Here is a 55,683-nt window from a genome sequence, read left to right as displayed (position 1 = left end):
GCCGGGCCTTCCTGGACATGCGCGCGCGGATCGAGCGGCAGATCGAACAGCGCACGCTGATGCTGTCGGGGGTCAGCCACGATTTGCGCACGCCGCTGACGCGCCTGAAGCTGGAACTGTCGATGGCCGAGGAGACGCCCGAGACACAGGCGATGCAGCGCGACCTGGGCGACATGGAGCGGATGATCGACACCTTCCTGGATTTCGCGCGGGCCGATGCGCTGGACGACCCCGAACCCTGCGACCCGGCCGAGATCCTGGCCCGGGTGGCCGGGCGGGCGCGGGCCGCGGGGGGGGCGGTGGAACTGGCCGATCCGCCGACGGGTGAGCGGGCGATGCTGCGCCCGTTGGCGGTGGAACGGGCGCTGCAGAACCTTGTGAACAACGCGCTTCGGCACGGCACGCGGGCCGCCCTGGGGATGACGATCAGCCCGGGGCGCGTCGTCTACACGGTCGAGGACGACGGCCCCGGCATCCCCGAGGACCGGCGCGAGCAGGCGGTGCAGCCGTTCCAGCGGCTGGACGCGGCACGCAGCCAGGACAAGGGCGGCGGCGTTGGCCTGGGTCTGGCCATCGCGTCGGATATCGCCCGCGGCCATGGCGGTGCCCTGCGGTTGGGTCAAAGCGCGCGACTGGGCGGGCTGAAGGCGGAGTTGGTGCTGGCGCGATAGGGCGCGCGCCTTACGCCTTGGCGGCGTAGCGCGCTTCGTCCTGGAAATAGGCGTCGAAGCCGATGCGGTGTTTCAGTTCGGCAAACCCCATGAGCGTCGCCTCGTCGGGCGTGCCGGTCTTGAACGCCTCGAGCGTGTCGGCCATGGCCTTCATGGCGGCGGCCATCAGGGTCAGGGGATAGGCGGCGATCTTGTAGCCCATGGCCTCCATCTCGGACGGTGGCAGGGCGGGGGTCAGGCCGCCCTCGACGATATTGGCCATGCAGGGTTTGGGCAGTTCGGCGGGAACGCGGGCCATTTCGGCGGCGTCGCGGGGGGCCTCGACGAACAGGATGTCGGCGCCCAGTTCGGCGAAGCGGGCGGCGCGCGCGATGGCCTCGTCCAGCCCGTGTTCGTGGCGGGCATCGGTGCGGGCGAGGATCAGGATGTCGGCGCCCTCGGCCCGCGCGTCGGCGGCGGCACGAATGCGGGCGAAGGCCTCGTCGCGGTCGACCACCGACTTGCCCGCGACATGGCCGCAGCGCTTGGGCGCGACCTGGTCCTCGATCATCACGGCCGCGAACCCGGCCTGCGCGAATCCCTGAACGGTGCGCTTGACGTTGATCGCGTTGCCATAGCCGGTATCGCCGTCGCCGATGACCGGGATGGACACGGCGTTGCAGATGTTGCGGCCCTGGTCGAGCACCTCGGCATAGGACATGAGGCCGGTGTCGGGCATCCCCAGCCGCGCGGCTGCGGTGGCGAATCCCGACATGAAGCTGAGCGGAAAGCCCGCCTGTTCGATGAGCTTGGCCGACAGCGGATCGAAGCAGCAGGGCATGGTGATCAGGCCGGGTTCGGCCAGCAGGGCGCGGAGCTTTTCGGGGGCAGAGGTCATGGGCACCTAGAGCTTGAACGGGATGAAAAGGGCGAGGTCGGGCCAGGCATAGAGGATCGCCACAAGCACCAGCATCAGCGCGAGGAACGGCAGCGTGCCGCGCGAGACGTCGACCAGGCTGGACCGGGTGACCGACTGGATCACGTAGAGATTCAGGCCGACAGGCGGCGTGATGAGGGCGCATTCGACCATCACCACCATGAAGATGCCGAACCAGATCGGGTCGAACCCCATCGCCATGGCTGCGGGCAGCAGCACGGGCGTCATGATCAGGATCATCGAAAGCGCCTCGAACACGAGGCCCATCAGCAGCAGCACGCCGCAGACCAGCACCACCAGCCCCAGCGGCGTCGAGACCGCGTCGGCGAGGAAGGCCGATATTTCCTGCGGGATGCGATAGAGCGTGATCGCCTTGCCGAAGACCTTGGCGCCCGCGATGATCAACAGGATCGCGACCGTGGTGACCATCGAGTCCCAGACCGCCTGCCAGAGCGCACGCAAGGAGAGGCTGCGCAGGATCACGCCGGTGATGAGCAGTGCCACGGCAAAGCCGATGGCCGCCGCCTCGGTCGGGGTAAAGGCGCCGGTATAGATGCCGGCAAGCACGACGACGGCCAAGACCATGGAGGGCATCGCCCGCCATGTGGCTGTCAGGCGCTCGGCCCGGCTGGCCCGCGGCACGGGGGTATAGTTGCCGAAGAACCGGGCATGGATCACCGAATAGGCGATGAACAGGCCGATCAGCGCCAAACCCGGCCCGATGCCCGCCATGAAGAGGGCGATCACCGATTCCTCGGTCACGAAGCCGTAGATGATCAGCGGGATCGAGGGCGGGATCAGGATGCCCAGCGTGCCGCCCGCGGCCAACAGGCCGTAGACGAACCTCTTGTCATAGCCGCGCGAGATCATCTCGGGCGCGGCGACGGTGCCGATTGTGGCGGCGGTCGCGACCGAAGAGCCCGAGATCGCCGCGAAGATCCCGCAGGAAATGATCGTGGCCACCGCCATGCCGCCGGGCCAGTGGCCGACCCAGGCCTGCACCGCGGCGTAAAGGTCGCGCCCGACGCCGCCCTTGAGCAGGATGTTCGACATCAACAGGAACAGCGGCACCGCCAGAAGGATGAAGCCGTCCAGCGTCGACAGGATCGCCTGCGGTGCCATGAGGGGCGAGAATCCCCCGGCCCACAGCATCCCCAGCCCCAGCGCGCCCAGCGCGAAGGCCACGGGGATGCCCGCCAGCAACAGGCCGAACAGCAGCGCGAGGATCAGCGCGATGGTCATTCCATCATCTCCCCCTCGGCGGGCAGGGGGCCGGTCGCGGCGCGCCAGGCGTTGCCCAGGGCCGAGACGGTGAGCAGCGCGAAGCCCGCCGGGATCGCCGCCTCGGGCAGCCAGGCGGGCAGGTCCAGCATGGTGCCGGTCGTGCGCCCGCGCACCCAGCTGTCGTGGAAGATGCCGAAGCCGAACCACAGAACGACCCCGCTGAACCCGGCGATCACAAGCATGGCCGCCACCTCCAGCATCCGGCGCAGGCCAAAGGGCAGCAATTGCGTGACCGCCGTTACCCGGATGTGGCGGCGTGCCGACAGGACCCAGGGCGCGGCCAGCGGACAGGCCCAGATCAGGCAAAGCTGGCTGAGCTCGGCCGCCCAGATCGTGGGTTGGGTGAAGAAATAGCGCGCGACCACCTCGTAGCTGAGCATCGCCCCGGTCGCGACCAGAAGCAGGGCGGCGAACCGCGCGGCCAGAAGTTCCACGGCGTCGAAAAGGCGCATCGGCGGTCTTTCGGAAAGGGATCGGCCCGCCGCGACGGGACGGCGGGCCGGTGTCGGATCAGAACGACTGGGCGGCCTCGAGCATCGCGCGGCCGGTGTCGCCGGTGCGTTCGATGAAAGCGTCGTAGACCGGTTGCGAGGCGGCTTTCCACGCCGCCATCTCGTCTTCGGTGGGCGTGTAGATCGTCATGCCGTTCTGTTCCGCCTCGGCGAAGGCGGTGGCTTCGATGTTCGACATCTCGTCGCGCACCGTGTCCTCGGCCATCCTGGCGGCCTCGGCGATGATCGCGCGGTGTTCCTCGGGCAGGCCGTTCCAGAAGTCGGTGTTCACCACCACGATGAACTCGATATCGGCGTTGTTGGTGACGGTGATCGTGTCCATCACCTCCCACAGTTTGCGCGACTGCACGCCCGAGACGCCGGTCATGCCGACATCGACCGTGCCGCGCTGGTAGGCGAGGTATTGTTCGGACCCCGAGATGATCGTCGGCGCGCCGCCCGCGGCCTCGACGAATTCGCCTAGCGTCTTGCCGAAGACGCGGACCTTCTTGCCCTTGAGGTCGTCGGGGCCTTTGATCTGCCCGCCGTTCGACAACATGATCGCGCCGCCATAGGCCTGCCACCAGAGCACGGTTGACCCGGTCTCGGCGATGGCGTCGTCGATGGGCTGGCGCACGGGGCTGCCCGGCGCGACGGCCTTGCGCACCTTGGCTTCGGTGTCGAACAGGAACGGCTGGTAGAAGATGTCGACGATGGGCGCATCGCCCACGTAGCGGGTCAGCGAGGCCACCCCCATCTCGATCGAGCCCGAGCCGACGGCCTGGGGCACCTCGTTGTCCTTGTAGAGTTGGGCCGAGTCATAGATTTCAACCGCGATATCGCCGTTCGAGGCCGATTCCACCTGGTCCTTGAACAGCACGAGGTTCTGCCCGAGGTGGGATTTCAGCGGCAATTGCAGCGAGATTCGCAGCGTCGTCTCGGCGGCATTCGCGGCCAGCGTTCCAAGAGCGATCGCGGCAGCCGAAACGGTGCCGAACACCAGATGTTTCATGGGGTCTCCTCCTCCCGTTGGTTCGTTTTCCGGGAAGGATGCAGAAACCGGCGGCGGGCACAAGAAATAAGTGCCCGGCCGCCCCGGCGGGCAGGTGCCGCCGCTGGGGCGCGGCGGCACGACGGGAATCAGGGCGTCTGGACGGCGCAGGCCGCGGTCAGGACGCGCCCGCCCGGCGGCGCAGGCCGGCCAAGAGAACCAGCCCCGAGCCGAAGAGCCAGATGCCCGCCGGCAGCGGAACCGCCGAAACGGGGGTGAGATCGACCCCCGCGGCGTCGGCCATGATCCGGCCCACCGCGTTGTTCTGGATATAGCTGCCGTCGTTGAAGCCCAGGATCGAGTTCAGGAAGGGATCGGTGCCGACGACATGATCGGCGAAAAGGTCCGACCCCGCGCCATGGGCCCAGAGCAGCGTGTTCTCGGTGGTGTGGGTGCCATGGTGCCAAAGCACGCCCGGCAGGTTGCCCGCGCCGTTGTTCTCGATCGGCTGGAACGCGATGGTGTCGGAGTCCGGGCCCATCGGCATGCCGTTGCCGTGGTCGGTCAGCACGATCATCAGGCTGTCTTCCCAGGACGAGTTGGCCTCGATCCAGCCGATCGCCGCGGCCACCGCGTTGTTGAAGTCGACCTGTTCTTCGATGATGCGCCCGGTATCGTTGGCATGCGCCGCCCAGTCGACCGCGCCGCCCTCGACCATAAGGAACATCCCGTCCGGGTCGTCACCGAGCAGGTTGAGCGCCGCCCGCGTCATGGTTTCCAGCGTGGGCACCGACTCGATGAAGGCCACGCCACTGGGATTGGCCGGATCGCTGCCCATCAGCGTGGCGTCGCGGTTGGCCTGAAGCGTGTCACCGACCTGCGGCATGCCGATGACGCGGCCGTCGATGTCGAGCGTGCCATTGGCGATCGCCTCGAAATCGTCCTTGGCCTGGATCAGCGTCATCGGTGCGCCGGCGCCGTTCAAGGCGGTCCAGTCCGCTTCCGAGATCCGGTTGTATCTTGGTGTGGTGCGCAGGTTGCCTTCGTCGTCGTAAAGCGGGTTGCCGCCGCCCATCAGCACGTCGATCGTGCCTTCCATGATCATCTGGTTGGCGATCTCGGTGTAGTTGTTGCGGCTGATGTTCTGGGCGCCGAAGGTGGCCGGCGTGGCATGGCTGATCGGCACGCTCGACAGCACGCCGACGGATTTCCCGGCCTCTTTCATCGCCTGGCTGATGAAGGGCAGCGGGCTGTCCTCGGTGTCGACGTCGATGCGGCCGTTATAGGTCTTTTCGCCGGTGGCCAGCGCGGTGCCGGCGGCGGCGCTGTCGGTCGCGCCCTGCTTGATGGTCTTGTATCCGGCGAAATAGTCGGCGTCGCCCGTGGCGGTCGTGTCCCAGGCCGCGTCCGGGTCATAGGTCCGTGGCGTGGCCGAGGCGGGTTCGGTCGTCATGCCCATCTTGACGTCGAAGCCGTCATAGGGCTGCTTCCCCTTTTCGCCGTATTGCCAGTAACTTGCCATGTCCCAGGTGCCCCAGGACGCGCCATCGGAGATGAACAGGAACACGTTGTCGGCGGCCCCGATCGTGCCGGCCGTGGCGGTCAGGGGGGCTGCAAGGGCAAGGGAAGCCGAAGCCGCGAGAAGCGCGCGGCGCGAAAGGATGAACGACATTCTGTCCTCGTGCGTTGAATATGACAAAGGCCATGCGGTCGCGCTGAACGCGGTTCGGGCGGCGCGCGGGCAGAAAGTTGCGCCCTCGTGTAACGATCACTCGTCCCGAGGGTGACAGTTTTGAGAAAGCACATGTTCAGGTTGTCGCAGGCACCTGCGGCCACGTCTGTGGCAGCGATGTGCGGCAGGGCGGGATCGGACGGTAGGCCCGGAGGGACTCGAACCCCCAACCAAAGCGTTATGAGCGCTCTGCTCTGACCAATTGAGCTACAGGCCCGACCGTGTGTCCCTGAGTAGCAGACCGGCAAGGACCGTCAAGCCGGGCCGTGGACAGCGCGCGGGGGATCGGCTAACGCTGCCCCGACCTAACGGAGGGGCACCGATGACCGAGCGCAAGAATGGCCTGACCTACGCCGAGGCGGGCGTGGATATCGACGCGGGCAACGCGCTTGTCGAGCGGATCAAGCCGGCCGCCAAGCGCACGGCGCGGGCCGGTGTGATGGCCGGGCTGGGGGGCTTTGGCGCGCTGTTCGACCTGAAGGCGGCAGGCTATGCCGACCCGGTGCTGGTGGCCGCGACCGACGGTGTGGGCACCAAGCTGCGGATCGCCATCGACACCGGCGAGGTCGGCGGCGTGGGCATCGACCTGGTCGCGATGTGTGTGAACGACCTGGTCTGCCAAGGGGCCGAGCCCTTGTTCTTTCTCGACTATTTCGCCACCGGCAAGCTGTCGGTCGACGAGGCGGCAAGCGTGATCGAGGGCATCGCCGAGGGCTGTGCGCGCGCGGGATGTGCGCTGATCGGGGGCGAGACGGCGGAAATGCCGGGCATGTATCACGATGGCGATTTCGACCTTGCGGGGTTCGCCGTCGGCGCGATGGAGCGGGGCAAGGATCTGCCCGCGGGCGTGGCCCAGGGCGACGTGCTGCTGGGGCTGGCGTCCGACGGGGTGCATTCGAACGGCTATTCGCTGGTGCGCAAGGTGGTGGACCTGGCCGGGCTGGGCTGGGATGCGCCCGCGCCCTTTGCCGAGGGCGCGCTGGGCGCGGCCCTGCTGACGCCGACGCGGCTTTACGTGAAACCGGCGCTGGCGGCGGTGCGGGCGGGGGGTGTGCATGCGCTGGCCCATATCACCGGCGGCGGGCTGACCGAGAACCTGCCGCGTGTCCTGCCTGAGGGGCTGGGCGCCGAGATCGACCTGTCGGCCTGGGACCTGGCGCCGGTGTTCCGCTGGCTGGCCGAGACCGCGGGCATGGCCGAGGCGGAACTGCTCAAGACCTTCAACGCGGGGATCGGCATGGTGCTGGCTGTCGCGCCCGACCGGGCAGGCGCCATCGCGGAGCTGTTGACCGGCGAGGGCGAGACGGTATTCGAGATCGGCCGGGTGATGCCGGGGCAGGGAGTGGTCTACCGGGGCGCGCTGTTGTGAAACGCGTCGCGATCCTGATCTCGGGTGGCGGTTCCAACATGGTGGCGCTGGCCGAGAGCATGGCGGGCGATCACCCCGCGCGCCCCGTGCTGGTGCTGTCGAACGTGCCGGGTGCGGGCGGGCTGGCCCGGGCCGAGGCGATGGGGATCCCCACCGAGGTCGTCGATCACCGCGATTTCAAGAGCGACCGGCAAGCCTTTGAAAGTGAACTGATTTCGAAGATCGACGAATATGCGCCGGACATCCTTGCGCTGGCGGGGTTCATGCGGATCCTGACGCCGCTTTTCATCGACCATTATGCCGGGCGCATGTTGAACATCCACCCGTCGCTCTTGCCGAAATACCGTGGTCTCGACACCCATGCCCGCGCCATTGCCGCGGGGGATGCCGAGGCGGGGTGTTCCGTCCACGAGGTGACGGCCGAGCTGGACGGCGGGCCGATCCTGGGCCAGGCGCGGGTGCCGGTCTTGTCCGGGGACACGCCCGAGGCGTTGGCCGCGCGCGTTCTGACGATGGAGCACCGGCTTTACCCCGCCGTGTTGCGCCGCTTTGCCGCCGGTGATCGCACGCTGGTGACCCTGCCCTGACCGGCTTTGGCCGGCGGGCAGGCGGCGGCGGTCAATCCCGTGATACCGGAAGGGATTTCGCCAATCGCATGCGCCGGGCGAAGAACCCTTTCCAAGGCTTCGGGCTTTCTTTATCAGGAGGCGGGGCAGGACGGGACCGGGATTGCGCATGAACGCAGCAGGACACGGGCGCAGATGAAGACATTGACCACCACCGAGGCGTTGGCCGAATTCTGCAAGGCGGCCGCGCAGTCGCCTTACGTCACCATCGACACCGAGTTCCTGCGCGAACGCACCTATTACGCCAAGCTTTGCCTGGTTCAGCTGGCGATTCCGGCCACGGACGGTCCCGAGGGCGAGGCGGTGCTGGTCGATCCGCTGGCCGGCGATCTGTCCCTGGACCCGCTTTACGAGCTGTTCCGCAACCGCGACGTGGTCAAGGTGTTCCACGCTGCGCGGCAGGACCTGGAAATCTTCTTTACCGAAGGCAAGGTCTTTCCCGAACCGCTGTTCGACACCCAGGTGGCGGCCATGGTCTGCGGGTTCGGCGAGCAGGTGGGCTACGAGACCTTGGTGCGCAAGATCGCCAAGGCCAATCTCGACAAGACCTCGCGGTTCACCGACTGGTCGCGCCGGCCGTTGTCCGAGGCGCAAAAGACCTATGCGCTGGCCGACGTCACCCATCTGCGGGTGATCTATGAATATCTGTCGGCCGATCTGGACCGGACGGGCCGCGCCAAGTGGCTGCACGAGGAACTGGGGGTGCTGACCGACCCGGAAACCTATATCGTGCGGCCTTCGGAGGCGTGGAAGCGGGTCAAGACGCGCACCAATTCGGGCAAGTTCCTGGCGGTGGTGCGGGAACTGGCGCGGTTCCGCGAAGGTTATGCCCAGGCGCGCAACATCCCGCGCAACCGGGTGTTCAAGGACGATGCGCTGCTGGAACTGGCCTCGACCCGGCCGCAGACCATCGAAGAACTGGGCCGGTCGCGGCTGTTGCTGCGCGAGGCGCGGCGCGGCGATATCGCGGATGGCATCATCGCGGCGGTGAAGACGGCGCAGGACATGGCGCCCGAGGATCACCCCAAGCTGCCGCGGATCAATGCCAAGCTGCAGGTGAACCCGGCGCTGGCCGATCTGCTGCGGGTGCTGCTGAAGGCCAAGTCGGAAGAGGCCGGCGTGGCGCAGAAGTTGATCGCGACATCCTCGGACCTGGACCTGATCGCCGCCGGCGAGCGCGATGTCGCCGCGCTCAAGGGGTGGCGGCGCGAGGTGTTCGGGCAGGACGCACTGCGTCTGTGCGCGGGCGAGATCGCGCTGGCGGCCCGGGGCAGCAGCGTAGAGGTTGTCGCGCTGTAGCCGCGCAGCGCCAGGCGGCGTGCCCTGCGCCCTTCGAGTATTTGGACCAAGAAAAAGACAGCGGGACCACCCGGCCGGGCGGGCCTGTGCCCCCGTCGCAGGTGGCTGGCGGCTTGACACTTATCAATGCCCACCTTGTTGCGCGTGCCGATGCTGAACCGGTTGGGATCGAACCGGGGAGAGGGGAGATGGCGGGAAATTGGGCTGTGCGCGCTGCGGTGGCGGTGGGGGTCTGGCTTTCGGCGGCGTACGCGCAGGCCGCGACGATCACGGGGGACGTGGCGTTGACAGCGTCTGCCTCGTTGTTCGGGGGGGCGCCGATCGGGGATTTCCAGATCGGACCGGACAGTTTCGGCGTCCGGTCGCTGGCCGAGGTGCATTACCAGGCGCGCGCGAGCGCGGGGAGCGTCGAGGCCGCAGTGCAGGCGCGTCTTCAGGTCGAGCATCCGGATGTGGTGACCTTTTCGGCGGCGGCAATGACGCCGGTTTCGCTGTCATTTGCGCCTTTCGTGGTCGATTTGCCGGCGCCCTTGCCCGATCTGCAGGTGCCCGGCGCGATCGGGTCGTTCCAGACGGCCTTCGGTGTCGAGGCCGAGGTGGAGGTCGAGCTGTTCGGCGCGGCCGATCTGCGTCTTCTGAACATCGACGGGTTTCTCGAGACTTCGGGGGTCCGGCTGTTGCCCTTCGGCGAGACCGTCGCGGCGGATGACGAGGAACGCATCGCGCAAGCCGGTCGGATCTACCGTGACCCGTGGCTGGGTACGCGGTGGGGGGCGCGGGCGACCGTGGACGCAGTGCAGGAGTCCGAACTGGTGTTCGGCGACCTTCTGGGCACCGTGCACGCGACCCACGAGGATGGCACGCTGGTGACGCGCAGTTTCGCCTTTGACGAGGCGGAGTCGGTCCTTCTTGACCTGCAGCGGCCGGGTCTGTGGCAACTGGCGCTGGGCGGGATCACGGTCGAGGGCGATTTTGCCTCGGAGTTCGGGATCGAGATCGGCGGACGCGCCTGCGTGGTCGTCTGTGCGGGCATCTCGTCGGGGTTTCTTCCGATCGGATCGTCGCGTTTCGATCTGGATTTCTCGCAGGCGGCGCTGACATTGGCCACGGTGCGGGTTCTGCCCGAAGGTCAGGTGGTCCCGCTGCCGGCGGGTTTGCCTTTGCTGGTGGGCGCGCTGGGATCGCTTGCGCTGGTGCGCCGGCGGCGGCCGGCCGGCCGAGGGCGCGGCCTTTAGCGGCTGGCGCGGCGCTGGTTGCGGTCGCCGCGCACGACGATGCTGCGCACCCGGTCCAGATCCTGCGTGGTCAGGAAGCTGCCCGCGGTCACCTCGCGCGAGGGTTCTGTGCCGGTCCGGGTGGGCCCCTCGGGTCGGGCGACGCGGAAATCGAACACGAGGACGCCATCGTCGCCCGGTGTGGACCGGTCCCGCACCAGTTCGGCCATCCAGTAGCCCTGGCGTGGGGGCCGGCCGGTGGCCTGCACGATGGCGCCGCCGGGGGTGGGTTCGACGGCCATGTCGGTCACCAGATCGACCAGCGGGCGCGGGTCGGTGACCACGGCGCGGCCTGCGGCCACGGTCACTGTTTCCTCGGTCGAGCCGCCGAACCAGTTGAACGGGTTGAGGCGCGATTCCCGCACCGTCGAACAGCCGCCCAGTATCAGCGCGGCCGACAGGATCAGCAGAAGCGGTGCTCGCATCGGGCCCCCCGGGATTGCAATCTGCCTTTGGGTTAGCCGAAACCGCGGGTCTTGAAAAGCCGCGACAGGCGGGCGGCTGGACCTTTGCGCGCGGCGGGCCTAAGTCAGGGAGGCAGCGGCAAGGAGGCATCGACAGTGGCAAGTGCGGCATTCGAGGAGATCGTGGAGACGTTCGACTTCCTGGAGGATTGGGAGGACCGCTATCGCCACGTGATCGAGATGGGCCGCGCCATGGAGCCGCTGGCGGAGGCCTTCAAGGTGCCCGCGACCAAGGTCGACGGTTGTGCCAGCCAGGTCTGGCTGATGGCCGATATCGAGGGGCAGGGGGCAGACGCGATCTATCGGTTCAAGGGCGACAGCGATGCGATGATCGTGCGCGGGCTGATCGCGGTGCTGAAGGCGCTGTATGACGAGCGCAAGGTGGCCGAGGTGCTGGAGACCGATGCCGGGGCGGAACTGGCGCGGTTGGGGCTGGACGAGCACCTGTCCTCGCAGCGCTCGAACGGGTTGCGTGCCATGGTCGAACGCATCCGCGAACAGGCCACGGGCGCAGCAGCCGGGGTTTGAGGTCCCCGGCCGCGGCCTTGTCGGTTTCGTTCAGCTGGTCCGACGGCGACGGGTGGCCAGCGAAAGCCCGGCAAGACCTGCCAAAAGCAGCGGAAGGCTGGCGGGAAGCGGAACGGCGTTCGGCATGTCGTAGCTGAGCGTTCCGCGGAACTTGACGTTATCATAGTCCCCCGACCCGACCGCCGTATCGACGATGTAGGCGGGGTAAATGCGGTTGTTCGTGTTGTTCACGTAGAAGGTCAGTGTGTTCGTTCCGTCCACGAAACCACTGGTGACCGGCGCATAGCTGGCCGGACCCGTGCCGGTATCGGTGTAGTGGCAATAATCGAAGCTGTAGGGCTGGAACGTCGACCCGTCGAAAGTCATGTAGCCGCTGTTGCCCCGCCAGGTTTGGCACAAACCGGCGCTTGCGACATTGGTTCCGTTCAGGGCCATGACGGCACGGTCATCCGAGGCGAAATAGTCGATCGCAAGGGTGGCGTTTGAAAACCCTGTCGGAAGCGCGAAGGTGGACGTGTAGGTCCAGAAGCCCGCCGTGTCGCTTTCCAGGATGTCGAAAGACAGGCTTGCCGCTTGGCACGGTGCCGAAAGGCCGACGGCAATCCCCAGAACAGCGGCAGCCCGCAGGTTCGTGACCCAACCAGACATGATCGTTACCCCCCTTATCCAAAGACAGGCCCGAGGATAGCGGTTTGGCGTGGCAGTGGAAGATTCGTTGTTGCCGCAGGGGTCGGGGTGTCTTTCGGTCAGGCGCGCTCTTGCAGGAACCGGGCAAGATCGCCATAGCCCGTCGCCCGCCGTTCATAGGCCAGGCCCAGCCGGCGGGCACAGTCGCGCGCGCGTGCGTCAAGCGCGGGATCATCGGTCTGGGCCAAGAACACCAGCCGGTCGTAATTTCCGAAATAGGTCTCGGTCAACTCGGGGTGGCGGTCGAGCCCGAGTGGACGCCAGACGAAGGCGTCGAACTGCCGCGCGAGGAAATCGGTCAGGTAGAAGGCGGTGATCTCGTCCCCGGCCCGGGCGGCAAAGGCGTCGAGCCCGTCGAAGAACGCGTAGCAATGCGGGCCTTCGATCATCTCGACACCCAGTTCCGCACAGGTGCGCGCCAGATCGCCACCGGTGCCGCAATCGGCATAGGCCACCAGGATCTTGTCATAGGCAGCGCGATGCCGGGTGACGGCCTCGCGGATGCCGGGGGCGATCCGCTCGGGGTGGTTGTGCCAGATCGCGGGCAGACAGGCGAGGTCGAGATGGTGCCAGCCATTGGCCCGTTTCAATGCCAGGATTTCATGGGCCAGCGCGCCGCAACCGATCACCAGCACCCGCCCCCGGCCCGCCGGGGTCAGGCCGGTTTCGGTCAGCATGCGGTCGTCGGGCGCGGTCATTTCCTGCGCTGCAGAAGGCGCAGCCCGAGCGCGGCCGCAAGTGCCAGCGGGATCAGGATGGCCATGCCATGGCCGGGCAGCGCGACCACAAGGCCCACGGTCAGCGCACCGGAGGCGATCACGCCGGCTAGGATCAGGGCGAAGACGCGGAACGGCATGAGCTTTCCCCTTGGGTCATTCGGGGAATGTGGGGCCCCGCCCCCGGGGCCCGCAAGGGGTCAGCCTGCTGCGGCCTGGTTGTGTTTGCGCGCGACGAAGGCCTTCGCGGTCTCGACGGCGACGGCGGCATCGCGGCAATAGGCGTCCGCCCCGATGGCGCGGCCGAATTCCTCGTTCAGGGGGGCACCGCCAACCAGCACGATATAGTCGTCGCGCAGGCCTTTTTCGGTCAGCGTGTCGATCACGACCTTCATGTAGGGCATGGTGGTCGTCAGCAGCGCGGACATGCCCAGGATGTCGGGACGTTCCTTTTCCAGGGCGCCCAGGTATTCGTCGACATCGGTGTTGATGCCCAGGTCGACCACCTCGAAGCCGGCGCCCTCCATCATCATCGAAACCAGGTTCTTGCCGATGTCGTGGATGTCGCCCTTGACGGTGCCGATGACCATCTTGCCCAACTTGGGCGCGCCGGTTTCGACCAGGAGCGGTTTCAGGATGCCCATGCCCGCCTTCATCGCGTTCGCGGCAAGCAGCACCTCGGGCACGAACAGGATGCCGTCGCGGAAGTCGTTGCCGACGATGGTCATGCCCGCGACCAGCGCCTCGGTCAGCACGCGGTAGGGGGTCCAGCCGCGTTCCAGAAGGATTTCGACGCCTTCGACGACTTCGTCCTTGAGGCCGTCATACAGGTCGTCATGCATCTGCGGGACGAGTTCCTCGTCGGGCAGGTCGGAAAGGATCAGGTCGTCGTCGTCCTCGGCCATTCTCGTCACTCCGGTTCCCCGGCCGGTCCTCGCGGGCACCGGCCTTTCCGCGATCTATCTCCATTTCGCAAGGTCCAACTTGGCCGCTTGCGACATGGGCCGCGCATCGCGCGACCTTTTAGCGGGGATCGGGATCGAAGGGTAATGAAGAATCCGGGGTTAGTTTATGCGGTCCGACTCATGTCGGCAGCTTGGGTCCGCCGAACGATCGCCAGCATGCCCAGCCCGGCCAGCAGCAACCCGCCCCCCGCCGGCAGGGGCACCGGGGCGATGCTTTCGAGGAAGCGATCGGCGATCAGCGCGTGGCCCGCCGCGGTCGGGTGGAGGTCGTCGTAGAACAGGAAGCCCTGGCAATCGCTTGCGGTGCCGGCCAGCAGCGCCCCGAGGCACGCGTCTTCGATGTCGGTGAAGCCATAGGCGCCGGGCGCCGCGGCGACCGTTTCGAACAGGCCGAATATGTCGACGAAGGCAAGGTCGCCGCCGGTCACGCCGGCCAGCGCGGTGCGCAGCGTGTCGTTGAACGCGACCGTGGCGCCGGTTGCCGCGGCGATTGCGGCGGCGCCGCGCGTGGTGATCTGGGGCACCCGGCCAAGGTTCGGCAGGCCGAACACCGCGACGGTGGTCAGCCCTTCGTTCACGAGTTCTTGCACGCCGGTGGCGATGGCGGTGACGGCCTGGCCGATGGCGATGGGGACCGCGCTGCCCGGGTCCGGGGCGATGAAGGCATCGCGCAGGTCATTGCCGCCGAACCAGACCGCCGCCAACGGGTTGCTGCCCAATGTCGGTGCAGCGGCCCGGTATAGCGCGCGCTGGTCGGCGAAATCGGGGACGTCGACGGGGTAGGGTCCGTTGGGCAGGGCGATGTCGAACGGGCCGCTTTGGACAGCGGTCGCGCCACCGAAGGCGAAATTCGCCCCGGATGCGAAATCGATGCCGAGTTGGCTTGCCCAGGCGTCTGCGTCGCTGAACTGGGCGTTGCCGTAAAGCGGGGCCACCGGTGAGAGCGGAGCGCCATAGACCGCGTCGAAGAGGTTTCCGGGATCGGACAGGCTGTCGCCGAACACGAAAACGTCCGAATACGTGCCCAGCGACACGGCCGCGGCCGGCAATGGCGCGGCCAGCAGGGCGACGGCAAGCGCGAGATGTTTCATGGTATCCCCCCTCTCTCGGCGTTCGAAGGCCATTAGAGCGGGTCGGTTGCAACCTGTCCACGGCGATCGGCGCGGGTTGCGTGGGTTCGCATAATGTTCCAAGCTTTCCCCATGGACCGCCCGCTTGCCCGCGCGCCCGGCCGGGGCGCCGTTTCCAACCCCGCGAACCGCTATGACAGGCTGAGGGCCGAGGCGGTCGATGACGGCTGGACGCCCGAGGGCGACCTGCCGGTGCTGCGCACCGAATTGCGGCTGGAACGGCCCCGTCGGGTCATCACCCGGAATGCCTCTCCCGACGTGCCGTTCGACCGGTCGATCAACCCCTACCGGGGCTGCGAACATGGCTGCGTCTATTGCTTTGCCCGGCCGAGCCATGCCTGGCTGGGCCTGTCGCCCGGTCTGGATTTCGAGACGCGGCTGGTGGCGCGGCCAGAGGCGCCCGAACTTCTGGCGCAGGAACTTGCGCGTGCGTCCTACCGGCCGCGCACCATCGCGATCGGCACCAATACCGACCCCTACCAGCCGGTCGAGGCGCAGCAGCGGATCATGCGGCGGTTGCTGGAGGTGCTGCTGGAGTTTCGTCACCCGGTGGGCATCGTCACCCGCGGCACGCTGATCGAGCGCGACCTGGACCTGCTGTCCGAAATGGCCGGGCTTGGGCTGGTGCGGGTGGGCGTGTCGCTGACCACGCTGGACGCGGGGCTGGCCCGTGCGATGGAGCCGCGCGCCCCCGCGCCGGCGCGGCGGCTGCGGATGATCGAGCAACTGGCCGCGGCGGGGGTCGAGGTGCGCGCGATGGTGGCCCCGGTGATCCCGGCGCTGACCGATCACGAGATCGAGGCGATCCTGTCAAGTGCCGCGCGGGCCGGTGCGGTGGCGGCGACCTGGGTCATGCTGCGCCTGCCGCTGGAAGTGTCCGGCTTGTTCCGCGACTGGCTGGAACGGCACGCGCCCGGCCGGGCGGAGCGGGTGATGGCGCGGCTGCGCGAGATGCATGGGGGGCAGGAGTACAGTGCGCACTGGGGCCGACGGATGCGCGGCGAGGGACCTTACGCGCAGATGATCGGCCAGCGCTTCCGGGTCGCGGCGGCGCGGCTGGGGCTTGCGCGCGAGTTGCCGGAGTTGCGGGTGGACCTGTTCCGGGTGCCGCCGCGGCCGGGCGATCAGCTGACGCTGTTCTGAAAAGGGCTATTTTCGCCTTGGCCAAGCCAAGGCGATCCGTCGGGGGGCGCTGCCCCCCGGAACCCCCGGAGTATTTCGACCAAGAAAAAACCCGGCTCCGGCGTGCCGGCACGCGCGGGCGAGGTGGTCTGCCGGGCGCGGTTATCCGCGCCGGCGCCGCCGGGTCCGTGCGGGTGTTTCGCTGTCCCCGGTGCCGTCCGAGGCCGAGGAAAAGCCGCCGAGCCGAGAGGCGATTTCGTCGAGGCTGGGCCGGGGGCCGCGGGGGCGGGTTTCAAGGGCTGCGCGCATCGCGCGCAGATGCTCGGGCGTGGTACCGCAGCAGCCGCCGATGATCGTCGCGCCGCAGTCGCGCGCAAGCACCGCGTAATCGGCCATCAACTCGGGCGTGCCGTCGTAATGGATGTGCCCGTCGACATATTTCGGAATGCCGGCATTACCCTTGGCGATGATCGGCCGTTCGGTCCCGGCCGCGGCGAATCCCAGCACGGTGCGCAACAGGTCCGAGGCGCCCACGCCGCAATTCGCACCGAAGGCGATGGGCTTGGCGGGCAGTTTCTCGACCAGTTCCACCAGGTCGGCGGAGGTCACGCCCATCATGGTGCGCCCGGCGGTGTCAAAGCTCATCGTGCCGCACCAGGGCATTTCTGCCAGCTTGCAGGCCTCGGCGGCGGCCTTGAATTCATCGGGGGCGCTGATCGTTTCGACCCACAGCACATCGGCGCCGCCGGATTTCAACGCCTCTGCCTGTTCGTGGAAGATCTCGACGGCGGAGGCGTAGGAAAGCGGGCCCATGGGCTGCATGATCTCGCCGGTCGGCCCGACCGAGCCCGCCACCACGACGGGGCGGCCGGCGGCGTCGGCGATGTCGCGGCCCAGTTCCGCCGCGACCCGGTTCAACTCGGCCACGCGGCCCTGCGCATCGTGCAGTTTCAGCCGCGAGGCGTTGCCGCCGAAGCTGTTGGTCAGGAAGATGTCCGATCCCGCCTCGACCGCGCCACGGTACAGCGCGCGGATCTTGTCGGGCGCGTCGGTGTTCCACAGTTCCGGCGCCTCGCCCGAGGCCAGCCCCATGTTGAACAGGTTGGTGCCGGTGGCACCGTCGGCCATCAGCCAGTCGCGGGTTTCGAGCAGGCGGGAAAGCGCGTCGGTCATGGGTGGCGTCCTTTCGAAAGGCAGGCGGCGGCCGAGGCGGGCCGCCGGTCGGGCAGGGGCGCAGGCGGCGCGCCCCCGCGCGAGGCGCTGATGGCGGGTGGGGGCGCGTTGCGACCCGCGGCGCCTCAGCTTTCGGTCATGATCTGTTCCTTGGCGACGGCCATCAGTTCGGCCATCTTGGCGCGGATCGTCGCCTCGTCGGCCTTGGTGCCGAGATCGCCCGCGACCTTGCGGTAGACGTCTTCGTCGCCCACCTCTTCGAAATCGGCCTTCACCACTTCCTTGGCGTATTCGAGCGAGGCCTCTTCGGACAGGCCCATCAACTCGGCCGCCCAGAGGCCCAGAAGCTTGTTGCGGCGGGCTTCGGCCCGGAATTGCATTTCGGAATCGTGGGCGAACTTGTTCTCAAACGCGTTCTCGCGGTCGTCGAAGGTGGTCATCGGCCTTGAGCCCTCCTGGGAATCCGGTTTCGAGAGCCATTTAAGGGAAGATGTGCCCGATGCCTAGGGGCTGCCTGCGCCTGAGCCGCCGATCTTGGCCGCGATTGGGCGCATCGCTGGGTTTTGTGCGCATCGCTGGGCTTCGCGTCGCAGCGCGGCAAGGCCCCGGGCAAGGCTCGCATGGAGCGCACGCTGGGTGAATTGGGGCATCAGCCGGGCGAGGCCCGACTCCACCGAAGCCTCGAGGCTGGCGCAGGTCCGACCGGGATCGGAGGCCAGCGTGAGCATGTAGGCCGCACGCATTGCCGCGGTGGAGCCCAGCCAGGCGATGCAATTGTAGCGATCCAGCGAAGCGACCTGGGTCTGGAACGTCATCCCGTGACTTGTCGTCCAGGTCACGCAGGCCCCCTCGGCCAGGGCGCCATGCAGCACGACCCGCCGAAAGGCCGGGTTCCAGGCCGGCCAGCGCCTGAAATCGGTCAGGACGTCCCAGACACGCTCGCGCGATGCGAAGATGACCTCTTGGGCGCGCGCGCAGACGGGCGCCGCGCGGTCGATCACAGGAATATTCATTGCTTGTACCCCTTCGGCAGCATTGTTCGCCATCGGCGCGAAGGGGCTGGTGGGCTGCTACTTCGGCGCGAGTGCGCGACGCGACATCGGGTATGCAATTGTATACGTCAAGGTCGGCCATGCTTTAGTATTAGAAAAATTGCATGTGACGTAGCGTCATCAGGCGTTGCAACGGCCCGCGAGCGCCGAGTGCGCCGCCTTGCGGCACGCTCCCGCTTGCCCTAAAGGTTCAGCACATATGCGCGGGCGTCCGTTTCCCGCGCCTCCCGGATTCGGAGTTTCCATGGCACGGCGCAAGAAAATCTACGAGGGCAAGGCGAAGATCCTGTACGAAGGCCCGGAGCCGGGCACCCTGGTGCAGTATTTCAAGGACGACGCCACCGCCTTCAACGCCGAGAAGCACGACGTGATCGAGGGCAAGGGGGTGTTGAACAACCGCCTGTCCGAATTCTTCATGACCGGGCTGAACGCGATCGGGGTACCCACCCATTTCATCAAGCGCATCAACATGCGCGAGCAGCTGATCCGCCAGGTCGAGATCATCCCGCTGGAAGTGGTGGTGCGCAATACCGCCGCCGGGTCGATGTCCAAGCGCCTGGGCATCGAGGAGGGCACCGCGCTGCCCCGGCCCATCGTCGAGTTCTATTTCAAGGACGACGCGCTGGGTGATCCGCTGGTCACCGAGGAACACATCATCGCCTTTGGCTGGGCCACCCAGCAGGACCTGGATGACATGGTGGCGCTTGCGCTCAGGGTGAACGATTTCCTTTCCGGCGTCATGCTGGCGGTCGGTATCAAGCTGGTGGATTTCAAGATCGAGATCGGGCGCATCTGGGACGGCGATTTCATGCGCCTCGTGGTCGCCGACGAGATCAGCCCGGATTCCTGCCGGCTGTGGGATGTCAAGACGGGCGATCACCTGGACAAGGACGTGTTCCGCCGCGACCTGGGCAGCCTGACGGATGCCTATACCGAGGTCGCCAAGCGGCTGGGGGTGCTGCCCACCAACGTCACCCACCCGACGAAGCCCACCCTGATCAATTGAAAGGGAAAGCGTGTCCGGCTTGTGTCATCACAAATCCGAACCGGACATGACCCCCACCCTACGGGCGCCCGCGGCAAGCATGGCCGGCGCCGCTGAGTTGATGTGACCGATGCGCGCCGGTTCCGTTTCAGGGCCGGTGCCGAGCGAAGGAAGGACGAGACGATGAAGGCCCGCGTTCACGTGATGCTCAAGGACGGCGTTCTGGACCCGCAGGGACAGGCGGTGGCACATGCGCTGGGCGCGCTTGGTTTCGAAGGGGTGGGCGATGTGCGCCAGGGCAAGGTGATCGACCTGGAACTGCACGAGACCGACACAGAGGCCGCCCGCGCGAAGGTGCGCGAGATGTGCGAGAAGCTGCTCGCGAATACCGTGATCGAACGCTACGACATCGAGATCGGCTGAGATGCGCGCGGCGCTGCTGACCGGCTGGCGCAAGCCGCTGGAACTGTCCATGGTCGAGGATCCGGCCTGCCCGCCCGATGGCGTGGTGCTGAAGGTTCTGGCCTGCGGGGTGTGCCGGTCCGACTGGCACGCCTGGACCGGCGCCGACTCCGACGTGTCGCTGCCGCATATCCCGGGGCACGAATATTGCGGGGTGGTCGAGGAGGTCGGGCCCGCGGTCACGCGCTGGTCCGTGGGCGACCGGGTGATCGCGCCGTTCATCCTGGCCTGTGGGCGTTGCCCGGATTGTGCCGCGGGCAACCAGACGATCTGCGCGAGCCAGGCGCTTCCGGGCTTCACGCAGGCGGGCGCCTTCGCGGAACTGATCGCGGTGCCTTATGCCGATAGCAACCTGACGCGCCTGCCCGAGAGGATGGAACCCGCGCTGGCCGCCGCCCTTGGCTGCCGGGTGACGACCGCGTGGCAGGCGTTGACGGGGCGTGCGGCGTTGAAGCCGGGCGAGTGGCTGGCGGTGTTCGGCGGCGGCGGCGTGGGGATTTCGGCGCTGTTGCTGGGCCGGGCTTTGGGCGCGCGGGTGGTCGTGGTCGATGTGGTGCCGGACAAGCTGGCCTATGCGACCGAACTGGGCGCGCATGCCGTGGTGGACGCGCGCACGGGCGATGCGGCCGACGCGGTGCGCGAGATCACCGGGGGCGGCGCCCATGTCGCGATCGAGGCGCTGGGCATTCCCGAGACCACCGCCGGCGCGCTGCGCGCACTGCGAAAGCTGGGCCGGATGGTTCAGGTGGGTATGCCCGCGGGCGAGCACACCACGATGGAACTGCCGATGGACGCGGTCTATTCCGGACAGCTGGCCGTTTATGGCACGCGCGGTATGCCCGCCTGGCGTTACCCGTCGTTGTTGTCGCTGATCGATGGCGGGCACGTGGACCTGACGCCGCTGATCGCGCGGCGCGTGCGCCTGAGCCAGGCCAGCGACGAGCTTGCCGCCTTTGATGCACCGGCGCCGCCCGGTGTCGCCGTCATCACCGATTTCCAGTCCTGATCGAGGAGCCCCGACATGAAAGCCGCCGTTCTCGTCTTCCCCGGCTCGAACTGCGACCGCGACCTTGCGGTGGCCTTCCGCGCGGCCGGCGCCGAGGTCACGATGGTCTGGCACAAGGAGGACGCGCTGCCGGCGGGCGTCGACGTGGTGGGCATTCCCGGCGGGTTCTCGTTCGGCGACTATTTGCGCTGCGGCGCGATCGCCGCGCGCTCGCCGATCACGCGGGCGGTGATCGAGCATACCCACCGGGGCGGTTTTGCGCTGGGCATCTGCAACGGCTTTCAGGTGCTGACCGAGACCGGCATCCTGCCCGGCGCGCTGATGCGCAATGCAGGGCTGAAATTCGTCTGCAAGCCGGTCGATCTGATCGTGGAAACCGGCGACAGCGCCTTTACCTCGGGCTACGAGGCAGGGCAGCGGATCACCATTCCCGTCGCGCACCATGACGGGAACTACGTGGGCGATGCCGATCTGGTGGCGCGGTTGAGCGGCGAAGACCGGATCGCGTTCCGCTATGCCGACAACCCCAACGGGTCGGTGGCCGATATCGCCGGGATCCTGTCGGAAAACCGCCGCGTGCTGGGGCTTATGCCGCATCCCGAACGCGCCGCGGAACCGGCACATGGCGGCACCGACGGGGCGGCGCTTTTCCGCTCGCTGATCGGCGCGCTGACGCCGGCCTGAGGCGGAGTCGCTTGAGCAGGCCCCGGCCTCGGCGTAACCTTGCGGTCATGCTGCTGGGGATCATTCGACAGGCCGGTTTCAGCCGTCCGCCCGTTGGGGGCGAGTGGCGGAAGCGCATGGCGTTGCTGCTGCTGATCCTGGTGGCGGTGGCGACGGTCTGGGTGACAAATACCTGGCTGACGGAGCGGTTCACCGAAAGCACGCGGAACCGGGCGCAGGTGCGGCTGGCGCTGTATTCCGGCAACGTGGTCAGCGAATTGCAGCGCGCCTCGGTCGTGCCGCTGTTGCTGTCGCGCGACCCGACGCTGATCCAGGCGCTGGACAGTTCTGATTTCTCGCAAAGTTCGCAGCGGCTGATCTCTTATGTCGACGATATCGGCGCGGCCTCGCTGATGTTGCTGGACAATTCCGGCCGGGTGGTCGCGGCGACGGACCGGGCGAAGATCGGGACCAACCTGCGAAGTGCGCCGTTCTTCGTCGAGGCGCAGCGGTCGAACGACACGGTTTTCATCACTTCGCGGACCGAGGCGGGCGCCTATACATTTACCTATTCGCGTTCGATCACGGCCGACCGGCGCAAGGCGGGCGTGATCGTGGTGGGCGTTGACCTGGCCAAGTTCGAGCAAAGCTGGGCGGGGATCGCGGATGCGATCATCGTCACCGACAGCGAAGGTCAGATCATCCTGTCGACCGAACCGCGCTGGCGCGGGCGCACGGTGGAAGAGGCGCTGTCGGTACGTTCGCCGCCCTCGGCGATCCGGCGTGCTTTGCAGGCCACGGCCGACTGGGGCGCGTTGCCGCCCGATGCCTATATGATGGGCGAGGCGGTGATGCGCAACGATGCGCGCATCCCGTTCCGCGGCTGGCGGATCGTGTCCTTTACCTCCTACGTATCGATCCGCGACAAGGTGAATTCCGTGCTGGCCCTGGAGATCATGGGGTTCGCGATCCTGCTGGCGTTGACCTTCTACCTCATGTCGCGGCGCGCACAGTTGCGGTCGATCGTGTTCCAGCGCGAGACCGCGGAATTGCGCGAGTTGAACATACGCCTGCAGCGCGAAATCGCCGAGCGCGAGCGGGCCGAGAAGAACCTGGAGGTGGCCGAGCAGACGCTGGCGCAAAGTTCCAAGCTGGCCGCGCTGGGCGAGATGTCGGCGGCGGTCAGCCACGAGCTGAACCAGCCGCTGGCCGCGATGAAGACCTACCTGGCCGGCGCGCGGCTTTTGCTGCAGCGCAAGCGCCCCGACGAGGCGCTGTCCTCGTTCCAGCGGATCGACGACCTGATCGAGCGGATGGGCGCGATCACCCGACAGCTGAAAAGCTATGCGCGCAAGGGCGGCGACGCGTTCGAGCCGCTGGATGTGCGGTCCTGCGTTTCGGGCGCCTTGTCGATGATGGAGCCCCAGCTGAAGCGCCGCCAGGTCACGATCACGCGGACGCTGCCGCGCGAACCGGTGATGGTGATGGCCGACCGGGTGCGTCTGGAGCAGGTCATCATCAACCTGCTGAGGAACGCCCTGGACGCCACGCGCGAGGTCGATCAGCCCCAGGTCGACGTGATCCTTTCTGCGGGGGAAACCGCCACGATGACCGTGCGTGACAACGGTCACGGGATCGAGGATCTCGAGAACCTGTTCGAACCTTTCTACACCACCAAGCAGCCCGGCGATGGCGTCGGGCTTGGCCTTGCGATCTCGTCGGGGATCGTGAACGATCTCGGCGGGCGCCTGACCGCGCGTAACGGGCGCGAGGGGGGCGCGGTATTCGAGGTTCAGCTGCCCATATTGGGGCAGGACGTGGAAGCAGCGGAGTAAATAACCAGGAATGCCCCAGGCCATGAAGATCGCGATTGTCGATGACGAGCAGGACATGCGCCAGTCGATCAGCCAGTGGCTGGCGCTGAGCGGTTTCGAGACCGCGACTTTTGCGCGGGCCGAGGATGCACTGAAGGAGATCGGGCCCGATTACCCGGGCGTGGTGGTCACCGACATCAAGATGCCGGGCATGGACGGGATCTCGTTCCTGAAAAAGCTGATGAGCCTCGATTCCACGCTGCCGGTGATCATGATCACCGGCCATGGCGACGTGCCGATGGCGGTCGAGGCGATGCGGATCGGCGCCTATGATTTCATGGAAAAGCCGTTCAACCCCGACCGCATGACGGAATTGGCGAAACGCGCCAGCCAGGCGCGCCGGCTGACGCTGGACAACCGCGCGCTGCGCCGCGAGTTGGGGGATGGCACGGTTCTGGTGAAGAAACTGATCGGGTCCTCGCCGGTGATGGAACGGCTGCGCGAGGACATCCTGGACCTGGGCCAGGCCGACGGGCATGTGCTGATCGACGGCGAGACCGGCACCGGCAAGACGCTGGTGGCGCATGCGCTGCACGCCGTGGGGCCGCGGGCGGGAAAGAAATTCGTCCAGATCGCCTGTGCCGCGCATGAACCCGACGCCCTGTCGGCCAAGCTGTTCGGCCCGGTCGAAGAGGGCGGCGCGATTCCGGCGGTCGAGGAGGCGCGCGGCGGCACGCTGTGCCTGGAGGATGTCGAGGCCTTGTCGCCCGCGCTTCAGGCCCGTCTTCTGACCTTCATCAACGACCAGGGCAGCCCGGCCGAGACGCGGATCATCGCGGTGTCGAACCTGCAGGAGCAGGACAAGACCGTCGAGGACGTGCTGCGCCCCGACCTGTTCTACCGTCTCGCCGCGATGAAGATCACCCTGCCGCCGTTGCGCGCACGCGGCGAGGATATCCTGACGCTGTTCAACCGCCTGTCCGAACAGTTCGCCGAGGAATACGGCTGCGAAGCGCCCGAGGTGACCGCCCAAGAGGCCGCGCAACTGATGCAGGCGCCCTGGCCGGGGAATGTGCGGCAGTTGATCAACGTGGCCGAACGCGCGGTGCTGCAGAACCGGCGCGGTTCGGGCACGATCGCCAGCCTTCTGATGGCCGACAACGAGGCAACGCGCCCGGTGATGACCACCGAGGGCAAGCCGCTGAAGGAATATGTCGAGGCGTTCGAGAGGATGCTGATCGACAACACGATGCGCCGCCACAAGGGGTCCATCGCGGGCGTGATGGAGGAGCTTTGCCTGCCCCGGCGCACGCTTAACGAGAAGATGGCCAAGTACGGTTTGAGCCGCGCCGACTATCTTTAGGGCGGAATGCGGCGGAAAAAGGCATTGTATTTGGCTGCGCTCTGCCGCTAATGTCGCCGAGCGGTGGTCCGTCCCGAGGGGCGCGCCGCCGCTTCGAACGAGTTTCGCTGTCTTTCGCGCGTCCCGCGGCAACATCGCCGGGACCAGCACGAAACAGACCGATCGGGTTCCGAAAGGACCCACAGCATCCCCGGGACCCAAGGGTCGCCGGGACTTAGCAACGGATGCCGCGCCCCCATGCGGCATCGGAGACGAACCGCGATGGAGCGCGCCACCATAATCGGATACGGGACGGGCAGGCCACGGGCCGCCCACCGGCCGTTTGCGTGCGACCACGCCCCAACAAGACACCCACCGCGCCGCCTTGTTCCTCCGGGGACGGGCGGTCCGCCGTGGTGCAAAGAATTGACATGGCAAAGAAAATGCTTATCGACGCCACCCACGCGGAAGAAACCCGCGTGGTCGTGGTTGACGGAAACAGGGTTGATGATTTCGACTTCGAAAGCGTCAACAAGCGGCAGCTCGCCGGTAATATCTATCTAGCGAAAGTCACTCGCGTGGAGCCCTCGCTCCAGGCGGCTTTCGTGGATTACGGCGGCAATCGGCACGGCTTCCTCGCCTTCTCGGAAATCCATCCGGATTACTACCAGATCCCGGTTGCCGACCGTGAGGCATTGCTGGCCGAGGAGCGCGCGCTGGCCGAGGAGATCGACGAGGACGAACCGGCCGAAAAGGCCAAGCCGAAAAAGCGCACCCGCTCGCGGCGGAAATCCCGGGCAGAACCCGAAGCCGCGCCTGCGGAGGCGATCGAAGGTTCCGTGGCCGAAGCGGGCACCGATGATGCGGCCGACGTCGCGGAGGTCTCTCAACCGGAGGGCGAATCGCTCGACCGGCCGCAGGATGCGGGTAACGTCGATGATGCGCCGCCCAGCACCACCATCGCCGCCGCCGCGCGCAGCGACGATCCCGTGGAAACCCGCGAGCCGGCCGACATACCCGGCATGGATGTCGTCGATCTGGCGCCCGATGACGAGGTGACCGCCGAACCTATCGAGACCGCGAGCGAAGAGGCCAAGCCGCGCAAGACGACCCGCCGCCGTCGCAAGCCCGCGCGCAAATCCGACCGTGACGAGGCCGCCGAACCGGAGGCCGATGCACCGGATGCGGCGTCGGACGATGCGGTCGAAGCGGAAGAGGACATCGCGGAGCCCGCAGAGCGCGACGACCATATCGAATCGGTCGCGGAAGAAGACGTTGCCGAGGAGATCCGCCCGCGCAAAGCCCGTCCGCGCCGCTACAAGATCCAGGAGGTCATCAAGGTCCGGCAGATCATGCTGGTGCAGGTGGTCAAGGAGGAACGCGGCAACAAGGGCGCGGCGCTGACGACCTATCTGAGCCTCGCCGGCCGCTATTGCGTGCTGATGCCCAACACCGCGCGCGGCGGCGGCATTTCGCGCAAGATCACCAACGCCGCGGATCGCAAGAAACTCAAGGAAATCGCGGGTGAGCTTGACGTGCCCGAGGGCGCCGGCCTGATCATCCGGACCGCCGGCGCGCAACGCACCAAGTCCGAGATCAAGCGCGATTACGAATACCTTCAGCGGTTGTGGGAACAGATCCGGGAACTGACGCTGAAATCCATCGCGCCCGCGCCGATCTATGAGGAAGGGGACCTGATCAAGCGGTCGATCCGCGACCTTTACTCGCGCGAGATCGACGAGGTGTTGGTCGAGGGCGAACGCGGCTATCGCGTGGCCAAGGACTTCATGAAGATGATCATGCCGTCCCATGCCAAGAACGTGAAGCATTACACCGATCCGATGCCGCTGCTCGCGCGGTTCCAGGTGGAAAGCTACCTGTCCTCGATGTTCAACCCGACCGTTCAGTTGAAATCGGGCGGCTATATCGTGATCGGCGTGACCGAGGCACTGGTTGCGATCGACGTGAACTCGGGCCGGGCGACCAAGGAAGGCTCGATCGAGGAAACCGCGCTGAAGACGAACCTGGAGGCCGCGGAGGAGGTGGCGCGCCAGCTGCGTCTGCGGGACCTGGCCGGGCTGATCGTGATCGACTTCATCGACATGGAAGAGCGGAAGAACAACGCCGCCGTCGAGAAGCGCCTGAAGGACAAGCTGAAGAACGACCGTGCGCGGATCCAGGTGGGCCGTATCTCGGGCTTTGGCCTCTTGGAGATGAGCCGCCAGCGGTTGCGGCCGGGCATGATCGAGGCGACGACCCAGCCGTGCCCCAGCTGCCACGGCACCGGTTTGATCCGGTCCGATGACAACCTGGCGCTGTCGATCCTGCGCCAGCTTGAGGAAGAGGGCGTGCGCGGACGCTCGCGCGAGGTGCTGCTGAAGGCACCGGTGGGCATCGTGAACTTCCTGATGAACCAGAAACGCGAGCATGTCGCCCAGATCGAGGCTCGCTATGGCCTGTCGGTGCGGATCGAGGCCGATCCGTTCCTGATCTCGCCCGATTTCTCGATCGAGCGGTTCAAGACGGCGACCCGCGCGGTGCCCGAAGTGTCCGCACCGGTCATTTCGGTCGACACCTCTGAGTTGCCCGAGTTGATCGAGGAGCCTGAAGTCGTCGAAGAGGCGGCCGCACCGTCCGTCGAGGGCGACGATAAGCCGAAGAAACGCCGTCGCCGGCGCCGGCGCAAGAAATCCGGCCAGGGTGGCGAGCCGGGCGAGGGCACGGGCGCCGACATGCGCGATGAAACCGGCGGCGACGAGGAGGGCGCCGTGGACGAGGCGGCGAGCGACAGCGCCGAACCGGCCGGGGCCGCAGAGCCTGCCGAGGATACGCCCAAGAAAAAACGCACCCGCCGGCCGCGTGGCGGAAAGGCGACCAAGGTGGAGGTCCAGGCCGATACCGCTGCGCCCGAGGCAGAGCCCGCCCCGGTGATCGAGGTGGCGCCGGAGCCGAGCTTGGACGCCGTTTCCGAATCCGCTGCGGAACCTGCGGCAGAATCTGAACCTGAACCCGTTGCCGAAATCGTCGTCGCCCCGGAACCGGAGCCGGCCCCCGAACCCGCCACGGCGGCGGTAAAGGATGAGGAAACGGCCGATGCAGAAGAGGCCGCGCCGAAATCTCGCAAACGGGGGTGGTGGTCGCTGGGCCGCTAGGGCCGATCGCATGACGGGGCCGGTCCCTCGCCAGTGGGGGCCGGCCTAGCCGCGCCGGATCAGGTAAAGCTGGCCTTCCTCGCAATCTTCCATCGCGATGAACTCGTGCCCCGCTTCCTTGCAGAAATGCGGGATGTCCACGACCGCCACAGGGTCGTCGGCCCAAAGCCGCAGCAGTCCGCCATCGGCCAATTGCTCAAGAGCCTTGCGGGCCTTGAGCACAGGCAGCGGGCAGCGCAACCCTCGCGCGTCTATTTCCAAAGACACCACCATTTTTGCGGGAGTATGCGGGTTGCGGCGCCTTGTCCACGGCTTTGTGAGGGGTGGCCACGTGACGAAACGCCCGCCTTGGGCTAAGCCCGGACGCGTAGAAGAGGAATGGCGATGTTCGGAATAGAGCTGATCGACGCGGGGCTGCTGCCGGCCATGCTGGTGGCGCTGGTCGCCGGGCTTCTGAGTTTCCTCAGCCCCTGCGTGCTGCCCATCGTTCCGCCCTACCTGGCCTATATGGGCGGGATCAGCATGGTGGACCTGACGGGCGCGACGGAGGCGCGACGGAGAGCGCTTTTGCCGGCGCTGTTCTTTGTCATGGGCCTGTCGACGGTGTTCCTTTTGCTGGGTTTTACCGCCTCGGCCTTCGGAGCATTCTTTCTGCAGAACCAGGACTGGTTCGCGCGTATCGCCGGCGTGATGGTCATCGTGTTCGGCCTTCATTTCCTGGGTGTGTTCCGTATTCCGATCCTCGACCGCGAGGCGCGGCTGGATGCGGGCGACCGGGGGGGGTCGGCGCTTGGGGCCTATCTGCTGGGCCTGGCCTTTGCCTTTGGCTGGACGCCCTGCATCGGTCCGCAACTGGGCGCGATCCTGTCGCTTGCGGCGTCCGAGGCCTCGGTGGCCCGAGGCACCGTGCTGCTTGGGGTATATGCCGCAGGGCTGGGTATTCCGTTCATCCTGGCCGCGCTGTTCATCCAGCGCGCGATGGGTGTGATGAACCGGCTGAAACGCCATATGGTCCTGATCGAAAAGGCGATGGGCGGGCTTTTGGTCGCGGTCGGGCTGGCCCTGGTGACGGGGGCGTTCAGCGCCTTCAGCTACTGGTTGCTTGAGACCTTTCCGGGGTTGGCAACTTTGGGTTGATCGCCCTAGGCTTGGTCGGGCAGACGACGGGGGCCGGGACGGCATGGCGGGCGGCACGGGAGCAGTCAGGCGGCGGCGGGTGCTGTATATCCCCGGCTATGACCCGTTCCCGCCGCGCCGCTACCGCGAGTTGTACCGCAGAGAGGCGGCCGCACAGGCCGCGATTTCGGGCTTTCGGATCGTGGTAACGTCTGGAACGGGCCCCGAGACCTGGCGAGTAACCGCGCAGGTCGAAGGGGCGTCGGTCGAGACCGGGATCGACGTGCTGGTGTGGTCGGATATCGTGCGCGTGTCGATGTCGCCGTCGATCCTGGCCACTTATGTGCAACTTGTCCGCACCGCCTGGGCCTATCTGGGGTCGGGCGCGTTGTTTCGGCTGGCACGGCTGCGCAAGGGGCCGACGATCGCCGCGCTTTATCCGATCGCGGTGTTGCTGGGGCAATTGGCGATCGGGCTGGCCGCCGCGCGCGGGCTGGGCGCGGTGCTGGCGGCCAGCGGATTGCCGGGGGTCGGGTGGCTGGGCCTGGTCGTGGTCTGGCCAGTGCTGGCCTGGTTCCGCGCACGCGACCGACGGCTGTTCGCCTGGTACCTGATGCATGATTATGCCCATACGGCCAGCCGGGGCGGCGCCTATCCGCCAGAGCTGGAGGACCGCCTGGGCGCATTTGCCGACCGGATCGCCGCGGCGCTGGCCGAGGATGTCGACGAGGTGCTGGTCGTCGGTCATTCCTCGGGGGCGCATCTGGCGGTTTCGATCCTGGCGGACCTGCTGCGGTCGGGCCGTGTGCCCGAGGATGGGCCGGCGCTATCGCTGCTGACGCTGGGGCAGGTGGTGCCGATGGTGAGCTTTCTGCCGCGGGCCAATCGGCTGCGGGCCGACTTGTGGCTGATGGCGGGGCAGGGGCGCATTCCCTGGGTGGATGTCACTGCGCCGGGCGACGGCTGCGCCTTTGCGCTGTGCGATCCGGTGGCAGTGTCGGGCGTGGCGCCCGAGCCGCAGCGCTGGCCGCTGGTGATTTCGGCGGCGTTCAGCCACACCCTGTCGTCGGCGCGCTGGCGGGCGCTGCGCTGGCGGTTCTTTCGGCTGCATTTCCAGTATCTCTGTGCCTTTGACCGGCCGAGGACATACGATTACTTCCGCGTGACGGCCGGGCCGCTGACGTTGGGGGCGCGGTTTGCCGGGCAGCCGCCCTCGCCGGGGCGGATCGCGACGCCGCTGAACTGGTTTGCCGCGACCATGCCATGACCCTGCCGCCGAAACCCGGTTCGCGGCCCGACCGCGTCTCACTTGCCGGTTACCTGCGCCGGTTCAGGGCGGATATCCTGTCGGCCCAGCCGGCCCGGCTGTACCGTGCGAAGATGGCCGAGTTCCGAACGCCGTTCTTTCGGTCCTACCTGGTCAATCAGCCCGACCTGGTGCGGCTGGTGCTGCAGGAGCGGCCCGGCGATTTCCCGAAGTCGGATCGAGTGCAGGCGGGTCTTGCGCCGCTTTTGGGGGAGTCGGTCTTCGTGACGAACGGCGCGACCTGGGAGCGCCAGCGGCGGCTGATCGACCCCGCCTTCGACGGCGGACGTTTGCGCGATACCTTTCCGGCGATGGTCGATGCCGCTTCGGCGGCAGTCGCCCGTCTGCGACCCGGTCTTCGCGAGATCGAGGCGGTCACCAGCCACGCCGCGGCCGACGTGATCTTTCGCACGCTGTTCTCGCTTCCGATCGAGGATGGGGTTGCGCGGACGGTGTTCGATGCGTTCCGCGCCTATCAGCGCGGCCAGCCGCTTTTGAATCTGGGGGCCTTCGTTGGGGGACCCGGCTGGATGCCGCGGTTTCACGGTCGGCGCACGCGGGCAACGGCGCGTGAAATTCGGACGCTGATCGAGGCGCTGACCCGGAAGCGCGCCGCCGAGATCGCCCGAGGGACCGCGCCCGACGATCTGGCCACCAAGATCATGACCGCGCGCGATCCCGAAACGGGTGACGGGTTCGATGCGTCCGAGATGGTCGACCAGGTGGCGATCTTTTTCCTGGCCGGGCACGAGACTTCGGCCTCGGCATTGGCGTGGGCACTGTATTTGCTGGCGCTGTTCCCCGATGTGCAGGACCGCGTCGCGGCCGAGGCCGCGGGGTTGCCCGACCGGCCGACCATGGGCGACATGGGGCGACTGACCTTCACCCGCGACGTGTTCCGCGAGACGCTGCGGCTTTACCCGCCGGTGCCGATGATGGTGCGCGAGGCCAAGCGGCCCGAACGGTTCCGTGACCGGCGCATCGCGCGCGGCAGCCAGATCGTGATCAGTCCCTGGCACCTGCACCGGCATGAAAGATTGTGGGAAAGGCCCGATGCGTTCGACCCCGACCGTTTTGCGACACCGAACGGGCGGGCCTGCCTGCGCGAGGCGTTCATCCCGTTCTCGGCGGGGCCGCGGGTCTGCACGGGGGCGGGATTCGCGATGATCGAAGGGCCGTTGTTGTTGGCGATGCTGGTGCGCGGTTACCGTTTCGCCCGTGTCGCAGGCTGTGACCCGGTTCCGGTCGCGCATCTGACGGTGCGCGCGAAACAGGGGATTTGGCTGGAGATATCGCCGCGCCGGTCCTGATCGTGCCAAGCGCGTGGCGGTCAGCCGCGGTAATGACGCAGGACGTAGACCCGGATCGCCGAGGCGAGGCCGGTTTCCATGTCGCGGCCCGCGTCGATTTCGGCGGCCAGGGCGTTGATCGCCATGCCTTTTTCCGCGGCAATTTCACGGAAGGCGATCCAGAACGCATCTTCCAGCGAGACGCTGGTACGGTGGCCGCGCAGCGTCAACGAGCGTTTGACCGGGCGGCCGCTGGTCATTCGTCCTCGCGCTTGTGCGCGTCGAGCACTGAACGGGCGCGCGCGGCCTCGGCGGCCTCGCGCGCCTTCTGGGTCTTGGTACGGCCGAATTTCACCGCGTTGGCGTCGCCCTCGGCACGCTTGTCGGCGCGGGCTTTCGCCTTGCGCGCCGCGCGCAGATTGACGACGCCCTTGGCCATCAGTCCTTGGGCCCGATCATGTCTTCGGGCCGGACGATGGCCTCGAAGGTTTCGGCATCGACGAAGCCGAGGTTGATCGCCTCTTCCTTCAGGGTGGTGCCGTTCTTGTGCGCGGTCTTTGCGACCTTCGTCGCGTTGTCATAGCCGATCTTGGGCGCCAGCGCGGTCACCAGCATCAGGCTTTCGCGCATCAGCTTCTCGATCCGCGCCTCGTTGGCCTGGATGCCGTTCAGCATCCGCTCGGTGAAGCTGCCCGCGGCATCACCCAGAAGCTGCATGGATTGCAGCAGGTTGTAGGCCATCATCGGGTTGTAGACGTTCAGTTCGAAATGGCCTTGGGAGCCGGCGAACTTAATCGCCGCGTCGTTGCCCATGACATGGGCGGCGACCTGGGTCAGTGCCTCGGCCTGGGTGGGGTTTACCTTGCCCGGCATGATCGACGAGCCGGGTTCGTTCTCGGGCAGGATCAATTCGCCCAGGCCCGAGCGGGGCCCCGAACCGAGGAAGCGGATGTCGTTGGCGATCTTGTAGCAGCTGCCCGCGACGGTCGCGAGCGCGCCGGACATGAAAACCATCGCGTCGTGGGCGGCCAGCGCCTCGAACTTGTTGGGCGCGGTGACGAAGGGCAGGCCGGTGATGCGCGCCATGTTGGCCGCGACCATCTCGCCCCAGCCCTTTTTCGTGTTCAACCCAGTGCCGACGGCCGTGCCGCCCTGGGCCAGTTCGTAGATGCCGGGAAGGGCCGCCTTGACCCGGTCGATGCCCATGCGGACCTGGTGGGCGTAGCCCGAGAATTCCTGCCCCAGCGTCAGCGGTGTCGCATCCTGGGTGTGCGTGCGGCCGATCTTGATGATGTCCTTGAATTCGGACGATTTCCGTTCGAGCCCCTCGGCCAGCTTTTCCAGCCCGGGCAGCAGAACGTCGCGGGCCGTCATCGCGGCGGCGATATGCATGGCGGTGGGAAAGGTGTCATTCGAGGACTGACCCATGTTGCAGTGATCGTTCGGGTGCACCGGGTCCTTGGACCCGATCACACCGCCCAGGATCTCGATGGCGCGGTTGGCGATCACCTCGTTGGCGTTCATGTTCGACTGGGTGCCCGACCCGGTCTGCCAGACGACGAGCGGGAAATTGTCGTCGAACTTTCCGTCGATCACCTCGGAGGCTGCCTGAACGATGGCCGTTCCGCGCGTCTCGTCGAGATTGCCAAGCGCCATGTTCGCCTCGGCGCAGGCCTGCTTGATGACACCCAGCGCGCGTACGATGGCCGTGGGCTGCTTTTCCCAGCCGATGGGAAAGTTCATCAGGCTGCGCTGGGTCTGCGCGCCCCAGTACTTGTCGGCGGGGACCTCCAGCGGACCGAAGCTGTCGGTCTCGGTGCGGGTGGCTGTCATCGGCACGCTCTCCTTGTGGCGGGTCTGGGCCCCCCGGGTCTTAACGTCTGGGACGGAAAGATCAATCGGGCGCCGGGCGGAAGGCCGGCTAGATCGGTGCCTTTCGCGGAGCGGTCAGCGGGTGGCGCGGGCCGGCGGCTGCGCGGGACCCTACTTGCGGAACTTGTCGAGGCTCACGACTTCGGCCTCGCGGTGTCCGGTTCCACCGGCGGGCGCGTCGCTGTCTTCGCCCTCGGCCGCGCCATTGCTGTCGGCGACACTATCCGCGTCGCTGCTCTCTTCGTCCTCTTCGTCGCTTTCCTGCGTCTCGAAGCGCAGGCCGAATTCGACCGAGGGGTCGACGAAGGTGCGGATCGCGTCGAACGGGATATACAGCGGTTCGGGGCTGTCGCCGAAGTTGAGCGTGACCGAAAACCCGTCCTCGGTCACGTCGAGATCGGCGAACCAGTGCTGGATCACCACCGTCATCTCGTCGGGGTAACGGTCGCGCAGCCAATCGGCCAGCCCCACATCGGGATGGGTGGTGTCGAAGGTGATGAAGAAATGGTGCTCGCCCGGCAGACCGGTTTCGGCGACACGCGACAGGACCCTGCGGATCAGGTCGCGCATCGCGGCATGCATCAGGTTGCCATAGTCGATCCGGTTCGACATCGCCGATGTACCCTTGGGTTGAGTGGCCCCCAGCATAGGGGATTCGGATGACAGGGGAAGGGGCTAGAGGAAAAATCCGCCGTCTGCGAGCACGCCTGCCCCGGCCATCAGCACCAGCACCCCCGGCAGTGGCCAGCGCAGCACCAGAAGCAGCAGTGCGGCCAGGGCGCCGAGCACCGCGGCGGCGGGTTGAAAGCTGGTCCAGGTGGGCACGATCATGTCGAGAGGTCCGGCGGTGATCCGGTCGACACGGTCAAAGGCGACATGGGCGGCGAACCACAGCGACAGGTTCAGGATGACGCCGACCACGGCCGCGGTCACCGCGTCCAGCGCGGCCGACAGGCGCGGAAAGCCGGCCAGCCGGTCGACATATGGAGCGCCTGCGAAGATCCACAGGAAGCAGGGCACGAAAGTGACCCAAAGCGTGACCGCGGCGGCGGCGAGGCCGAGCGCCCAGCCCCCCGCCTGCTGGCCTGCGAGGAAGCCCACGAACTGGGTGACCAAGATCAGCGGTCCGGGCGTCGTTTCGGCAAGCCCCAGGGCGTCGATCATCTGTTCGGGGCTCAGCCAGCCGCGGGTTGCGACCACCTCTTGCGCCATCCAGGCCAGCACCGCGTAGGCGCCGCCGAAGGTCAGCGCGGCAAGCTTTGAGAAAAAGGCGGCGATCTCGGACAGCAGGCCGCCCCCCATCGCGTGAAGAGCGGCAACCGGCGCGAACCAAAGTGCCCCCCAAAGGGCAATCGTCCGCCCGGTGCGGGGACGTTCGGACCGGGCCGTAAGGGGGGGCGGCGCTCCGCAGGCGGTGGCATACCCCCAGAATGCGGCGACCGCGATGATCAGGGGGAAGGGCAGGGCGAACGCGAAGATGGCGAGGAAGGACAGCCCCGCCAGCGCCCAGCGGGCGGGGGTTTTCAGCGCCTTCTGCCCGAGCCGGGTCAATGCCTGTAGCACGATCACCACGACGGTCGCCTGGATGCCCAGAAACAGCGCCTGGGCCAGGGGCACGGCGCCCCAGGCGGCATAGCCGGCCGCCAGGGCCAGGATGACCGCCGCGCCGGGCGCGACGAACAGCGTGCCCGCGATCAGCCCGCCCGGCACGCCCCGAAGCCGCCAGCCCGCGAAGGTGGCCAGCTGCATCGCCTCGGGGCCCGGCAGCAGCATGCAGAAACTGAGGGCGCGCAGGAAGCCCGCCTCGTCCAGCCAGCCACGGGTTTCGACCAGTTCGCGATGCATCAGGGCGATTTGCGCGGCAGGTCCACCAAAGGAGATAAGGCCGATGCGCCCGAAAACGCGGGTCAGTTCGGAGAGCGAGGGCGCAGGGGCGGTCATGGCCCCGTCATAGCGGGCTGCGCGCGACAAGGCGATGACATTGGCAAGCGGTCAGCGCCGACCCGCGGTGTCAGCAGATTTGCTGCCCGCTCATCCCGATGGCGACGGTATGGGCCGGCAAAAGGCCCAACTGCTCGAAGAAGGAAACGAAATCGAAGCAGTTATAGGCCTCGGCGATACTTTCGCCATCGAAGCGGGCCATCAACTGGCCCATCACGCGCAGCGGCGTGCCATCTTCGGGGCGCTCGGCCTCGCATTCGATCAGGGCGGACAGCCAGTCCCCCGACTCGATCGCCTTCACGATCCGAAAGCGCGGCTTTTCGACCAGGTGCACCAAGGCCATCGCGAAAACCGCGATATCCTCGGGGCCGACCTGCATCCCGTCCATCAGTCCTTCGGCGCGGGTGCTGTCGGTGAACAGGGTGCCCACCGCATCGAAATCGCCGTCGATATAGACGCGGCGGTACCAGTCCTCCAGCCGTGCGACCCTGTCCATTGGCGCGATCCTCCGGTTTCCTCTGCCCTTGTCGCGCAAAAGCGTTAGCGAAGTGTTTCGATCGCTGTTGGCGTGATCAGTTCCGCGACGGAAGCAGGCCCAGGGTTGCGGGTGACGGCCACCGGCGAAAGCGTGGTTTCAGAACGAAAATCGGGGAAAGTGCAGGCTTCTGTTGCCAGGTGCCTGCGAACCCCGCCTTACGTTGCTAGACGCAAGGGCTTAAATTTGGTTTTGCGGACCGCTTACGCGGCCAGCGCCACCGGAGCACGGTTGTCATTGGCAACTATCATGCTTGCACCGATAACGGTGGTAGCTCACCGGGCGAAAGCAAAACCCCTTTAGACGTCCGTCGATCCTGTTTCGGCCCCATGATCCCGCCAATGTGGGATTTTTGGTGGAGCCGCCGGGTACCGCCCCCGGGTCCGATCCGCTTATTACGGGCGCGTTTATCGCCATAGTCCCTTGCGAGACGAAGCGAATGTAGGCGCCTTCTGCGGGTCGATCAAGGGGTGTGGTTGCTCATTGGCCCGGCAGCGAGGCGCAATGCGCCCCACCCGATGCCTGCCCCGAACCCAGCGCCATCAGGGGCGGCGCGGCGAAGGGGTCGAGCGGGTGCGAGGTCGCAAGGTCAAGCGCCAGAAGCGCGGCGACCGCGGCCAGAAGGGCGATCACGACGGGCAAGCGGGTCATCGGCGCGGCTCCAGCCCGAGATAGGGGCGCAGCTTGATGCCGTACCATGACCCGGTAAACGCGGCGGCGAACCACGCCCAGCCATGCAGGCTTCCAGTCGACACACCGCTGAACAGAGCGCCGATATTGCAGCCGAAGGCCAACCGCGAGGAATAGCCCAGCAGGAACCCCGCGACGATCACCGCGACCCATGCGTGCACCGGGTGGCCCTTGACCCGCGCGGTCAGCCCGTCACGCCACCACGCGGCCAGCGCGGCCCCGGCGATCAGGCCGATATCGGTCAACGAGGTGATGTCGGTCAGCATGCTTTGTTCGAGGCGTTCGACATTGCCGGGCGCGGCCCAGAACGGCGAGCCCGACAGGTCGGCGCCCAGCGCCACCGCGCCCTTGGCCACCCACAGCCCCAGCCCGTAGACCACGCCCCAGGGCTGTCCCGCCACCACCAGGTGCAGGATCGCAAGCCCCGCCACGATCAGTGCCGCGGCCCACAGTCGACCGGGCAGCTTCCGCTTGCCCGGTTCGGCAACGGCCAGCGCGATGCCCGCGACAGAGGCCAGCGCCAGAAGCGTCAGCGCGAGGCCGAAGGGACCGGACAGCGCCGCCACCGGCAGGCTGCCCAACCCGGTCCACCAGGTCAGGTGATAGGCCCCCGCGAAACTGCCCAAGGCAAAGAAGGGCAGCGCCACGGCGCTGACGATGTTGCCGGAGCCGGCATTGACCAATGTGCCCGATCCGCAGCCCAGCACGATCTGCATGCACATCCCGAACACGAAGGCGCCGCCGATCATCGCATAGCCCACCGGCGCATGCGCCCCGGACAGTTCGGTCGGGTTGGACGCGAGAAGGGGGAAGGCCGCGACCGCGACGAGGCCGATACAGATCATCTGTGCCACCATGCCCGTGGCATCGCGAAACAGGATCAACCGCCGCCACGGCCCGGTGAAACCGAAGCGCAGCCCCTCCATCGCGATGCCGAAGCCCAGCCCGATCAGCAGAAGCGCGCCGTAGCGCGGTCCGGCCAGCGCCGCTACCGCAAGTGCGGCCACAAGCGCCATCAGAACCGCCAGGGCGCGGCCCTTCAGCCGCGGCGCGATGCGCGCCTCGAGGGGGGTGTCTGTCATGGATGCCTCAATACTTGCCGGTCACGCGGTTCCACAGGTTGCGGATCGGCCCCGGGACATTGGCCATCTCGTTCCCCGCACTGGACCAGCCGACCATGGACTCGGGGTAAAGGCGCACGCCCTCGATCCCGGCCAGTTCGCTGAGGGCGAACCAGTTGGTGGCCGCCCAGTGGCCGGTATTGCAGAACGACACCAGCTGGTCGCCCTGTCCGAATCCGTTTTCGGCGGCGAGGCGTTCGACGACTCCCGGTTCGATCAGGGCCGGACGGTCCGACCCGAACCAGTTCGAATGGGTGAAATAGCGCGACTGGGGCAAGGTGCCGGGGCGGGCGGCGGCGTCATGCTTGGCGTTGCCTTCCCAGAAGGCCTGGGTGCGCGCGTCGATCAACTCGCCCGGCTGCGTGCCTGCCACGATCTGTTCGACATCCCCGGTGGTGGCAAGCCATTCGTGCGAGAAGCTTATCGTCACGTCGCTGGGTGTTGGTGTGACGGGGCCGGTTTCCACCGGCAGCTTCGCCTCTTGCCACGCGTTCATGCCGCCATTCAGGATGGCCAGCGGGCTGACCCCGCTGGATTTCAGCGTCCAGTAGACCCGCGCGGCAGAGCCGAAATCGGTCTGGTCGGTGCCTTGGTGAACAATAACCGTTGGCCGGTCGAGGGTGACGCCCAGACTGCGCAGCACCTCTGTCAGCTTGTCCTCGGGGATCAGGGCGCCGGGGTTTTCCTTGGGGCCGCGGAACAGGTTATAGGGCGCATGCACCGCGCCGGGGATATGGCCGACCTCGAAATGGGTCTTTTCGCTGTCCTCGACCTTGCCGGGGCGGATGTCGAGGATCAGCGGGTCGACGGTTTCGCGCGCCCCGGCAAGGGACTGGGCGTCGATCAGCGGACCGAACCCGGCGTCCTGGGCCAAGACCGGCTGGGCCAGCAGGGCAAGGGCGAAGGCGAGGGGGGAAAGATGTTTCGTCATGTCGGTCACCTCTGGTTGATGGGCCGAACCTGTGGCGTGTTACCGCGCGGCGCAATACCGCATACCGCGACTCAGCCTAACGCGAAACCGCGAAAAAATCGTCCGTTCTTTCTTGCTGCGTCCGGCCGGTCGGTTTTCCGCCGCTGCGGCGGGTGAGCGGGTCGTGGTGGGCGCCGGTGCCAGAAAAAAGGGACGCGCCGGCATGCAGGGGGGAAGCACAGCCCGCGGGGGCGGGATTGCGCCGCCCCGGGGACGGGGCGGCGCGCGGCAGGTGTCAGAAACCGGCCTTGATCTTCTCGAGCTCGGCCGATTGCTTTTCGCGCAACTCGCCCGGCATCGGCAGCTGGGCCAGGACGGGCGCGTCGATCGGGCCAAGCCCGACCGCGGTCAGCGCCTCGTCGCCGATCCCCGCCATCGCCGTGGCGTTGGAGTGGCCATAGCCCGCATCCAGCAGCGCCTGGGTCGAGGACGGATCGAGCAGCGCGTTCATGAAGTCATACGCCTTGTCCTCGGAGCCCTCGCCATCCTTGAGGTTCACGTAGCCGCACAACCAAAGCGACGAACCCTCGGCCGGTTCACGCTGAAAGCCGATGGGGAATCCCTCGTCGGCCATGGTCGGGACGGTTTCGTTCCAGGCCCAGGCGATCAGCACCTCGCCGGTGGCCAGAAGCTGCGCAAGTTCCGCCGGGTCCACCCAGTAGGTGCGCAAATTGGGATGCACCTCGCGCAGCCAGGCGGAGGCGGCCTGGAACTGTTCGTCCGTGGCATTGGTCCAGTTCGTGGTGCCGGTCGCCAGGTAGGCAAGTGCATAGGCGTCGTCCACGTTGTCGGGCAGGGTGACGCGGCCTTCGTATTTCGGGTCCTTGAACACGTTCAGGCTGGCCACGTCTTCGGTCGGAACCTCGTCGGTGTTGTAGGCGATGGCGGTCGAGCCGAAATCGGAGGGAATGAAATAGACCGCGGCGCCGGTATCGCCGACATCGGTGCCGGTCAGGTCGGCGTTCAGGTCGCCCCAGGCGGTGATCCGGTTGACATCCCAGGGTTCCAGGATGCCCGACTCGACCCATTTCGTGACCGAACCCGCGCAAACATGGCTGACATCGGCCTTGAAGCCCGAGCGCAGCTTCTGGAACGCCTCTTCCTCGTCGCCGAAGAAGGTGAAACTCGGCGGCTCTCCGTGCTGTTCGGCGTACTTGGTATGGAAGGCCGGGTCCTCGAATCCCGAGTAGTCGAATACCAGGAGATCGGGGTCGGCTGCCCAGGCGGCGGTGCCGATCAGCATGGCGGCGGAACCGGCGAGGAAGGTGCGCATCGTCATTCGTCGTCCCTGTGTTGGGGTAAGTGGTGCAAGGTCACGCTAGCGATGCGGTGTCGCCTGCTCAAGGGATTTAGGGGGGGACTCGCAACCGGCCCACGGCTCTGTCAAAAGGGGGCGGCGCATGAAGGGTGAGGGTCTGATGGCGACGACGCTGGTGACGGCCGACTGGTGCCGGGTAATGGCACGCTATAACCGCTGGCAGAACCGCGCGGCGGTCGAGGCGGCGGGCACCCTGGCGCCCGAGCTGCGCGAAGCCGATCGGGGGGCGTTCTGGGGCTCGATCCGGGGAACGCTGGCGCATCTGCTGTGGGCCGATCATGTCTGGATGGCGCGGCTGGACGGCTGGGAGGCGCCGGGCGCCGCACTGGCCGAGAGTGGCGGGTTCGTGACCGACTGGGCCGAACTGCGGTCCAAGCGGCAGATCACCGACGCGCGCATAAGCCGCTGGGCGCAAGCGCTGGACGACGAGGCGCTGGCCGGCGACCTAGCCTGGCACTCGGCGGCGGCGGGGCGCGCGGTGACCATGCCGCGTGCGATCTGCGTGATGCACATGTTCAACCACCAAGCCCACCACCGCGGCCAGGTTCACGCGATGCTGACGTCGGCGGGGGTGGACCCGGGGCCGACCGACCTGTTTCTGATGCCCGACCTTGTCGGGTAGGATCCAAAAAGGGAGTAAGACGATGTTCAAGGCGCTGGTCGTCGAGAAAGACGAGGACGGCAAGACCCATGCGGATGTGCAGGACCTGGACGAGGCCCGCCTGCCCGAGGCCGAGGTCACGGTAGCGGTCGAATATTCCACGCTGAACTACAAGGACGGGCTGTGCATCGGGCCGGGCGGCGGACTGGTTCGGCACTATCCCCACGTGCCGGGGATCGATTTCGCGGGTACCGTCGAGGCCAGTTCGGACGACCGCTACAAGCCGGGCGACAAGGTGGTGCTGACGGGCTGGCGGGTGGGCGAGGCCCATTGGGGCGGCTATGCGCAAAAGGCGCGGGTCAAGGCCGACTGGCTGGTGCCGCTGCCCGACGGGCTGACCACGCGCCAGGCGATGGCGGTGGGCACCGCCGGGTTCACCGCGATGCTGGCGGTGATGGCGCTGGAGGATCACGGGCTTAAGCTGGGCGACGGACCGGTGCTGGTGACCGGGGCGGCCGGCGGTGTGGGCTCGGTCGCGACCGCGATCCTGGCGAAGCTGGGCCATGAGGTGGCCGCCGTGACCGGGCGGCCCGAAACAGCGGATTACCTGCGCGATCTGGGGGCCGCACAGATCGTGCCGCGCGAAGACCTGACCGAGGTCACGCGGAAACCCCTGGAAAGCGAGACCTGGGCGGGCTGCGTCGATTCCGTTGCGGGCGCAATGCTGGGGCGCGTGCTGAAACAGATGAAATACCGCAGTTCGGTCGCGGCGGTGGGCCTGGCGGGCGGTGCGGCGATCGAGGGCGCGTTGATCACGCCCTTTATCCTGCGCGGCGTGAACCTGTTGGGCATCGACAGCGTGCTGCGTCCGTATGGGGACCGCGTGCGCGCCTGGAACCGCCTCGCCGCCGACCTGCCGATGGACAAGCTCGAGGCGATGGTCCAGCCCGCGACGCTGGCCGATCTGCCGTCGCTGGGGGCGGATATCCTGAAAGGCAGGGTCAAGGGTCGCGTCGTGGTCGACGTGAACGGCTGAACCGGCCCAGATCGCGCGCCACCCCGGTGGAACAGGGCCGGGGTGGCAATCATTTGGCCTACCAAGTCTTTTTAAAACAAAGGCATACGAATCGATTTTAATGTGCCTTTCGAAGATAGAGCCGGTATCCGCCGCTTTTTTCGGTACGCGGGTTGGCGGCTCTGTCTTTCCGCGTTAGGCTTTGGACGCGGGGAAGCAGGCGAGAACACGAAGGGTTCCCCGAAAAAATCCGACACGCGCGTCCGCTGCGGACGGCAACGCCCTGGACCACAGGCGGGCGCCCCAACAATAAGGGGAGAGCGACGTGTTCTGTCACATCCTTGCCCCGGTCGACCTGGCCCATGTCGACCGGCTGACGCGGGCGCTGGAGGTCGCTGCCGACCTTGCGCGCCATTACGATATCGGGGTCACCTATGTCGCGGTGACCACGCCGCAGCCCGGCCCTTTGGCGCATAGCCCCGAGGAATTCGCGGGCAAACTGAGGGCCTTTGCCGAAGAGCAGGCGGCAAAACACGGGCACAGGGCCGACGCCAAGACAGTTGTCAGCCACGATCCGGCCGTCGATCTGGACCACGCGATCCGCGAGGCCCGCAAGGATTTGAATGCCGATCTCGTGGTGATGGGATCGCACATGCCCAATCTCGGCGATTACGTCTGGCCATCGCACGGTGGCAAGCTGGCGCTTCATGCGCATGCCTCGATCATGCTCGTCCGCGAGCACGAGGACTGATCCCGGCCCAGGCGCCTTGGCGCGCAAGCAGAGGACATTTCCAATGAGCGATGAAACGACACAGCCGGGGATTCCCGAACCCGAGGGGCCGACCGAGCTGATCGACACGGATTACACGATCGGGCAGGACAATATCGAAGGCAACGTCGGGCCCTTCGGCTTCGACATCCATAACCCGGTTTTCATGATATCGGGCCTGTCGATCGTGGCCTTCGTGTTCTATGCGCTTGCGCTGCCCGAACAGGCCGGCGCGATCTTCGGTTGGCTCAGGCCCTTCCTGACCTCGACCTTCGACTGGTTCTTCCTGAGCGCGGCGAACGTCTTCGTGGTGTTCTGCCTGGCCCTCATCGTGTTGCCGGTGGGCAGCGTGCGGCTGGGCGGGCGCGAGGCGGTGCCCGATTATACCTATGTCGGCTGGTTCGCGATGCTGTTCGCGGCGGGCATGGGTATCGGGCTGATGTTCTTCGGGGTGCTGGAGCCGGTCTATCACATGGCGATCTCGTCGCCCCTGGGGGTGCCGTCGCCCTTTACCGAGGACGGCCAACTGATCCCCGAAAACGTCGATGCGGCGCGCACCATGGGGTTGGCGGCGACAATCTATCACTGGGGACTGCATCCTTGGGCGATCTATGCGGTCGTGGCGCTGGCATTGGCGCTTTTCACCTACAACAAGGGGCTGCCGCTGACGATCCGTTCGGCCTTCTATCCGGTCTTCGGTGAAAGGATCTGGGGCTGGTGGGGCCATGTGATCGACACGCTGGCCGTCTTTGCCACGCTGTTCGGTCTCGCCACGTCGCTGGGTTTCGGGGCGCAGCAGGCCAACGCCGGACTGAACCACGTCTTCGGTGTGCCCGAGAATGTCACGGTGCAGGTGATCCTGATCACGGCGATCACGGCGGTTGCGCTGATCTCGGTGCTGCGCGGTCTGGATGGCGGCGTAAAGGTGTTGTCCGAGATCAACATGGGGGTTGCCGCGCTGTTGCTGGTCTTCGTGCTGCTGGCCGGGCCGACGTTGACGATCCTGTCGGATTTCGCCTCGGGTCTTGTCGCCTATGGCAAGGACCTGCCGGCGCTGTCGAACCCGGTCGGGCGCGAGGATACCGGCTATATGCAGGGCTGGACGGCGTTCTACTGGGCCTGGTGGATTTCCTGGTCGCCCTTCGTGGGCATGTTCATCGCGCGCGTCAGCCGCGGCCGCACGGTGCGCGAATTCGTCATCTGCGTGCTCTTGATCCCCAGCCTGGTCTGCGTGTTGTGGATGGCCGTCTTCGGCGGCACGGCGATCGACCAGGTCTTGTCAGACCCCGCGACCAGCGCGGTCAAGGCGCAGGTGATCGACAGCTATAACCCGCCGATGTCGCTCTTTGCGATGCTCGAGGGGCTGCCGTTGGCGGCGATCACCTCGGTGATCGGGATCATCCTGGTGATCGTGTTCTTCGTGACCTCGTCGGACTCCGGGTCGCTGGTGATCGACACGATCACCGCTGGTGGCAAGATCGACGCGCCGGTGCCGCAGCGGGTGTTCTGGTGCACCTTCGAGGGGGCGGTCGCGATCGTGCTTCTGATCGGTGGCGGCCTGGGCGCGCTGCAGGCGATGGTGATTTCCACGGGCCTGCCGTTCACGGTGGTCCTGCTGCTGATGTGTTGGGCGATCTTCAAGGGACTGCTCAGCGAGAAGCGCTGAGTTCGTCGGCCGGGCGGGGCGCACTAGCGCGATTGCAAGGTTTTTCAAGGCTTTGCAATTCCGCAGCGCCCCGTCTAGACAGACGGGATCAACCACCCGTCGCCGCCGGAGCCCCGATGGTTGCGCTCGATACCGACTTTGTCCGCAATCAGTTTCCGGCTTTCCGGCAAAAAGACCTGCGCGACAAGGTGTTCTGCGAGAATGCGGGCGGCTCCTATGTCTGCCGCTATGTGATCTGGCGCATTCACCGGTATTTCAACGAACGCCGGGTCCAACCCTACGGCGCCTTCGCGACCTCGCAGATGGCTGGCGAGGAGATGGACGAGGCGCGCATGCGTCTTGCGGCGCATCTTGGGGTGGGCCGCGACGAGATGCATTTCGGCCCCTCGACCACGGCGAACGCCTATGTCCTGTCGCATGCCTTTCGGCAATGGCTGCCCAAAAGGTCGGCAATCGTCGTGACGAACCAGGACCACGAGGCGAATTCCGGTCCATGGCGGCGGCTGGCCGAGGATGGCGGCGTGGAAATTCGCGAATGGCAGGTCGATCCCGAAACCGGGCGTCTCGACCCAGATGCGCTGGCTGGGTTGCTGGACGATCGCGTGCGCTTGGTCTGTTTTCCCCATGCGTCGAATATCCTGGGCGAGGTGAACGACGTCGCCGCGATCTGCCGAATGGTGCGCGACGCTGGCGCGCTCAGCTGTGTCGACGGGGTCAGTTATGCGCCGCATGGTCTGCCCGATGTCACGCGGCTGGGGGCCGACATCTACCTGTTCTCGACCTACAAGACCTATGGGCCGCACCAGGGCATTATCGTGATGCGGCGCGAACTGGCCCACCGGTTGCCAAACCAGGGGCACTGGTTCAACGCGGACGACACGGTCAAGCGGTTCAATCCCTCCGGTCCCGATCATGCGCAGGTCGCGGCCTGTGCGGGCATCTCGGATTACATGGATGCGCTTTACGATCACCATTTCCTGGGTGGGCGCGATGCGCGTGGCCGTGCCGAGAAGGCCGGCGAACTGATCCGGTCGCACGAGGCGTTGTTGCTGGAACCGCTGATGGCCTATCTTGCCGGTCGTCCGGGCTTGAGGGTGCTGGGGCCGAAGGATGCGCGCGGCAGGCTGCCCACCGTGTCGATCGCGCTGAACGAGCCGGGCGCGCAGGCCGCGGCGCGGCTTGCGCGCCATGGTATCCTTGCGGGGGGCGGGGATTTCTACGCGGGTCGGGTGCTTCAGGCGATGGGGGTCGACCCGGCGCGCGGTGTTCTGCGCCTGTCGTTGTTGCACTACACCTTGCGCGAAGATGTTGACCGGTTGATTACCGCGCTAGATAGCGAACTCTGAACCCGGAATTCCAATGCCCGATGCCTCTCCGATCCTCTGGTGGGTCCGCCGCGACCTGCGCTTGACCGACAACCCCGCCCTTGCGGCCGCCTGCGAAATGGGGCGGCCGGTGATCCCGGTGTTCATCCATGACGAGCAGGTCGAGGCCCTGGGCGCGGCGCCGAAATGGCGCCTCGGCCTGGGACTGGAAGCGTTCGCCGACAGCCTTGGTGCGCACAAGTCCCGCCTGATCCTGCGCCGGGGACGGGCGCTGGACGTCTTGCGCGCGCTGATCGCCGAAACCGGGGCGGGGGCGGTGATCTGGACGCGCGCCTACGACCCCGACGGCGTCGCGCGCGACAAGGCGGTCAAGGCCGCGTTAAAGGACGACGGCATCGACGCGCGATCCGTCGCGGGTCACCTGCTGTTCGAGCCATGGACTGTCGAAACCGGTCAGGGCGCGTTCTACAGGGTCTATACGCCGTTCTGGAAAGCGGTGCGCGTCCGCGAGGTGCCCGAGCCCATGACGGCGCCGGGCACGATCCCGGGGCCCGATCACTGGCCGGGGTCCGACGATCTGGGCAACTGGGACATGGGCGCTGCGATGCGCCGGGGGGCGGCGGTCGTGGCGCCCCATGCCTGCGTGGGCGAAGCGGCAGCGCAGGGCCGGCTGGGGGCCTTTGTCGCGAACAGGATCGCTGCCTACAAGGCCGAGCGGGACTTTCCGGCGGCCGAGGCCACCTCGCGGCTGTCCGAGAACCTGACCTATGGAGAGATTTCGCCGCGCGCCTGCTGGCACGCGGGGATGCGTGCGATGGGCGAGGGAAAGGCAGGGGCCGAGCACTTTCTCAAGGAACTGGTCTGGCGTGAATTCGCCTGGCATCTGATGTGGCACAGCCCGCACATCGCGACCGGCAACTGGCGCGAGGGCTGGGACGCGTTCCCGTGGTCGACCGACGACACCGCCCCCGAGGTGACGGCATGGAAGCGCGGCCGCACGGGCATTCCTTTCGTCGATGCCGCGATGCGCGAGATGTACGTGACCGGCACGATGCACAATCGCAGCCGGATGATCGTCGCGTCCTATCTGACCAAGCACCTGATGACCCATTGGAAGGTCGGGCTGAAATGGTTCGAGGATCATCTGATCGACTGGGACCCGGCCTCGAATGCGATGGGTTGGCAGTGGGTGGCGGGTTCGGGCCCCGATGCCGCCCCTTATTTCCGCGTCTTCAACCCGGTCACGCAGGCCGAGAAATTCGACCCAAAGGGCCGTTACCTCGATGCCTGGATCGCAGAGGGACGCCAGCGGCCAAGCGACACCGCGCTGTCGTATTTCGAGGCGGTGCCGAAATCGTGGGGGCTGTCAGCCGGCGACCGCTATCCCGCCCCGGTGGTGTCCCCCCAGGCCGGCCGCGAAAGGGCTCTGGCCGCCTATGAGGCACGCAGCGGCTAGGGGCGTTGCGCCCTTGGGGGCGCATCTGCAAGAAATAACGACAAAAGGGAACGAGGGAGCCGGGATGACGGTCCTGACAACAACGAAAGGGCAGGCTAACCTGCCGCGATATTTCACCCAGGTCTTCGACGTGGCCTGCAACATGGCCCATGGGCGGCTGGATTTCGTGCTGCCCGACGGGCGACGGTTCCGTGCCGAGGGCAAGGGGCCGGGGCCGGTGGCCCAGCTGGACATCCACGACCCGGACGTCTTCGCGCGCCTGATCCGCGAGGGTGACCTTGGCTTTTGCGAGGCCTATCTGGACGAGGCGTGGACAACGCCGGACCTGATGGCGTTCATGGATCTCGTCCATGCCGATAACGACGAACTTTTCGACGGTTTTCCGGGCATGGCGCTGGTGCGGGCCTATGAACGGTTTCGGTTCTGGTTGCAGCGCAACACCAAGCGGCAGGCCAGAAAGAACATCGCCGCGCATTACGACCTGGGCAACGATTTCTACGCGCTCTGGCTGGATGAAAGCATGACCTATTCCTCGGCGCTGTTTCGCACGGGCCAGGAAAGCCTGGAACAGGCGCAGGAACTGAAATACGCGTCGATGGTCGACGAGATGGGCGTGAAGCCGGGCGATCACGTGCTGGAAATCGGCTGCGGCTGGGGCGGTTTCGCGGAATACGCCGCCGGCAAGCGCGGGCTGAAGGTTACGGGACTGACGATCAGCCGCGAACAGCACGATTACGCGGTGGCGCGCATCGCGCGGGCCGGGCTTCAGGACCGGGTCGAGATCAAGCTTCAGGATTACCGCGACGAGACCGGGCGTTATGACGGTATCGCCTCGATCGAGATGTTCGAGGCGGTGGGCGAGAAATACTGGCCGACCTATTTCGGCAAGTTGCGCCAGTGCCTGAAACCCGGGGCGCATGCCACGTTGCAGGTCATCACGGTGCAGGAGCGCCGCTTCGAGATCTACCGCAAGGGCGTGGATTTCATCCAGAAATACATCTTCCCCGGCGGCATGCTGCCCAGCCACACGGTGCTGGGCGACCTGGCGCGGGCGGCCGATCTGGACGTCACCCGGTCCATCGAGTTCGGCGAAAGCTATTCCCAGACCCTTCGACGCTGGCACGAGACCTTCAATGACCGCTGGGACGAGATTTCCGCGTTGGGCTTCGATGCGCGGTTCCGGCGCATGTGGAACATGTATCTCACCTCTTGCGCGGCGACCTTCCACAGCGGAAACTGCGACGTGACCCAGTTCACCGTCACGAGACCCGCCTGACCCATGCCCACCGCCGCCAAGCTTGTTGCTGCCCTGCTGTATGCTGCGGTGGCGTCGTTCGCTTCGGATTCCATCGTGCCGTTGTTTCCCGAGGGCACGGACCTGGGGTCGTTCGCGATCGTCAACACCGTGATCGGCGGGCTGACAGGCTGGTTGGTGATGGGCCGACTGGCGGGAGAGGGCTATGGGGTGGCGGTCGCTTCTGGGCTGCGGACAAGCGCCGTCCTTGTGTTCTACGCGCTGCTGTTCCACTCGATCTACGAGATGCTGCGGCAGGCCACGCGGATGCGCTATGACGGCGTGATGGAGGCGCTGACCGGGACGGTGGAACTGATGGGCAAGTATGGCCTTATGGTGGTCACGTCGCCGGTGGTGATGGGCATCCTGATTGCCGGGGGTGTGCTGGCCGCCTTGGTCGTGGAATGGGCCGGGCGCCGCTGGAGATGAGAGGGCGCCGTGGACCGCATGTTTTTTTACGGCACGCTTTGTCACCGACCGCTTCTGTCGCGCGTGCTGGGTCGGTCAGAGGCCGCGCTTGACCTGACGCCGGCACGGCTTGGGGATTACGCCGTTCATTGGGCCGAGGGAGAGAGTTTTCCCTTGATCCGGGCCGTGCCGGGTGCGGTGGTCGAGGGCCTGTGCCTTGAAGGGGTGGACGCCCAGGCCCGCGCGCGGCTTGACTATTACGAAGGCGGGTATGGCTTCGGGGTGTCCGAGGTGACGGTCGAGACGCCCGGCGGCTTGCGGGCCGCGCGGGTCTATCGCCCCGAAGGTTCGGGCCTGCGTCCCGGGGTGGCCTGGAACCTGGCCGACTGGCAAGCGCGCTGGGGCGAGGTCACGACGCTGGCTGCCGAAGAGGTGATGCTGGGCTTTCCGGGGCGCGATCCGGCTGTGAATGCCAGGCGTTACCGGATGATCCTTGCACGTGCGGCGGCGCGGATCCGGGCCCGTGCGATGTCGCCCGCGACATTGCGCCGGCCGACCCGGCCCGGCGATATCGAGGAATTCGCGCGGTCCCAGCCCTATGCCAATTTCTTTGCCGTCGAGGAATACGACTTCCGGCATCGCCGCTTTGATGGGGAGTGGAGCCCGCCGGTGAACCGCGCGGCCTTTTTCACGTCGGACGCGGCGACGGTACTGCCCTATGACCCGGCGCGCGACGCAGTGCTTTTGATCGAACAGTTCCGTGTCGGTCCCTATGGACGGGGCGACAGCGAATGCTGGTCGCTCGAGGCGATCGCGGGGCTGGTCGATCCGGGTGAGACGCCCGAGGCGACGGTGCGCCGAGAGGCCGTCGAGGAGGCGGGCGTCACGGTCGGGCGGTTGCACCCGGTCTATGGGTATTATCCCTCGCCCGGTGCCAAGACCGAGTTCATCTATTCCTATGTGGGCGAGGCCGACCTGCATGACGGGGTGGGGGGGCTTGGCGGGCTGGCCGCCGAGGGCGAGGACATCCGCGCCCATGTGGTTGGCTTCGACCGCGCCATGGACCTTGTCGAAACCGGCGAGATCGGCAATGCGCCGTTGATCCTGTCGCTCTTGTGGCTTGCACGGAACCGTGAGCGGCTGCGGGCTTCGGGTTGAGTTCCGGTGCTTGCCCCCGTAGCACTGTGGGAAACGGGGGAGACGAGACGTCATGGATATCGGTAAGGATTTGGCGGCGCTGATCGGCAACACGCCGCTTGTCCGTCTGAGCGGCCCGTCCCGTGCGACGGGCTGCGAGATCCTGGGCAAGGCCGAGTTCATGAACCCCGGTCAGTCGGTCAAGGACCGCGCCGCGCTGTGGATCATCCGCGACGCGGTCGCCCGCGGCGCGCTGAAACCCGGCGGCACCATCGTCGAGGGCACCGCGGGCAATACCGGTATCGGGTTAGCGCTGGTGGGTGCGTCCATGGGGTTCCGCACGGTGATCGTGATCCCAGAGACACAGAGCCGCGAGAAGAAGGACATGCTTCGGCTGGCCGTGGCGGAACTGATCGAGGTGCCCGCCGCGCCCTATTCGAACCCGAACAACTTCGTGCGTTACTCCGCCCGGCTGGCCGAGCGGCTGGCACAGTCGGAACCGAACGGCGCCGTCTGGGCGAACCAGTTCGACAACACGGCGAACCGGCTGGCCCATGCCGAGACGACCGGTCCCGAGATTTGGGCGCAAACGGGGGGCAAGGTCGATGGCTTCATCTGCGCGGTGGGTTCGGGCGGTACGCTGGCGGGGGTCGCCATGGCGCTGCAGCCCAAGGGCGTCAGGATCGGGCTGGCCGATCCCGAGGGCGCGGCGCTGTACAGCTATTACACGACGGGCGTGTTGAAATCCGAGGGAACTTCGATCACCGAGGGGATCGGGCAGGGGCGCATCACGGCCAACCTGGAAGGGCTTGCCCCTGATTTCTGTTGCCGCGTCCCGGATTCCGAGGCGCTGCCTGTGGTGTTCGACCTGTTGGAAAACGAGGGGCTGTGCCTGGGCGGTTCATCGGGGATCAACGTTGCGGGTGCGATGCGGATGGCCCGCGAAATGGGGCCGGGGCATACCATCGTGACCGTGCTTTGCGATTATGGCACGCGGTACCAGTCGCGCCTGTTCAACCCGGCCTTCCTGCGGGAAAAGGGATTGCCGGTGCCCGGATGGCTGGGCGGGCCGGCGCGCGTTCTGCCGGAGGTGTTCGAGAGATGACCCCGTTGCTTCGTGTTCTCGTCCTTGTACTGGCTGCGGCACTGTCCGGTCCGTTGTCGGCGCCCATGGTTCAGGCCCAGCAAACCGCCGCAGCCGAAGAAAAGGCACCCGATTACAAGGCTTGGGAAGAGTTGGCCACACGCGCCGAAGAGGTGCTGGGCCAGGGCCGCGCGTCGGATAAGGCGCTGTCCGAGCTGCGCGGGCAACTGGTTGACTGGCGTACCCGGTTTCTGGATGCCCAGGGGATCAACGCCGCCCGTATCAAGACCCTGCGTGACCAGATATCGGCGCTTGGTCCGACGCCGGCCGAGGGAGAGACCGAACCCGGGGAGATCGCCAGCCGACGGGCGGAACTGAACCGGCAACTGGCCGAGTTGCAGGCGCCTGGCTTGCAGGCGGTCGAGGCGCATAGCCGCGCCGACGGCCTGATCCGCGAGATCGACAGCGTGATCCGCGAGCGCCAGACCAGCAAGCTTCTGGAACTGGGACCGACGCCGCTGAACCCGGCCAATTGGGCCGCCGGTGCCGAGGCGCTGCGAGACACGCTCGCCACGGCGTATCGCGAACTGGCAGAGGCGTGGGCGTTGCCGTCTCGCCGTGCCAGTTTCCGCGAGGACCTGCCCGCGACGATCCTGTTCCTGACGATGGCGGTCGTGCTGCTGGCACGCGGGCGCCGCTGGGTGGTGTTGCTGTCCGAGCGGTTGATCCAGGCCAGCGAACGCCGCGGCAAGGCGGTGTTCTCGTCGCTGGTCTCGCTGGGCCAGATCGTGGTGCCGACGCTGGGCATCCTGCTGTTGGTCTCGGCGCTGGCGACAACGGGCCTTGGCGGCCCGCGTCTGACCGAGATCCTGTTTGCCCTGCCGGTTCTGGGGCTGACCCTCTTTGCCGCGCGCTGGCTTGGGGCACGGGTTTTTGCCGAGCATTCGGTTTCGCGTCGGCTTTTCGACCTCAGCCCCGAGCGCATGGCCGAGGCGCGGTTCCATGCCACCTGGATGGGGGTCGTGATCGCGCTTGCCGGGTTGCTGGGCCTGGTGGGTGAGTTTGGCCAGTTCCCCGATGAGGCGCGCGTGGTCCTGGGGTTCCCGTTGGTTGTCGCGGGGGGGCTGTTGCTGCTGCGGATGGGTCAGATCCTGATCGCGCAAAGCCGGGTCGAACCGGCTGCCGACCAACTGCGCCCCTATCGCAGCCGGCTGGTCGGGCTGATCGGCCGCGCTTCGATGGTGCTTGGTGTCCTGGGGCCGGTGCTTGGCGCGATCGGTTACAAGGAGGCGGCGGACTATTTCACGTATCCGCCGATCCTGACACTGGCCTTGCTGGGCCTGCTGATGGTGCTGCAGCGGTTTGTCGGCGATGTCTACGACCTGCTGACCCGCCATGGCGAGGAGGAAAGCGCCTCGGACGCGCTGATCCCGGTGTTGATCGGCCTTGTGCTGGCCATACTGGCGCTGCCGCTTCTGGCGCTGATCTGGGGCGCCCGGGTTGCGGATCTGACCGAGATCTGGGCGAGTTTCACCGCCGGGTTCACGCTTGGCGGCACGCGCATCTCGCCCACCAATTTCCTGACCTTCGCCATCGTCTTTGCACTTGGCTATACGTTGACGCGCCTGGTGCAGGGCACGTTGCGGTCGACGGTTCTGCCCAAGACGCGGATCGACCCGGGCGGTCAGACGGCGATCATCTCGGGGCTGGGCTATCTCGGCGTCATTCTCGCGACCTTGATCGCGGTGACCACGGCGGGGATCGACCTTTCGTCGCTTGCGATCGTGGCCGGCGCGCTGTCGGTTGGCATCGGTTTCGGCTTGCAGACCATCGTGTCGAATTTCGTGTCGGGGATCATCCTGCTCATCGAACGACCGATCAGCCAGGGCGACTGGATCGAGGTTGGCGGTGTGATGGGCACGGTGCAGGATATTTCTGTGCGCTCGACCCGCATCCAGACCTTTGACCGGACCGACGTGATCGTGCCCAATGCCGATCTGGTCTCGGGGGTTGTGACCAACTGGACCCGGCAGAACCTGACCGGGCGGGTGATCCTGGCCGTCGGCGTCGCCTACGGCACCGACACGCGCAAGGTCGAGAAGATCCTGCGCGAGATTGGTGAGAACCACCCCCTGGTGATGATAAACCCGCCGCCCACGGTCGTGTTCCAGGGGTTCGGCGCGGATTCGCTGGATTTCGAATTGCGGGTGATCCTGCGCGATATCAATTACGGTCTGTCGGTGCGCACCGAGCTGAACCACGAGATTGCCCGCCGATTTGCCGAGGAGGGGATCGAGATTCCCTTCGCACAGCGTGATATCTGGCTGCGAAACCCCGAGACGCTGCATCGCGGCGCGGCCGTTTCTGCCGCAGCCTCTGGCCCTGCCGAGCCTGCGCCGCCCCGGCATGATGATGACCCGCAACCCGAACCGCACGATGATTTCGACGGCGACGCCGCCGCATCAGATGGAGGCGAATCCCGATGACCGCGACGCTTTTCAGATCCGACCCGTACCTGCGCGAGGCGCCGGGGCGCGTGACGGCGGTCCTGCCCGAGGGCGGTGTGGTTCTTTCGGCGTCGCTGTTCTATCCGCGTGGCGGCGGGCAGCCCGGCGATACCGGGCGGCTGGACTGGCCCGGCGGCGGTATGCGGGTGAGCGATACCGTCAAGGAAGGCGACGAGTCCATCGTTCTGCTGCCGGCCGAGGGCGACCCGCGTCCCGAGGTCGGCATGCCGGTGACGCAGGTGCTGGAGTGGGAGCGGCGCCATCTTCACATGCGGATCCACACCGCGTTGCACCTGTTGTCCGTTGTGATCCCGCTGCCGGTCACCGGTGGCGCGATCGGTGCCGGCAAGGGGAGGCTCGATTTCGACATGCCCGACGCCCCCGAGAACAAGACCGAGCTGGAGCGGGCGCTGAACGACCTGGTGATGCGCGACCTGCCCGTGACCGAGGACTGGATCACCGACGAGGAACTGCAGGCCAATCCGGGCCTCGTCAAGACGATGTCGGTGGCGCCTCCGATGGGGGCGGGGCGGGTACGTCTGATCCGGATCGGCGAGGGCGAGACACAGATCGATCTGCAGCCCTGCGGCGGCACCCATGTGCGGCGCACCGGCGAGATCGGGCAAATCCGCCTGGGCAAGATCGAGAAGAAGGGCCGCCAGAACCGTCGGGTGACCCTGGAACTTGCGGGATGAGTGGCTCGGACGCGCCTCGCGTGTCAAACTCCCTCTTGCATCGCGCCCCCGCCCGGGGGTAGGAAGCGCCGCACGGAGAGGTGGCCGAGTGGTCGAAGGCGCACGCCTGGAACGCGTGTAGGCGGGAAACCGTCTCCAGGGTTCGAATCCCTGTCTCTCCGCCACTTGCCCCCGCGAAAGCGTTCTCCCCATCCGGCTGCGGCCGGATTTTCTCGTTATATTCGAAGGTTATTCGGGAGGAGCTGAGCACGGGGCCAGCCGCCAGAATGCTCGGGAGGGGTCTCTCAGGGCCGATATTCTCCGGACCTGATGACTGCGCCGATTTGGTGAATTTCCGCTAAGCCATTGAAGTCATACGATTTAATATACCATCCGCTGAACACTTCGATTTCAGAGACAAGTACCGAGTTGGAACTGAAATCGAACGCGTTCCCATTTGCGACCAGTGCCACAGTTCAGCGGTTGCACTACCACGCCTTGATCTTCTTGGTGGTCTTGTCGAACCGCACGAAGCACTGGCCTGTCTGAAGGTTCGTAAGATTGGCGCCTTTGCCGAGGACGCGCGCTGCCGCCCCTGGCTTAGCGTTCGTCGCAAATGCTGCGACCAATCCCATGTTGTCGAGGAACTCGTCGTCTTCGCCGGAGAAATCGTCCGGCGATTGCGAAACAAGCATCACCGCGCCACCCTTCGAGCGGCTCATGCGGATCAGGCGGGACAAGGATGGAAGCCTAGTGCCAAGTATCTGGTGCGCCTCATCGATCATGCAGAGAATGCGTATCTCACGCTCGGCCAGCACGCTCACCTGTTCGCCGTCGAACATGAAGAAATGCGCGAGCGTGAAGGGAAGAAGGTTTTCGGCAATATACTCGCGGAACCAATCCGTGCGGTCATTGCCCTGCAAGGCTCCAGGACCCACCGCCTTGCGGGTCGAGCCTTCATAGATGTGAATCTCTTCATCCTGCGGGCGGTAGACGCCGGAATCGCTGAAATGCCAGATACGCTGGATTTCCAGCGGCTCATCATTTTCGTCAGTGAAGACCAGCTTCACCGAGCAAGACGTGCGGCCCGCTGTGGTCGCGCCCCTATGGAGCGCTTTTTCGAGGAAGTTCTTGTAGGAGGTGGCAAGCCGTTCCTTGTCCGCCCCTGAGAACGGCGAGCGTGCGATGAGCGGAAGGCCGTCCCGTCCGAACATGCCAAGAACAATGGCTTCGAAGAGGCTAGTCTTGCCGTAACCGTTCGGCGCACCGATCAGAATAATGTTCTTATCCGTTGCGGGCGCAGGAAAATCGAAATTGGCGGTCGTGTAGGCTTTCCAATCCCGGAGCGTAATCTGCGAAATATGCATGCTTTATTTATCGTCTACCTGAATACGGTCGAGGATATCGTCAAAGGAATCCCAAAGACCGGCGCGGCGCTGCTTTCCTGTTTGTTCGACTTCCGCCTGAACAAGCTCTTCGAATTCGGCGAAATGCATGCCGTTTTCCTTGCAGGCTTCCTTAATCATGGAGCGCCCGTCAGAATTATCGAGAAGCACAACTACATTGCGCGGCATCTACTTTGGCCTGCCCCCTGAAAAGTGGTCCTCCCTGAAGTAGGCTTTCGAGCCAGATGGAGGACGAAGGAATGCCCCAGAAGAAGCACAAGCCCGAAGAG

Annotated in this window: 56 protein-coding genes, 2 tRNA genes and 1 other RNA gene (1 of these 59 only partly in view); 30 read left to right on the top strand and 29 right to left on the bottom strand. The window is 66.5% G+C overall.

The window, feature by feature from the left end:
- Positions 1–671: the 3' portion of an ATP-binding protein gene (locus EV662_RS03405; protein ID WP_132460745.1), read on the top strand. Its footprint begins 649 nt before the window's first position; only the last 671 of its 1,320 coding nucleotides appear in the window; its start codon lies off the left edge, out of view; the stop codon is at positions 669–671.
- 10 nt (positions 672–681) lie between these two features.
- Here the strand turns inward: EV662_RS03405 and EV662_RS03400 are convergent, their stop codons facing one another.
- From EV662_RS03400 to EV662_RS03375, 6 genes are all read right to left on the bottom strand, one after another.
- Positions 682–1,548, bottom strand: coding sequence for an isocitrate lyase/PEP mutase family protein (locus EV662_RS03400; RefSeq protein ID WP_132460744.1), 867 nt, complete (start codon positions 1,546–1,548; stop codon positions 682–684).
- A 6-nt stretch (positions 1,549–1,554) separates the two neighbouring features.
- Entirely contained in the window at positions 1,555–2,829 is a 1,275-nt protein-coding gene (locus EV662_RS03395) for a TRAP transporter large permease (protein WP_132460743.1), read from the bottom strand.
- Positions 2,826–3,323 (bottom strand): TRAP transporter small permease, encoded by a 498-nt coding sequence (locus EV662_RS03390; RefSeq protein WP_132460742.1) that lies wholly within the window; start codon positions 3,321–3,323, stop codon positions 2,826–2,828. The genes EV662_RS03395 and EV662_RS03390 overlap by 4 nt, the downstream gene beginning before the upstream one ends.
- Before the next feature lie 58 nt (positions 3,324–3,381).
- A complete protein-coding gene (locus tag EV662_RS03385; RefSeq protein ID WP_132460741.1) occupies positions 3,382–4,374 on the bottom strand; it encodes a TRAP transporter substrate-binding protein in 993 nt (330 codons plus the stop codon).
- 157 nt (positions 4,375–4,531) lie between these two features.
- A complete protein-coding gene (locus EV662_RS03380) occupies positions 4,532–6,025 on the bottom strand; it encodes an alkaline phosphatase (protein ID WP_132460740.1) in 1,494 nt (497 codons plus the stop codon).
- 203 nt (positions 6,026–6,228) lie between these two features.
- Positions 6,229–6,302, bottom strand: a tRNA-Ile gene (locus EV662_RS03375).
- A 105-nt stretch (positions 6,303–6,407) separates the two neighbouring features.
- Here EV662_RS03375 and purM point away from each other — a divergent pair.
- The 4 genes from purM (at position 6,408) to EV662_RS03355 (ending at position 10,614) form a co-directional block, all read left to right on the top strand.
- Positions 6,408–7,454, top strand: a complete 1,047-nt coding sequence (purM, locus tag EV662_RS03370) for a phosphoribosylformylglycinamidine cyclo-ligase (RefSeq protein ID WP_132460739.1) — start codon at positions 6,408–6,410, stop codon at positions 7,452–7,454.
- Complete coding sequence (gene purN / locus EV662_RS03365; protein WP_132460738.1) at positions 7,451–8,041, top strand: phosphoribosylglycinamide formyltransferase; 591 nt, start codon at positions 7,451–7,453, stop codon at positions 8,039–8,041. Before purM ends, purN begins: the two co-directional genes overlap by 4 nt.
- A gap of 174 nt (positions 8,042–8,215) precedes the next feature.
- Complete coding sequence (rnd, locus tag EV662_RS03360; RefSeq protein WP_132460737.1) at positions 8,216–9,379, top strand: ribonuclease D; 1,164 nt, start codon at positions 8,216–8,218, stop codon at positions 9,377–9,379.
- 188 nt (positions 9,380–9,567) lie between these two features.
- On the top strand, positions 9,568–10,614 hold the full coding sequence (locus tag EV662_RS03355; RefSeq protein WP_132460736.1) for a VPLPA-CTERM sorting domain-containing protein: 1,047 nt from the start codon (positions 9,568–9,570) through the stop codon (positions 10,612–10,614).
- On the opposite strand, the gene EV662_RS03350 is transcribed toward EV662_RS03355, so the two are convergent.
- Positions 10,611–11,078 carry a hypothetical protein gene (locus EV662_RS03350; RefSeq protein ID WP_132460735.1) on the bottom strand — a complete coding sequence of 156 codons (468 nt, stop codon included), beginning with the start codon at positions 11,076–11,078 and terminating at the stop codon, positions 10,611–10,613. The two genes, EV662_RS03355 and EV662_RS03350, sit on opposite strands and share 4 nt — an antisense overlap.
- Before the next feature lie 135 nt (positions 11,079–11,213).
- On the opposite strand from EV662_RS03350, the gene EV662_RS03345 reads away from it, so the two are divergent.
- The gene (locus EV662_RS03345; protein ID WP_132460734.1) at positions 11,214–11,645 is read left to right on the top strand and encodes a SufE family protein; all 432 of its coding nucleotides are present in this window, start codon (positions 11,214–11,216) and stop codon (positions 11,643–11,645) included.
- 30 nt (positions 11,646–11,675) lie between these two features.
- Here the strand turns inward: EV662_RS03345 and EV662_RS03340 are convergent, their stop codons facing one another.
- The 5 genes from EV662_RS03340 to EV662_RS03325 all read right to left on the bottom strand — a co-directional run bounded on the left by EV662_RS03340 (position 11,676) and on the right by EV662_RS03325 (position 15,104).
- Complete coding sequence (locus tag EV662_RS03340) at positions 11,676–12,293, bottom strand: VPLPA-CTERM sorting domain-containing protein (RefSeq protein ID WP_132460733.1); 618 nt, start codon at positions 12,291–12,293, stop codon at positions 11,676–11,678.
- 98 nt (positions 12,294–12,391) lie between these two features.
- On the bottom strand, positions 12,392–13,030 hold the full coding sequence (locus tag EV662_RS03335) for a DUF1638 domain-containing protein (protein WP_132460732.1): 639 nt from the start codon (positions 13,028–13,030) through the stop codon (positions 12,392–12,394).
- The gene (locus EV662_RS19420; RefSeq protein WP_165915504.1) at positions 13,027–13,188 is read right to left on the bottom strand and encodes a hypothetical protein; all 162 of its coding nucleotides are present in this window, start codon (positions 13,186–13,188) and stop codon (positions 13,027–13,029) included. Before EV662_RS19420 ends, EV662_RS03335 begins: the two co-directional genes overlap by 4 nt.
- Positions 13,189–13,248: 60 nt before the next feature.
- Positions 13,249–13,953 carry a corrinoid protein gene (locus EV662_RS03330; protein ID WP_132460731.1) on the bottom strand — a complete coding sequence of 235 codons (705 nt, stop codon included), beginning with the start codon at positions 13,951–13,953 and terminating at the stop codon, positions 13,249–13,251.
- A gap of 164 nt (positions 13,954–14,117) precedes the next feature.
- Complete coding sequence (locus EV662_RS03325) at positions 14,118–15,104, bottom strand: SGNH/GDSL hydrolase family protein (RefSeq protein WP_165915503.1); 987 nt, start codon at positions 15,102–15,104, stop codon at positions 14,118–14,120.
- 111 nt (positions 15,105–15,215) lie between these two features.
- Between EV662_RS03325 and EV662_RS03320 the strand changes: the two genes are divergently transcribed.
- A complete protein-coding gene (locus EV662_RS03320) occupies positions 15,216–16,286 on the top strand; it encodes a PA0069 family radical SAM protein (protein ID WP_132460729.1) in 1,071 nt (356 codons plus the stop codon).
- Between the two features lie 141 nt (positions 16,287–16,427).
- Here EV662_RS03320 and bmt read toward each other — a convergent pair whose 3' ends face one another.
- The 3 genes from bmt to EV662_RS03305 form a co-directional block, all read right to left on the bottom strand.
- Positions 16,428–17,438, bottom strand: a complete 1,011-nt coding sequence (bmt, locus tag EV662_RS03315; RefSeq protein WP_132460728.1) for a betaine--homocysteine S-methyltransferase — start codon at positions 17,436–17,438, stop codon at positions 16,428–16,430.
- A 125-nt stretch (positions 17,439–17,563) separates the two neighbouring features.
- Positions 17,564–17,878, bottom strand: coding sequence for a DUF1476 domain-containing protein (locus EV662_RS03310; protein ID WP_132460727.1), 315 nt, complete (start codon positions 17,876–17,878; stop codon positions 17,564–17,566).
- A 63-nt stretch (positions 17,879–17,941) separates the two neighbouring features.
- Positions 17,942–18,451, bottom strand: a complete 510-nt coding sequence (locus tag EV662_RS03305; RefSeq protein WP_165915502.1) for an SRPBCC family protein — start codon at positions 18,449–18,451, stop codon at positions 17,942–17,944.
- A 283-nt stretch (positions 18,452–18,734) separates the two neighbouring features.
- Between EV662_RS03305 and purC the strand changes: the two genes are divergently transcribed.
- From purC to EV662_RS03270, 7 genes are all read left to right on the top strand, one after another.
- Complete coding sequence (gene purC, locus EV662_RS03300; protein ID WP_132460725.1) at positions 18,735–19,496, top strand: phosphoribosylaminoimidazolesuccinocarboxamide synthase; 762 nt, start codon at positions 18,735–18,737, stop codon at positions 19,494–19,496.
- Positions 19,497–19,658: 162 nt separating this feature from the next.
- Positions 19,659–19,898, top strand: coding sequence for a phosphoribosylformylglycinamidine synthase subunit PurS (gene purS / locus EV662_RS03295; protein ID WP_132460724.1), 240 nt, complete (start codon positions 19,659–19,661; stop codon positions 19,896–19,898).
- A gap of 1 nt (position 19,899) precedes the next feature.
- The gene (locus tag EV662_RS03290) at positions 19,900–20,943 is read left to right on the top strand and encodes a zinc-dependent alcohol dehydrogenase family protein (protein WP_132460723.1); all 1,044 of its coding nucleotides are present in this window, start codon (positions 19,900–19,902) and stop codon (positions 20,941–20,943) included.
- A gap of 15 nt (positions 20,944–20,958) precedes the next feature.
- A complete protein-coding gene (gene purQ / locus EV662_RS03285) occupies positions 20,959–21,627 on the top strand; it encodes a phosphoribosylformylglycinamidine synthase subunit PurQ (protein WP_132460722.1) in 669 nt (222 codons plus the stop codon).
- 116 nt (positions 21,628–21,743) lie between these two features.
- Positions 21,744–23,441, top strand: coding sequence for a sensor histidine kinase (locus EV662_RS03280; RefSeq protein ID WP_243695755.1), 1,698 nt, complete (start codon positions 21,744–21,746; stop codon positions 23,439–23,441).
- A 10-nt stretch (positions 23,442–23,451) separates the two neighbouring features.
- Positions 23,452–24,783 carry a sigma-54-dependent transcriptional regulator gene (locus EV662_RS03275; protein ID WP_132460720.1) on the top strand — a complete coding sequence of 444 codons (1,332 nt, stop codon included), beginning with the start codon at positions 23,452–23,454 and terminating at the stop codon, positions 24,781–24,783.
- Positions 24,784–25,193: 410 nt separating this feature from the next.
- The gene (locus EV662_RS03270; protein ID WP_132460719.1) at positions 25,194–27,914 is read left to right on the top strand and encodes an Rne/Rng family ribonuclease; all 2,721 of its coding nucleotides are present in this window, start codon (positions 25,194–25,196) and stop codon (positions 27,912–27,914) included.
- A 45-nt stretch (positions 27,915–27,959) separates the two neighbouring features.
- Here EV662_RS03270 and EV662_RS03265 read toward each other — a convergent pair whose 3' ends face one another.
- Positions 27,960–28,187, bottom strand: a complete 228-nt coding sequence (locus EV662_RS03265) for a sulfurtransferase TusA family protein (RefSeq protein WP_132460718.1) — start codon at positions 28,185–28,187, stop codon at positions 27,960–27,962.
- A 111-nt stretch (positions 28,188–28,298) separates the two neighbouring features.
- On the opposite strand from EV662_RS03265, the gene EV662_RS03260 reads away from it, so the two are divergent.
- Genes EV662_RS03260 through EV662_RS03250 form a run of 3 tightly spaced genes read left to right on the top strand, consistent with a single transcriptional unit; the run spans position 28,299 to position 31,646 of the window.
- Positions 28,299–29,051 carry a cytochrome c biogenesis CcdA family protein gene (locus EV662_RS03260; protein ID WP_132460717.1) on the top strand — a complete coding sequence of 251 codons (753 nt, stop codon included), beginning with the start codon at positions 28,299–28,301 and terminating at the stop codon, positions 29,049–29,051.
- Between the two features lie 43 nt (positions 29,052–29,094).
- Positions 29,095–30,297, top strand: a complete 1,203-nt coding sequence (locus EV662_RS03255; RefSeq protein ID WP_132460716.1) for a hypothetical protein — start codon at positions 29,095–29,097, stop codon at positions 30,295–30,297.
- Complete coding sequence (locus EV662_RS03250) at positions 30,294–31,646, top strand: cytochrome P450 (protein ID WP_132460715.1); 1,353 nt, start codon at positions 30,294–30,296, stop codon at positions 31,644–31,646. Before EV662_RS03255 ends, EV662_RS03250 begins: the two co-directional genes overlap by 4 nt.
- A 20-nt stretch (positions 31,647–31,666) precedes the next feature.
- Here the strand turns inward: EV662_RS03250 and EV662_RS03245 are convergent, their stop codons facing one another.
- The 11 genes from EV662_RS03245 to EV662_RS03200 all read right to left on the bottom strand — a co-directional run bounded on the left by EV662_RS03245 (position 31,667) and on the right by EV662_RS03200 (position 40,033).
- Entirely contained in the window at positions 31,667–31,885 is a 219-nt protein-coding gene (locus tag EV662_RS03245) for a ribbon-helix-helix domain-containing protein (protein ID WP_132460714.1), read from the bottom strand.
- Positions 31,882–32,064 (bottom strand): DUF4169 family protein, encoded by a 183-nt coding sequence (locus EV662_RS03240; protein ID WP_132460713.1) that lies wholly within the window; start codon positions 32,062–32,064, stop codon positions 31,882–31,884. Before EV662_RS03240 ends, EV662_RS03245 begins: the two co-directional genes overlap by 4 nt.
- Positions 32,064–33,458, bottom strand: a complete 1,395-nt coding sequence (fumC, locus tag EV662_RS03235; protein ID WP_132460712.1) for a class II fumarate hydratase — start codon at positions 33,456–33,458, stop codon at positions 32,064–32,066. The genes EV662_RS03240 and fumC overlap by 1 nt, the downstream gene beginning before the upstream one ends.
- Positions 33,459–33,608: 150 nt before the next feature.
- On the bottom strand, positions 33,609–34,109 hold the full coding sequence (locus EV662_RS03230) for an SspB family protein (RefSeq protein ID WP_132460711.1): 501 nt from the start codon (positions 34,107–34,109) through the stop codon (positions 33,609–33,611).
- A 63-nt stretch (positions 34,110–34,172) separates the two neighbouring features.
- Positions 34,173–35,438 (bottom strand): chromate efflux transporter, encoded by a 1,266-nt coding sequence (gene chrA, locus EV662_RS03225; protein ID WP_132460710.1) that lies wholly within the window; start codon positions 35,436–35,438, stop codon positions 34,173–34,175.
- Positions 35,439–35,508: 70 nt separating this feature from the next.
- Entirely contained in the window at positions 35,509–35,934 is a 426-nt protein-coding gene (locus EV662_RS03220) for a nuclear transport factor 2 family protein (protein ID WP_132460709.1), read from the bottom strand.
- A gap of 158 nt (positions 35,935–36,092) precedes the next feature.
- Positions 36,093–36,444, bottom strand: a transfer-messenger RNA (tmRNA) gene (ssrA, locus tag EV662_RS03215).
- Positions 36,445–36,453: 9 nt separating this feature from the next.
- Positions 36,454–36,624 (bottom strand): hypothetical protein, encoded by a 171-nt coding sequence (locus tag EV662_RS19415; RefSeq protein ID WP_165915501.1) that lies wholly within the window; start codon positions 36,622–36,624, stop codon positions 36,454–36,456.
- Positions 36,621–37,745: a YeeE/YedE family protein gene (locus EV662_RS03210; protein ID WP_132460708.1), complete on the bottom strand. Its 1,125-nt coding sequence runs from the start codon at positions 37,743–37,745 to the stop codon at positions 36,621–36,623. Before EV662_RS03210 ends, EV662_RS19415 begins: the two co-directional genes overlap by 4 nt.
- Before the next feature lie 7 nt (positions 37,746–37,752).
- Positions 37,753–38,715, bottom strand: coding sequence for a sulfurtransferase (locus EV662_RS03205; protein WP_132460707.1), 963 nt, complete (start codon positions 38,713–38,715; stop codon positions 37,753–37,755).
- Positions 38,716–38,989: 274 nt separating this feature from the next.
- A complete protein-coding gene (locus EV662_RS03200) occupies positions 38,990–40,033 on the bottom strand; it encodes an extracellular solute-binding protein (protein ID WP_132460706.1) in 1,044 nt (347 codons plus the stop codon).
- Positions 40,034–40,154: 121 nt separating this feature from the next.
- Between EV662_RS03200 and EV662_RS03195 the strand changes: the two genes are divergently transcribed.
- From EV662_RS03195 to EV662_RS03135, 13 genes are all read left to right on the top strand, one after another.
- A complete protein-coding gene (locus EV662_RS03195) occupies positions 40,155–40,694 on the top strand; it encodes a DinB family protein (protein ID WP_243695754.1) in 540 nt (179 codons plus the stop codon).
- A 22-nt stretch (positions 40,695–40,716) separates the two neighbouring features.
- Complete coding sequence (locus EV662_RS03190) at positions 40,717–41,709, top strand: MDR family oxidoreductase (protein WP_132460705.1); 993 nt, start codon at positions 40,717–40,719, stop codon at positions 41,707–41,709.
- A gap of 304 nt (positions 41,710–42,013) precedes the next feature.
- Positions 42,014–42,439, top strand: a complete 426-nt coding sequence (locus EV662_RS03185; RefSeq protein WP_132460704.1) for a universal stress protein — start codon at positions 42,014–42,016, stop codon at positions 42,437–42,439.
- A 43-nt stretch (positions 42,440–42,482) separates the two neighbouring features.
- A complete protein-coding gene (locus EV662_RS03180; RefSeq protein ID WP_132460703.1) occupies positions 42,483–44,123 on the top strand; it encodes a BCCT family transporter in 1,641 nt (546 codons plus the stop codon).
- A gap of 116 nt (positions 44,124–44,239) precedes the next feature.
- Positions 44,240–45,469, top strand: coding sequence for an aminotransferase class V-fold PLP-dependent enzyme (locus tag EV662_RS03175; protein ID WP_132460702.1), 1,230 nt, complete (start codon positions 44,240–44,242; stop codon positions 45,467–45,469).
- A 13-nt stretch (positions 45,470–45,482) separates the two neighbouring features.
- Positions 45,483–46,904: a cryptochrome/photolyase family protein gene (locus EV662_RS03170; RefSeq protein ID WP_132460701.1), complete on the top strand. Its 1,422-nt coding sequence runs from the start codon at positions 45,483–45,485 to the stop codon at positions 46,902–46,904.
- A 64-nt stretch (positions 46,905–46,968) separates the two neighbouring features.
- Positions 46,969–48,180 carry an SAM-dependent methyltransferase gene (locus EV662_RS03165; RefSeq protein ID WP_132460700.1) on the top strand — a complete coding sequence of 404 codons (1,212 nt, stop codon included), beginning with the start codon at positions 46,969–46,971 and terminating at the stop codon, positions 48,178–48,180.
- 3 nt (positions 48,181–48,183) lie between these two features.
- Positions 48,184–48,627: a TrgA family protein gene (locus EV662_RS03160; protein ID WP_132460699.1), complete on the top strand. Its 444-nt coding sequence runs from the start codon at positions 48,184–48,186 to the stop codon at positions 48,625–48,627.
- 18 nt (positions 48,628–48,645) lie between these two features.
- On the top strand, positions 48,646–49,764 hold the full coding sequence (locus EV662_RS03155; protein ID WP_132461220.1) for an NUDIX domain-containing protein: 1,119 nt from the start codon (positions 48,646–48,648) through the stop codon (positions 49,762–49,764).
- A 52-nt stretch (positions 49,765–49,816) separates the two neighbouring features.
- Positions 49,817–50,848: a cysteine synthase A gene (locus EV662_RS03150; protein ID WP_132460698.1), complete on the top strand. Its 1,032-nt coding sequence runs from the start codon at positions 49,817–49,819 to the stop codon at positions 50,846–50,848.
- Entirely contained in the window at positions 50,845–53,313 is a 2,469-nt protein-coding gene (locus EV662_RS03145; protein ID WP_132460697.1) for a DUF3772 domain-containing protein, read from the top strand. Before EV662_RS03150 ends, EV662_RS03145 begins: the two co-directional genes overlap by 4 nt.
- Entirely contained in the window at positions 53,310–54,029 is a 720-nt protein-coding gene (locus EV662_RS03140) for an alanyl-tRNA editing protein (protein ID WP_132460696.1), read from the top strand. The genes EV662_RS03145 and EV662_RS03140 overlap by 4 nt, the downstream gene beginning before the upstream one ends.
- A gap of 74 nt (positions 54,030–54,103) precedes the next feature.
- Positions 54,104–54,193, top strand: a tRNA-Ser gene (locus EV662_RS03135).
- A gap of 303 nt (positions 54,194–54,496) precedes the next feature.
- Here EV662_RS03135 and EV662_RS03130 read toward each other — a convergent pair.
- Entirely contained in the window at positions 54,497–55,375 is an 879-nt protein-coding gene (locus EV662_RS03130; RefSeq protein ID WP_132460695.1) for an AAA family ATPase, read from the bottom strand.
- A gap of 3 nt (positions 55,376–55,378) precedes the next feature.
- Positions 55,379–55,582, bottom strand: coding sequence for a hypothetical protein (locus EV662_RS03125; RefSeq protein WP_132460694.1), 204 nt, complete (start codon positions 55,580–55,582; stop codon positions 55,379–55,381).
- Positions 55,583–55,683 lie beyond the last annotated feature (101 nt).

It is taken from the genome of Rhodovulum marinum (assembly GCF_004343075.1).
Classification (GTDB): Bacteria; Pseudomonadota; Alphaproteobacteria; order Rhodobacterales; family Rhodobacteraceae; genus Rhodovulum; species Rhodovulum marinum.
Note: the sequence above shows the minus strand (reverse complement) of the source record. Positions and strands in the feature narration are given on the sequence as shown.

Coding starts and splice junctions, on each gene's coding strand:
- EV662_RS03400 (WP_132460744.1), bottom strand. CDS start 1,548: ATGACCTCTGCCCCCGAAAAGCTCCGCGCCCTGCTGGCCGAACCCGGC.
- EV662_RS03395 (WP_132460743.1), bottom strand. CDS start 2,829: ATGACCATCGCGCTGATCCTCGCGCTGCTGTTCGGCCTGTTGCTGGCG.
- EV662_RS03390 (WP_132460742.1), bottom strand. CDS start 3,323: ATGCGCCTTTTCGACGCCGTGGAACTTCTGGCCGCGCGGTTCGCCGCC.
- EV662_RS03385 (WP_132460741.1), bottom strand. CDS start 4,374: ATGAAACATCTGGTGTTCGGCACCGTTTCGGCTGCCGCGATCGCTCTT.
- EV662_RS03380 (WP_132460740.1), bottom strand. CDS start 6,025: ATGTCGTTCATCCTTTCGCGCCGCGCGCTTCTCGCGGCTTCGGCTTCC.
- purM (WP_132460739.1), top strand. CDS start 6,408: ATGACCGAGCGCAAGAATGGCCTGACCTACGCCGAGGCGGGCGTGGAT.
- rnd (WP_132460737.1), top strand. CDS start 8,216: ATGAAGACATTGACCACCACCGAGGCGTTGGCCGAATTCTGCAAGGCG.
- EV662_RS03355 (WP_132460736.1), top strand. CDS start 9,568: ATGGCGGGAAATTGGGCTGTGCGCGCTGCGGTGGCGGTGGGGGTCTGG.
- EV662_RS03350 (WP_132460735.1), bottom strand. CDS start 11,078: ATGCGAGCACCGCTTCTGCTGATCCTGTCGGCCGCGCTGATACTGGGC.
- EV662_RS03340 (WP_132460733.1), bottom strand. CDS start 12,293: ATGTCTGGTTGGGTCACGAACCTGCGGGCTGCCGCTGTTCTGGGGATT.
- EV662_RS03335 (WP_132460732.1), bottom strand. CDS start 13,030: ATGACCGCGCCCGACGACCGCATGCTGACCGAAACCGGCCTGACCCCG.
- EV662_RS19420 (WP_165915504.1), bottom strand. CDS start 13,188: ATGCCGTTCCGCGTCTTCGCCCTGATCCTAGCCGGCGTGATCGCCTCC.
- EV662_RS03330 (WP_132460731.1), bottom strand. CDS start 13,953: ATGGCCGAGGACGACGACGACCTGATCCTTTCCGACCTGCCCGACGAG.
- EV662_RS03325 (WP_165915503.1), bottom strand. CDS start 15,104: ATGAAACATCTCGCGCTTGCCGTCGCCCTGCTGGCCGCGCCATTGCCG.
- EV662_RS03320 (WP_132460729.1), top strand. CDS start 15,216: ATGGACCGCCCGCTTGCCCGCGCGCCCGGCCGGGGCGCCGTTTCCAAC.
- bmt (WP_132460728.1), bottom strand. CDS start 17,438: ATGACCGACGCGCTTTCCCGCCTGCTCGAAACCCGCGACTGGCTGATG.
- EV662_RS03310 (WP_132460727.1), bottom strand. CDS start 17,878: ATGACCACCTTCGACGACCGCGAGAACGCGTTTGAGAACAAGTTCGCC.
- EV662_RS03305 (WP_165915502.1), bottom strand. CDS start 18,451: ATGAATATTCCTGTGATCGACCGCGCGGCGCCCGTCTGCGCGCGCGCC.
- purC (WP_132460725.1), top strand. CDS start 18,735: ATGGCACGGCGCAAGAAAATCTACGAGGGCAAGGCGAAGATCCTGTAC.
- purS (WP_132460724.1), top strand. CDS start 19,659: ATGAAGGCCCGCGTTCACGTGATGCTCAAGGACGGCGTTCTGGACCCG.
- EV662_RS03290 (WP_132460723.1), top strand. CDS start 19,900: ATGCGCGCGGCGCTGCTGACCGGCTGGCGCAAGCCGCTGGAACTGTCC.
- purQ (WP_132460722.1), top strand. CDS start 20,959: ATGAAAGCCGCCGTTCTCGTCTTCCCCGGCTCGAACTGCGACCGCGAC.
- EV662_RS03280 (WP_243695755.1), top strand. CDS start 21,744: ATGGCGTTGCTGCTGCTGATCCTGGTGGCGGTGGCGACGGTCTGGGTG.
- EV662_RS03275 (WP_132460720.1), top strand. CDS start 23,452: ATGCCCCAGGCCATGAAGATCGCGATTGTCGATGACGAGCAGGACATG.
- EV662_RS03270 (WP_132460719.1), top strand. CDS start 25,194: ATGGCAAAGAAAATGCTTATCGACGCCACCCACGCGGAAGAAACCCGC.
- EV662_RS03265 (WP_132460718.1), bottom strand. CDS start 28,187: ATGGTGGTGTCTTTGGAAATAGACGCGCGAGGGTTGCGCTGCCCGCTG.
- EV662_RS03260 (WP_132460717.1), top strand. CDS start 28,299: ATGTTCGGAATAGAGCTGATCGACGCGGGGCTGCTGCCGGCCATGCTG.
- EV662_RS03255 (WP_132460716.1), top strand. CDS start 29,095: ATGGCGGGCGGCACGGGAGCAGTCAGGCGGCGGCGGGTGCTGTATATC.
- EV662_RS03250 (WP_132460715.1), top strand. CDS start 30,294: ATGACCCTGCCGCCGAAACCCGGTTCGCGGCCCGACCGCGTCTCACTT.
- EV662_RS03245 (WP_132460714.1), bottom strand. CDS start 31,885: ATGACCAGCGGCCGCCCGGTCAAACGCTCGTTGACGCTGCGCGGCCAC.
- EV662_RS03240 (WP_132460713.1), bottom strand. CDS start 32,064: ATGGCCAAGGGCGTCGTCAATCTGCGCGCGGCGCGCAAGGCGAAAGCC.
- fumC (WP_132460712.1), bottom strand. CDS start 33,458: ATGACAGCCACCCGCACCGAGACCGACAGCTTCGGTCCGCTGGAGGTC.
- EV662_RS03230 (WP_132460711.1), bottom strand. CDS start 34,109: ATGTCGAACCGGATCGACTATGGCAACCTGATGCATGCCGCGATGCGC.
- chrA (WP_132460710.1), bottom strand. CDS start 35,438: ATGACCGCCCCTGCGCCCTCGCTCTCCGAACTGACCCGCGTTTTCGGG.
- EV662_RS03220 (WP_132460709.1), bottom strand. CDS start 35,934: ATGGACAGGGTCGCACGGCTGGAGGACTGGTACCGCCGCGTCTATATC.
- EV662_RS19415 (WP_165915501.1), bottom strand. CDS start 36,624: ATGACCCGCTTGCCCGTCGTGATCGCCCTTCTGGCCGCGGTCGCCGCG.
- EV662_RS03210 (WP_132460708.1), bottom strand. CDS start 37,745: ATGACAGACACCCCCCTCGAGGCGCGCATCGCGCCGCGGCTGAAGGGC.
- EV662_RS03205 (WP_132460707.1), bottom strand. CDS start 38,715: ATGACGAAACATCTTTCCCCCCTCGCCTTCGCCCTTGCCCTGCTGGCC.
- EV662_RS03200 (WP_132460706.1), bottom strand. CDS start 40,033: ATGACGATGCGCACCTTCCTCGCCGGTTCCGCCGCCATGCTGATCGGC.
- EV662_RS03195 (WP_243695754.1), top strand. CDS start 40,155: ATGAAGGGTGAGGGTCTGATGGCGACGACGCTGGTGACGGCCGACTGG.
- EV662_RS03190 (WP_132460705.1), top strand. CDS start 40,717: ATGTTCAAGGCGCTGGTCGTCGAGAAAGACGAGGACGGCAAGACCCAT.
- EV662_RS03180 (WP_132460703.1), top strand. CDS start 42,483: ATGAGCGATGAAACGACACAGCCGGGGATTCCCGAACCCGAGGGGCCG.
- EV662_RS03175 (WP_132460702.1), top strand. CDS start 44,240: ATGGTTGCGCTCGATACCGACTTTGTCCGCAATCAGTTTCCGGCTTTC.
- EV662_RS03170 (WP_132460701.1), top strand. CDS start 45,483: ATGCCCGATGCCTCTCCGATCCTCTGGTGGGTCCGCCGCGACCTGCGC.
- EV662_RS03165 (WP_132460700.1), top strand. CDS start 46,969: ATGACGGTCCTGACAACAACGAAAGGGCAGGCTAACCTGCCGCGATAT.
- EV662_RS03160 (WP_132460699.1), top strand. CDS start 48,184: ATGCCCACCGCCGCCAAGCTTGTTGCTGCCCTGCTGTATGCTGCGGTG.
- EV662_RS03155 (WP_132461220.1), top strand. CDS start 48,646: ATGTTTTTTTACGGCACGCTTTGTCACCGACCGCTTCTGTCGCGCGTG.
- EV662_RS03150 (WP_132460698.1), top strand. CDS start 49,817: ATGGATATCGGTAAGGATTTGGCGGCGCTGATCGGCAACACGCCGCTT.
- EV662_RS03145 (WP_132460697.1), top strand. CDS start 50,845: ATGACCCCGTTGCTTCGTGTTCTCGTCCTTGTACTGGCTGCGGCACTG.
- EV662_RS03140 (WP_132460696.1), top strand. CDS start 53,310: ATGACCGCGACGCTTTTCAGATCCGACCCGTACCTGCGCGAGGCGCCG.
- EV662_RS03130 (WP_132460695.1), bottom strand. CDS start 55,375: ATGCATATTTCGCAGATTACGCTCCGGGATTGGAAAGCCTACACGACC.
- EV662_RS03125 (WP_132460694.1), bottom strand. CDS start 55,582: ATGCCGCGCAATGTAGTTGTGCTTCTCGATAATTCTGACGGGCGCTCC.